The 57,671-nt window shown below is 31.9% G+C and carries 52 protein-coding genes and 1 other RNA gene (2 of these 53 cut by a window edge); 23 read left to right on the top strand and 30 right to left on the bottom strand.

Going from position 1 to position 57,671, the window contains the following annotated elements; genetic code table 11:
* A protein-coding gene (locus tag Q0873_RS03590; RefSeq protein WP_299104434.1) for an FG-GAP-like repeat-containing protein crosses the window boundary here: on the bottom strand, nucleotides 1-5,285 show its 5' portion. The gene continues 2,374 nt to the left of window position 1, outside the view; the window shows 5,285 of its 7,659 coding nt (coding positions 1-5,285); the start codon lies at nucleotides 5,283-5,285; its stop codon lies beyond the left edge, outside the window.
* 159 nt (nucleotides 5,286-5,444) lie between these two features.
* On the opposite strand from Q0873_RS03590, the gene Q0873_RS03585 reads away from it, so the two are divergent.
* Nucleotides 5,445-5,816: a DUF4258 domain-containing protein gene (locus tag Q0873_RS03585; protein WP_299104432.1), complete on the top strand. Its 372-nt coding sequence runs from the start codon at nucleotides 5,445-5,447 to the stop codon at nucleotides 5,814-5,816.
* Here Q0873_RS03585 and Q0873_RS03580 read toward each other — a convergent pair.
* Both Q0873_RS03580 and Q0873_RS03575 read right to left on the bottom strand, forming a co-directional pair.
* The gene (locus tag Q0873_RS03580) at nucleotides 5,813-6,406 is read right to left on the bottom strand and encodes a DUF1801 domain-containing protein (RefSeq protein ID WP_299104431.1); all 594 of its coding nucleotides are present in this window, start codon (nucleotides 6,404-6,406) and stop codon (nucleotides 5,813-5,815) included. The genes Q0873_RS03585 and Q0873_RS03580 overlap by 4 nt on opposite strands.
* Before the next feature lie 2 nt (nucleotides 6,407-6,408).
* Nucleotides 6,409-8,604, bottom strand: coding sequence for an ATP-dependent DNA helicase RecQ (locus Q0873_RS03575; RefSeq protein ID WP_299104975.1), 2,196 nt, complete (start codon nucleotides 8,602-8,604; stop codon nucleotides 6,409-6,411).
* 143 nt (nucleotides 8,605-8,747) lie between these two features.
* Here Q0873_RS03575 and Q0873_RS03570 point away from each other — a divergent pair, with 143 nt between their 5' ends.
* From Q0873_RS03570 to Q0873_RS03550, 5 genes are all read left to right on the top strand, one after another.
* A complete protein-coding gene (locus Q0873_RS03570; RefSeq protein ID WP_299104430.1) occupies nucleotides 8,748-9,722 on the top strand; it encodes a KpsF/GutQ family sugar-phosphate isomerase in 975 nt (324 codons plus the stop codon).
* A 1-nt stretch (nucleotide 9,723) separates the two neighbouring features.
* Nucleotides 9,724-10,545 (top strand): twin-arginine translocase subunit TatC, encoded by an 822-nt coding sequence (gene tatC, locus Q0873_RS03565; protein ID WP_299104428.1) that lies wholly within the window; start codon nucleotides 9,724-9,726, stop codon nucleotides 10,543-10,545.
* Entirely contained in the window at nucleotides 10,520-10,867 is a 348-nt protein-coding gene (locus tag Q0873_RS03560; protein WP_299104427.1) for a carboxymuconolactone decarboxylase family protein, read from the top strand. Before tatC ends, Q0873_RS03560 begins: the two co-directional genes overlap by 26 nt.
* A 67-nt stretch (nucleotides 10,868-10,934) precedes the next feature.
* Nucleotides 10,935-11,669, top strand: coding sequence for an LPS export ABC transporter ATP-binding protein (gene lptB, locus Q0873_RS03555; RefSeq protein WP_299104426.1), 735 nt, complete (start codon nucleotides 10,935-10,937; stop codon nucleotides 11,667-11,669).
* Complete coding sequence (locus tag Q0873_RS03550; protein ID WP_299104425.1) at nucleotides 11,669-12,142, top strand: hypothetical protein; 474 nt, start codon at nucleotides 11,669-11,671, stop codon at nucleotides 12,140-12,142. Before lptB ends, Q0873_RS03550 begins: the two co-directional genes overlap by 1 nt.
* Before the next feature lie 36 nt (nucleotides 12,143-12,178).
* On the opposite strand, the gene Q0873_RS03545 is transcribed toward Q0873_RS03550, so the two are convergent.
* From Q0873_RS03545 to Q0873_RS03535, 3 genes are read right to left on the bottom strand one after another with little or no spacing between them, the layout of a single operon-like run.
* Nucleotides 12,179-12,703: a porin family protein gene (locus Q0873_RS03545; RefSeq protein ID WP_299104424.1), complete on the bottom strand. Its 525-nt coding sequence runs from the start codon at nucleotides 12,701-12,703 to the stop codon at nucleotides 12,179-12,181.
* Nucleotides 12,704-12,758: 55 nt separating this feature from the next.
* A complete protein-coding gene (locus Q0873_RS03540; protein WP_299104423.1) occupies nucleotides 12,759-13,184 on the bottom strand; it encodes a GNAT family N-acetyltransferase in 426 nt (141 codons plus the stop codon).
* Nucleotides 13,184-13,924, bottom strand: coding sequence for a CDP-alcohol phosphatidyltransferase family protein (locus Q0873_RS03535; RefSeq protein ID WP_299104422.1), 741 nt, complete (start codon nucleotides 13,922-13,924; stop codon nucleotides 13,184-13,186). Before Q0873_RS03535 ends, Q0873_RS03540 begins: the two co-directional genes overlap by 1 nt.
* A gap of 106 nt (nucleotides 13,925-14,030) precedes the next feature.
* Here Q0873_RS03535 and Q0873_RS03530 point away from each other — a divergent pair, with 106 nt between their 5' ends.
* Both Q0873_RS03530 and Q0873_RS03525 read left to right on the top strand, forming a co-directional pair.
* Complete coding sequence (locus Q0873_RS03530; RefSeq protein ID WP_299104421.1) at nucleotides 14,031-15,008, top strand: alpha/beta fold hydrolase; 978 nt, start codon at nucleotides 14,031-14,033, stop codon at nucleotides 15,006-15,008.
* Between the two features lie 45 nt (nucleotides 15,009-15,053).
* Complete coding sequence (locus Q0873_RS03525; protein WP_299104420.1) at nucleotides 15,054-16,241, top strand: DUF4105 domain-containing protein; 1,188 nt, start codon at nucleotides 15,054-15,056, stop codon at nucleotides 16,239-16,241.
* Here Q0873_RS03525 and aroQ read toward each other — a convergent pair.
* From aroQ to Q0873_RS03505, 4 genes are all read right to left on the bottom strand, one after another.
* Entirely contained in the window at nucleotides 16,211-16,627 is a 417-nt protein-coding gene (gene aroQ / locus Q0873_RS03520; protein ID WP_299104419.1) for a type II 3-dehydroquinate dehydratase, read from the bottom strand. The genes Q0873_RS03525 and aroQ overlap by 31 nt on opposite strands.
* A 112-nt stretch (nucleotides 16,628-16,739) precedes the next feature.
* The gene (locus Q0873_RS03515) at nucleotides 16,740-17,216 is read right to left on the bottom strand and encodes an outer membrane beta-barrel protein (protein ID WP_299104418.1); all 477 of its coding nucleotides are present in this window, start codon (nucleotides 17,214-17,216) and stop codon (nucleotides 16,740-16,742) included.
* 176 nt (nucleotides 17,217-17,392) lie between these two features.
* Nucleotides 17,393-17,908: a porin family protein gene (locus Q0873_RS03510; protein WP_299104417.1), complete on the bottom strand. Its 516-nt coding sequence runs from the start codon at nucleotides 17,906-17,908 to the stop codon at nucleotides 17,393-17,395.
* Nucleotides 17,909-18,080: 172 nt separating this feature from the next.
* Nucleotides 18,081-18,551 carry an outer membrane beta-barrel protein gene (locus tag Q0873_RS03505; RefSeq protein WP_299104416.1) on the bottom strand — a complete coding sequence of 157 codons (471 nt, stop codon included), beginning with the start codon at nucleotides 18,549-18,551 and terminating at the stop codon, nucleotides 18,081-18,083.
* A 99-nt stretch (nucleotides 18,552-18,650) separates the two neighbouring features.
* On the opposite strand from Q0873_RS03505, the gene xerD reads away from it, so the two are divergent.
* Nucleotides 18,651-19,589, top strand: coding sequence for a site-specific tyrosine recombinase XerD (gene xerD, locus Q0873_RS03500; protein WP_299104415.1), 939 nt, complete (start codon nucleotides 18,651-18,653; stop codon nucleotides 19,587-19,589).
* Between the two features lie 9 nt (nucleotides 19,590-19,598).
* On the opposite strand, the gene ffs is transcribed toward xerD, so the two are convergent.
* Nucleotides 19,599-19,697, bottom strand: an RNA gene (gene ffs / locus Q0873_RS03495) — signal recognition particle sRNA small type.
* Between the two features lie 177 nt (nucleotides 19,698-19,874).
* On the opposite strand from ffs, the gene Q0873_RS03490 reads away from it, so the two are divergent.
* From Q0873_RS03490 to Q0873_RS03475, 4 genes are all read left to right on the top strand, one after another.
* The gene (locus tag Q0873_RS03490) at nucleotides 19,875-20,396 is read left to right on the top strand and encodes a DUF4199 domain-containing protein (protein WP_299104414.1); all 522 of its coding nucleotides are present in this window, start codon (nucleotides 19,875-19,877) and stop codon (nucleotides 20,394-20,396) included.
* Between the two features lie 81 nt (nucleotides 20,397-20,477).
* Entirely contained in the window at nucleotides 20,478-21,434 is a 957-nt protein-coding gene (locus Q0873_RS03485) for a glycosyltransferase family 2 protein (protein ID WP_299104413.1), read from the top strand.
* Between the two features lie 33 nt (nucleotides 21,435-21,467).
* Complete coding sequence (locus tag Q0873_RS03480) at nucleotides 21,468-23,177, top strand: phospho-sugar mutase (protein WP_299104412.1); 1,710 nt, start codon at nucleotides 21,468-21,470, stop codon at nucleotides 23,175-23,177.
* Nucleotides 23,178-25,004: an ABC transporter ATP-binding protein gene (locus tag Q0873_RS03475; RefSeq protein WP_299104411.1), complete on the top strand. Its 1,827-nt coding sequence runs from the start codon at nucleotides 23,178-23,180 to the stop codon at nucleotides 25,002-25,004.
* 42 nt (nucleotides 25,005-25,046) lie between these two features.
* On the opposite strand, the gene Q0873_RS03470 is transcribed toward Q0873_RS03475, so the two are convergent.
* The 6 genes from Q0873_RS03470 to Q0873_RS03445 are packed head-to-tail and all read right to left on the bottom strand — an operon-like array spanning nucleotide 25,047 to nucleotide 31,161.
* Nucleotides 25,047-26,468, bottom strand: coding sequence for an HD domain-containing protein (locus Q0873_RS03470; protein WP_299104410.1), 1,422 nt, complete (start codon nucleotides 26,466-26,468; stop codon nucleotides 25,047-25,049).
* A gap of 3 nt (nucleotides 26,469-26,471) precedes the next feature.
* Entirely contained in the window at nucleotides 26,472-27,029 is a 558-nt protein-coding gene (locus Q0873_RS03465; RefSeq protein WP_299104409.1) for an L-threonylcarbamoyladenylate synthase, read from the bottom strand.
* Entirely contained in the window at nucleotides 27,030-28,136 is a 1,107-nt protein-coding gene (gene glf / locus Q0873_RS03460; protein ID WP_299104973.1) for a UDP-galactopyranose mutase, read from the bottom strand.
* Nucleotides 28,137-28,143: 7 nt separating this feature from the next.
* Nucleotides 28,144-29,343 (bottom strand): glycosyltransferase, encoded by a 1,200-nt coding sequence (locus Q0873_RS03455; RefSeq protein ID WP_299104408.1) that lies wholly within the window; start codon nucleotides 29,341-29,343, stop codon nucleotides 28,144-28,146.
* 58 nt (nucleotides 29,344-29,401) lie between these two features.
* The gene (locus tag Q0873_RS03450) at nucleotides 29,402-30,331 is read right to left on the bottom strand and encodes a Stealth CR1 domain-containing protein (protein ID WP_299104407.1); all 930 of its coding nucleotides are present in this window, start codon (nucleotides 30,329-30,331) and stop codon (nucleotides 29,402-29,404) included.
* 14 nt (nucleotides 30,332-30,345) lie between these two features.
* A complete protein-coding gene (locus Q0873_RS03445) occupies nucleotides 30,346-31,161 on the bottom strand; it encodes a 2,3,4,5-tetrahydropyridine-2,6-dicarboxylate N-succinyltransferase (protein ID WP_299104406.1) in 816 nt (271 codons plus the stop codon).
* A gap of 119 nt (nucleotides 31,162-31,280) precedes the next feature.
* Here Q0873_RS03445 and ruvX point away from each other — a divergent pair, with 119 nt between their 5' ends.
* The 5 genes from ruvX (at nucleotide 31,281) to Q0873_RS03420 (ending at nucleotide 34,536) form a co-directional block, all read left to right on the top strand.
* Nucleotides 31,281-31,691, top strand: a complete 411-nt coding sequence (ruvX, locus tag Q0873_RS03440; RefSeq protein ID WP_299104405.1) for a Holliday junction resolvase RuvX — start codon at nucleotides 31,281-31,283, stop codon at nucleotides 31,689-31,691.
* An 82-nt stretch (nucleotides 31,692-31,773) separates the two neighbouring features.
* On the top strand, nucleotides 31,774-32,361 hold the full coding sequence (def, locus tag Q0873_RS03435; RefSeq protein ID WP_299104404.1) for a peptide deformylase: 588 nt from the start codon (nucleotides 31,774-31,776) through the stop codon (nucleotides 32,359-32,361).
* 39 nt (nucleotides 32,362-32,400) lie between these two features.
* Complete coding sequence (locus Q0873_RS03430; protein WP_299104403.1) at nucleotides 32,401-32,820, top strand: DUF5606 domain-containing protein; 420 nt, start codon at nucleotides 32,401-32,403, stop codon at nucleotides 32,818-32,820.
* 4 nt (nucleotides 32,821-32,824) lie between these two features.
* Nucleotides 32,825-33,604 carry a nucleoside triphosphate pyrophosphohydrolase gene (gene mazG, locus Q0873_RS03425; RefSeq protein WP_299104402.1) on the top strand — a complete coding sequence of 260 codons (780 nt, stop codon included), beginning with the start codon at nucleotides 32,825-32,827 and terminating at the stop codon, nucleotides 33,602-33,604.
* Nucleotides 33,605-33,804: 200 nt separating this feature from the next.
* Complete coding sequence (locus Q0873_RS03420) at nucleotides 33,805-34,536, top strand: (S)-benzoin forming benzil reductase (protein WP_299104401.1); 732 nt, start codon at nucleotides 33,805-33,807, stop codon at nucleotides 34,534-34,536.
* Nucleotides 34,537-34,539: 3 nt separating this feature from the next.
* Here the strand turns inward: Q0873_RS03420 and Q0873_RS03415 are convergent, their stop codons facing one another.
* The 3 genes from Q0873_RS03415 to Q0873_RS03405 form a co-directional block, all read right to left on the bottom strand.
* Nucleotides 34,540-35,835 carry an MFS transporter gene (locus Q0873_RS03415; RefSeq protein ID WP_299104400.1) on the bottom strand — a complete coding sequence of 432 codons (1,296 nt, stop codon included), beginning with the start codon at nucleotides 35,833-35,835 and terminating at the stop codon, nucleotides 34,540-34,542.
* Between the two features lie 83 nt (nucleotides 35,836-35,918).
* A complete protein-coding gene (gene bshA / locus Q0873_RS03410; RefSeq protein WP_299104399.1) occupies nucleotides 35,919-37,049 on the bottom strand; it encodes an N-acetyl-alpha-D-glucosaminyl L-malate synthase BshA in 1,131 nt (376 codons plus the stop codon).
* A gap of 120 nt (nucleotides 37,050-37,169) precedes the next feature.
* On the bottom strand, nucleotides 37,170-38,015 hold the full coding sequence (locus Q0873_RS03405) for a transketolase (protein WP_299104398.1): 846 nt from the start codon (nucleotides 38,013-38,015) through the stop codon (nucleotides 37,170-37,172).
* 372 nt (nucleotides 38,016-38,387) lie between these two features.
* On the opposite strand from Q0873_RS03405, the gene Q0873_RS03400 reads away from it, so the two are divergent.
* Complete coding sequence (locus Q0873_RS03400) at nucleotides 38,388-41,621, top strand: S41 family peptidase (protein WP_299104397.1); 3,234 nt, start codon at nucleotides 38,388-38,390, stop codon at nucleotides 41,619-41,621.
* A 99-nt stretch (nucleotides 41,622-41,720) separates the two neighbouring features.
* Here Q0873_RS03400 and Q0873_RS03395 read toward each other — a convergent pair whose 3' ends face one another.
* Together Q0873_RS03395 and dnaB are read right to left on the bottom strand one after the other, a co-directional pair.
* Nucleotides 41,721-42,980: an asparagine synthetase B gene (locus Q0873_RS03395; RefSeq protein ID WP_299104396.1), complete on the bottom strand. Its 1,260-nt coding sequence runs from the start codon at nucleotides 42,978-42,980 to the stop codon at nucleotides 41,721-41,723.
* 72 nt (nucleotides 42,981-43,052) lie between these two features.
* Nucleotides 43,053-44,570: a replicative DNA helicase gene (dnaB, locus tag Q0873_RS03390; RefSeq protein ID WP_299104395.1), complete on the bottom strand. Its 1,518-nt coding sequence runs from the start codon at nucleotides 44,568-44,570 to the stop codon at nucleotides 43,053-43,055.
* A gap of 127 nt (nucleotides 44,571-44,697) precedes the next feature.
* On the opposite strand from dnaB, the gene Q0873_RS03385 reads away from it, so the two are divergent.
* The 3 genes from Q0873_RS03385 to lysA all read left to right on the top strand — a co-directional run bounded on the left by Q0873_RS03385 (nucleotide 44,698) and on the right by lysA (nucleotide 48,548).
* Nucleotides 44,698-45,771 carry a DUF3810 domain-containing protein gene (locus Q0873_RS03385; protein ID WP_299104394.1) on the top strand — a complete coding sequence of 358 codons (1,074 nt, stop codon included), beginning with the start codon at nucleotides 44,698-44,700 and terminating at the stop codon, nucleotides 45,769-45,771.
* Between the two features lie 38 nt (nucleotides 45,772-45,809).
* On the top strand, nucleotides 45,810-47,051 hold the full coding sequence (gene pepT, locus Q0873_RS03380; RefSeq protein ID WP_299104971.1) for a peptidase T: 1,242 nt from the start codon (nucleotides 45,810-45,812) through the stop codon (nucleotides 47,049-47,051).
* Nucleotides 47,052-47,342: 291 nt separating this feature from the next.
* Nucleotides 47,343-48,548 carry a diaminopimelate decarboxylase gene (gene lysA, locus Q0873_RS03375; RefSeq protein WP_299104393.1) on the top strand — a complete coding sequence of 402 codons (1,206 nt, stop codon included), beginning with the start codon at nucleotides 47,343-47,345 and terminating at the stop codon, nucleotides 48,546-48,548.
* Nucleotides 48,549-48,775: 227 nt separating this feature from the next.
* Here lysA and Q0873_RS03370 read toward each other — a convergent pair whose 3' ends face one another.
* The 5 genes from Q0873_RS03370 to Q0873_RS03350 all read right to left on the bottom strand — a co-directional run bounded on the left by Q0873_RS03370 (nucleotide 48,776) and on the right by Q0873_RS03350 (nucleotide 54,529).
* Nucleotides 48,776-51,958 carry a carboxypeptidase regulatory-like domain-containing protein gene (locus Q0873_RS03370; RefSeq protein WP_299104392.1) on the bottom strand — a complete coding sequence of 1,061 codons (3,183 nt, stop codon included), beginning with the start codon at nucleotides 51,956-51,958 and terminating at the stop codon, nucleotides 48,776-48,778.
* 101 nt (nucleotides 51,959-52,059) lie between these two features.
* Entirely contained in the window at nucleotides 52,060-52,509 is a 450-nt protein-coding gene (rplI, locus tag Q0873_RS03365; RefSeq protein WP_299104391.1) for a 50S ribosomal protein L9, read from the bottom strand.
* 15 nt (nucleotides 52,510-52,524) lie between these two features.
* Nucleotides 52,525-52,821 carry a 30S ribosomal protein S18 gene (gene rpsR / locus Q0873_RS03360; RefSeq protein ID WP_299104390.1) on the bottom strand — a complete coding sequence of 99 codons (297 nt, stop codon included), beginning with the start codon at nucleotides 52,819-52,821 and terminating at the stop codon, nucleotides 52,525-52,527.
* Nucleotides 52,822-52,824: 3 nt separating this feature from the next.
* Nucleotides 52,825-53,166, bottom strand: coding sequence for a 30S ribosomal protein S6 (gene rpsF, locus Q0873_RS03355; RefSeq protein ID WP_299104389.1), 342 nt, complete (start codon nucleotides 53,164-53,166; stop codon nucleotides 52,825-52,827).
* 52 nt (nucleotides 53,167-53,218) lie between these two features.
* Nucleotides 53,219-54,529, bottom strand: a complete 1,311-nt coding sequence (locus tag Q0873_RS03350; RefSeq protein ID WP_299104388.1) for a hypothetical protein — start codon at nucleotides 54,527-54,529, stop codon at nucleotides 53,219-53,221.
* A 69-nt stretch (nucleotides 54,530-54,598) separates the two neighbouring features.
* On the opposite strand from Q0873_RS03350, the gene Q0873_RS03345 reads away from it, so the two are divergent.
* Entirely contained in the window at nucleotides 54,599-55,498 is a 900-nt protein-coding gene (locus tag Q0873_RS03345; protein WP_299104387.1) for a sterol desaturase family protein, read from the top strand.
* 18 nt (nucleotides 55,499-55,516) lie between these two features.
* Here Q0873_RS03345 and Q0873_RS03340 read toward each other — a convergent pair whose 3' ends face one another.
* From Q0873_RS03340 to Q0873_RS03330, 3 genes are all read right to left on the bottom strand, one after another.
* On the bottom strand, nucleotides 55,517-56,578 hold the full coding sequence (locus tag Q0873_RS03340; RefSeq protein WP_299104386.1) for a hypothetical protein: 1,062 nt from the start codon (nucleotides 56,576-56,578) through the stop codon (nucleotides 55,517-55,519).
* 63 nt (nucleotides 56,579-56,641) lie between these two features.
* A complete protein-coding gene (locus Q0873_RS03335) occupies nucleotides 56,642-57,424 on the bottom strand; it encodes a hypothetical protein (RefSeq protein WP_299104385.1) in 783 nt (260 codons plus the stop codon).
* A protein-coding gene (locus tag Q0873_RS03330) for an RNA polymerase sigma factor (protein WP_299104384.1) crosses the window boundary here: on the bottom strand, nucleotides 57,411-57,671 show its end. 300 nt of this gene lie beyond the right edge of the window; the window shows 261 of its 561 coding nt (coding positions 301-561); its start codon lies off the right edge, out of view; it ends in the stop codon at nucleotides 57,411-57,413. The genes Q0873_RS03335 and Q0873_RS03330 overlap by 14 nt, the downstream gene beginning before the upstream one ends.

Below are 57,671 nucleotides of genomic sequence, written 5' to 3'. Positions count from 1 at the left end.
TCTGAGTTTCCATTAACATCAATAACAGTTAAAGTCACGGTGTTGGCTCCAATATTAGTACAATCAAAAGAAGTAACATCTAAACTCATTGATTGAATTCCACAGTTATCGGTTGATCCGTTATTGATTTGAGCTGGCGTGATACTTACATTTCCTGTGGTGTCTAATTGAACAGTGATGTTTTGAGTAGCAACCGTTGGATTTACCTTATCTTCTACTGTTACCGTAGCTGTTTTAGAATCTGAGTTTCCATTAACATCTGTTACCGTTAACGTCACAGTGTTGGTTCCTACACTGGTACAATCAAATGAAGTAACATCTAAACTCATTGATTGAATTCCACAATTATCTGTTGAGCCATTATTCATTTGAGCTGGTGTAATACTTACATTTCCTGTGGCGTTTAATTGAACAGTAATATCTTGAGTAACAACTGTTGGATTTACCTTATCTTCTACTGTTACTGTAGCTGTTTTGGTATCTGAGTTTCCATTTACATCGGTTACCGTTAACGTCACTGTGTTTGCTCCAACATTCGTACAATCAAAAGATGTAGTATCTAAGCTCATTGATTGGATTCCACAGTTATCTGTTGAGCCATTATTGATTTGAGCTGGGGTGATACTTGCATTTCCTGTAGCGTCTAATTGAATGGTAATATCTTGAATAACAACTATTGGATTTACCTTATCTTCTACGGTTACCGCAGCTGTTTTAGAATCTGAGTTTCCATTAACATCTGTTACCGTTAAAGTCACGGTGTTAGCTCCAACATTGGTACAATCAAAGGATGTTGTATCTAAGCTCATTGATTGGATTCCACAGTTATCAGTTGAACCATTATCAATTTGAGCTGGCGTGATACTTACATCTCCTGTGACATTTAATTGAACAGTGATGTTTTGAGTAACAACCGTTGGATTTACTTTATCTTCTATGGTTACGGTTGCTGTATTTGTGTTTGAGTTTCCATTAACATCAATAACAGTTAAAGTCACGGTGTTGGCTCCAACATTCGTACAATCAAAGGATGTAGTATCTAAACTCATTGATTGGATTCCACAGTTATCTGTTGAGCCATTATTAATTTGAGCTGGCATGATACTTGCATTTCCTGCAGCATCTAATTGAACGGTTATGTTTTTTGTTACAACTATTGGGTTTACCTTGTCTTCTACTGTTACGGTTGCTGTATTGGTGTTAGTGTTTCCATTAACATCTGTAACCGTTAATGTCACTGTGTTGGCTCCAACATTAGTACAATCAAAAGATGTAACATCTAAACTCATTGATTGAATTCCACAGTTATCGGTTGATCCGTTATTAATTTGAGCTGGCGTGATACTTACATTTCCTGTAGTAGCTAATTGAACAGAGATATCCTGAGTAACAACTGTTGGCTTTACCTTATCTTCTACGGTTACTGTAGCTGTCTTGGTATCTGAATTTCCATTGACATCAGTAACTGTCAAAGTCACTGTGTTGGCTCCAACATTAGTACAATCAAAAGATGTAGTATCTAAACTCATTGATTGAATTCCACAGTTATCGGTTGATCCGTTATTGATTTGAGCTGGTGTGATACTTACATTTCCTGTAGCGTCTAATTGAACGGTAATGTTTTGAGTAACAACCGTTGGTTTTACTTTATCTTCTACGGTTACTGAAGCTGTCTTTGTATCTGAGTTCCCATTTACATCTGTTACCGTTAATGTCACTGTGTTTGCTCCAATATTAGTACAATCAAAAGAAGTAACATCTAAACTCATTGATTGAATTCCACAGTTATCGGTTGATCCGTTATTGATTTGAGCTGGTGTGATACTTGCATTTCCTGTGGCATCTAATTGAACAGTAATATCTTGAGTAACAACTGTTGGATTTACCTTATCTTCTACGGTTACTGTAGCTGTCTTGGTATCTGAATTTCCATTGACATCAGTAACTGTCAAAGTCACTGTGTTGGCTCCAACATTGGTACAATCAAAAGATGTAGTATCTAAACTCATTGATTGAATTCCACAGTTATCTGTTGAACCATTATCAATTTGAGCTGGTGTGATACTTACATTTCCTGCAGTATCTAATTGAACAGTAATATCTTGAGTAACAACCGTTGGGTTAGTAGTATCTACAGTACTAAAACTTCCTTCTGTAGAGAAAGAAGATCCTGCAAAATTATGATCAATGGCTTGAACTTTAAAAGTATAATTTTTAGTACAAGCTGCAGGAAATTTATAGATATAACTAGTACCTTGCCCTGTATTACCCAAGACAGGTAATTTTCGCCAACCATTATTTTCTTGTGCCATAGGGGTTTTGGTATAAACTGGAACTCCTACTGGATTCTCCTTTATATATACATTATAACTTAATCCGTTACTAGGAGTCTGTACATCTGTACTAGCTCCCCAGCTTATTGTAACTTCATTACCATTTACTACGGCAGTAGGATTCTTAGGCGCTGTCGGTGGTGTATTGGAAGCAATCGTATTATTCGTATATATTTTTGAAGTGAAAGAAGTGGCGGTAACACCTGAAAATGCTATATCTAAATCCCCATCATTATCATAATCTCCCCAAATACCATCACTTACTGCTATTTGAGTTAGATTATCTGCAGCAGCTACTTGAGTGAAAACACCTGCGTTATTACTATATATTTTAGTGTTTAACCTTCCTGTTAGTAATACATCTAAATCTCCGTCGTTATCATAATCTCCCCAAGCTACTGAGCCTTCTTGTTGACCTCGTATATGTGGAGTTGCAAGTTCTGAAAATATTCCATTTGTATTAGTATAAATTTTTGTTACATCGGCACTTCCTGTGTATCCAGACATTAATATATCCAAATCACCATCATTATCATAATCTCCCCAAGCTACTGAACTATAAGATATCCCTATTAAATTTGCAGAAGTCAATTCTGTAAACGTACCATTATTGTTAGTATATATTTTAGAGATATCTAAACTCCCTGTGTATCCAGTTAATAACACATCCAAATCTCCATCATTATCATAATCACCCCAGGCAACAGCACCACTATTTACCCCAATTAAATTAGCTGTGGTCAATTCTGTAAAAGTTCCTGCATCATTTGTGTATATTTTTGATATTGACAAACGTCCAATACCACCAGCTAACAATATATCTAAATCTCCATCATTATCATAATCTCCCCAAGTGATATCTCCAACAATTCCAGCTATAGTAGGAGTCGATAACTCTGTAAAAGTACCTCCATTATTTGTATAGATTTTTGTTACGTATGTATTTCCAACACCTTGTCCTGTAATAAGTAGATCCAAATCACCATCATTATCATAATCTCCCCAGGCCGAATCTCCATATTGAACACCCACTAAATTAGCAGAAGTCAATTCTGTAAATGTACCTCCATTATTCGTGTAAATTTTTGAAACTGGGTCTGAAATTACACCAGTAGATTTTTTACCCGTAATCAACAAGTCTAAATCTCCGTCGTTATCATAATCTCCCCAAGCTAAATCACTTTGATAAACATCAATTATATTTGCTGTCGTATCTTCGGTAAATACCTGTTGTACTGTTACCGTAGCAGTTTTAGCACTAGAATTTCCGTTGATATCAGTTACTGTAAGTGTTACGGTATTGTCTCCTAAAGTAGTAACATCAAATATATTGGGAGTCAACAACATAGACTGAACACCACAATTATCGGACGAACCATTATCTACCTCTGTCGCAGCTACATTTGCATAACCTGTAGCGTCTAATGATACTGTAATGTTTTTCGTTTCTACTGTTGGATTTACTGTATCAATAATTCGAAAACTTCCTTCCGCAGAAAAAGGAGATCCAGCAAAACTATGATCAATGGCTTGGATCTTAAAGACGTAATTTTTAGTACACTCTTCTGAGAAACTATAAGTATAGCTAGTACCTTGTCCTACATTACCCTTTGCTGGCAGTTTACGCCAACCGTTATTTTCTTGTGCCATTGGAGTATTTACATAAAAAGGAATTCCTATTGGATTTTCTTTTATGTATACATTATAACTTAATCCATTACTTGGTGTTTCTGCATCTGTACTAGCTGTCCAATTTATTGTTACTTCATTTCCATTTACTATTGCGGTTGGATTGGTTGGTGCTGTAGGCGGTGTATTAGAAACAACCGTATTATTGGTATATATTTTTGAAACTCTTCCTCCCGTTAATTCCCCTGTTAATAAAATATCTAAATCATTATCATTGTCATAATCGCCCCATGTTGCACGACCATAACGCACATTAGTTAAATTTGCAGTAATCAACTCTGTAAAAGTTCCTGCATTGTTTGTATATATTTTTGAAATCTCTATACTTCCTCTTATACCTGTTAATAAGATATCTAAATCTCCATCATTGTCATAATCGCCCCAAGCTGCAGAACTATGTTGTAACCCTGGTAAATTAGCAGTTGCTAATTCGGTAAAACTTCCAGAGGTATTCGTATATATTTTTGAAACCGTTGAACTTCCTGTATATCCTGTTAATAATATATCTAAATCACCATCATTATCATAGTCTCCCCACTCAACATCACTATAAGACACTCCTATTAAATTTGCTGTAACAAGTTCTGTAAAAACCCCTCTGGTATTGGTATATATCTTTGAAATATCAGCACTTCCTGTATATCCTGTTAACAAAATGTCTAAATCCCCATCATTGTCATAATCTCCCCAAACTACAGCACCATTATCTACTCTGGGTAAATTAGCAGTAGTAAGCTCTGTAAAAGTTCCTGCATTGTTTGTATATATTTTTGAAGTACCTCCTGTTAATAGTATATCTAGATCTCCATCATTGTCATAATCTCCCCAAACTACAGAACTACCTCCTACCCCTGTTAAATTAGCCGTAGCAAGCTCAGTAAAAGTTCCTGCTGTGTTTGTGTATATTTTTGAAATATTTCCACTGGCAGATTGACCTGTTAATAAAATATCTAAATCCCCATCATTATCATAATCGCCCCAAGCAGAACGACCAAATGCTACTCCTACTAAATTAGCATTAGCAAGCTCAATAAAAGTTCCATTATTATTCGTATATATTTTCGAATATTTTCTATTTGATACACGGGAATCTAATCCTGTTAATAAGACATCCAAGTCACCGTCATTATCATAATCACCCCAAACCGCAGAGCTATTAGAAAGATCGGTTAAGTTTGCTGTATTGAGTTCTGTAAAAGTTTGAGAATAGGTATAAAAACTAGTTAAAAAACCAAGTATTGAGAATAATAATTGTTCTTTCATGAATAAGGGGTGTTTTTATTTGTACGTGTTATTTACTATTAGTTGTACAAGTAAAAAATCAAACACCCTATTTCTTTTGAAAGAATTTATACTTTTTTCATATTCTCTTTATATTGATTTCATTTTTATCAATACTTTTGCAGTCATAAAATCAAAATCATGCGATTACTTAAACGTTTTGGATACTATTTAATAGGAGTAGCTTTAGGCTCTGTTGGTGTGGCTTATTTTTGGAAGCAAAAAGATGTTTCTTTTGATTATGGAATGGACGCACGTACCCTTAAAACCATTCGTATTAAGAAACGTTTATTTTCAGAAGAAGCAAAAGCTGTAATGGAATCTAATCAAATAGATACTGCAATGATTTCATCTCTTTTAAAAAATGCTGATGTTGATTTTGGTAAAAGTAAACCAAGACAAAAGCCTTGTGCTGAATATTACGTAACAGGGAAAGGAACCTTAGAAAAAATACACATCTACGTGATTCGCTGTGACTCTACTGCTACTATAGACAAAGTATTCGTAAACTAACAGTTTTTATATTTATCATGTAAACCTATTCCATTCAATATCATTGGAATAATTTTTTCTAAACGAGATAATTTTGTTGCCTCTCTTTTAGCACTAGCAATGTGCTCTGCAAATTCTCTCTGTTTACTCAAAGAAAATTCATTAAATTTTGCTTTAAGTTTTTCATCTTCATTTAGCTTCACCTCTAACTCTGAAGGTATAACCAAAGGTTTTTTATTTCTTTGAGGCTTAATTTCTAATCCTTTTTCAGAATTATCTATAGCCTCTAAAGCATATGTCTTTACTAAATCTACATCAATTTGCTCTAAAGAATCAAAACGCCATTGACGCATGGCTTTGGTTTTTCCTTCTTGCGCATTCATTAAAAGTTTAGCTTCATCTTTTAAGAAATGTCCTTGAAAAAACCATATCCCAACATAATTTTTAAAAGCAGATATTCCTAAAATATTTTTCCCTTTGTAAACATACACTGGTGCTCCCCATTTTATAGTTTCTTCAAAAGGTAATTTCGATAATACAGAACGCAAGAGATTTAACTCTTGCGTCCATTTATCTTTATCTTCTATATATTTTGTTACTTTACTATTCATTCTTAATTAGCAACGTCACTTGTAAATTTAATACGCATTAATCGTAACTCTTCGTCGTCATAATCTCCATCAAACTCATCTAAAGCATCCTGAATCTTATCAGTATCTGACTCCATAAAATACTCGTGAATTTCTTCTTGTTGATCTTCGTCTAAAACATCATCAATTGCATAATCTATATTTAATTTTGTTCCAGAGAATACAATCGCTTCCATTTCTTTAATAAGCTCTCCCATTTCTAGACCTTTAGAACTTGCAATATCCTCTAATGGAAGTTTTCTATCTGTATTTTGAATAATATATAATTTCAACCCAGAGTTTATTCCTGTACTTTTTACAATTAAATCATCTGGACGCATTATATCATTCTCTTCTACATAGTCAGCAATTAACTTTATAAAGTCTTTACCATATTTTTTAGCTTTACCTTCTCCAACTCCATGTACCTTAGAAAGTTCTTCAAGATTAATTGGATATTTCAAAGCCATATCGTCTATAGAAGGATCTTGGAAAACAGCATACGGTGGCACACCTAATTTCTGCCCCACCTTTTTACGTAAATCCTTAAGCATTCCTACTAGCTTATCATCAACACCGCCTGCAGATTTGGTATTTGTAATGATCGTTCCGTCATCATCTGTATCATACACATGATTTTCGGTCATCATAAATGAACTTGGATTTGCTTTAAACTCTTTACCTTCTTTAGTTAGCTTTACAACTCCATATTGTTCTATCTCTTTTCTGATATATCCTGCCACTAATACTTGACGTAATAAGGCCATCCAATAATGCTCATTTTTGTCTTTACCAACTCCAAAGAAAGGTTGTACTGTAGTTTTATGAGACTTTAGTAAAGCATTTTCTCTACCAATTATGGTATTCACCAATTCTTTTGGTTTATACATCTCATTAGTTTTGCTAATAATCTCTAAAAGTGTTACTACTTCATCTTGAGCTTCATGTTTTTTCTTAGGATTACGCATATTATCGTCCATATCTGCTCCCTCTCCATGCACTTCATCAAATTCTTCTCCGAAATAATGTAATATATACTTTCTTCGGTTCATTGAAGTTTCAGCATATCCAACGACTTCTTGTAATAAAGCATGCCCTACCTCCTGTTCTGCTACAGGTTTGTTTGCCATGAACTTTTCTAACTTTTCTATGTCTTTATAAGAATAGAATGTTAAACAATGACCTTCTCCACCATCTCTTCCTGCTCTACCTGTCTCTTGATAATAACTTTCTAAACTCTTAGGAATGTCATGATGTATTACAAAACGTACATCTGGCTTGTCAATTCCCATACCAAAAGCTATCGTCGCCACTACAACATCACATTCTTCCATTAAGAACATATCTTGATGTTTTGCTCTTGTTTTAGCATCAAATCCAGCATGATATGGAACAGCGTTAATACCATTTACTTGAAGTACTTGTGCAATCTCTTCTACCTTTTTTCTACTTAAACAATAGATTACTCCAGATTTACCAAGACGCTGTTTAATAAAACGAATGATATCTTTTTCAACCTCTTTTGTTTTAGGTCTTACTTCATAAAACAAATTCGCTCGGTTAAACGATGCTTTAAACACTTTAGCATCCGTCATTCCTAAAGTTTTTAAGATATCTTCCTGAACTTTTTCTGTAGCAGTAGCAGTAAGTCCAATAATTGGAACATTATCAATTTGTTTAATAATGTTTCTTAGATTTCTATATTCAGGTCTAAAATCATGTCCCCATTCTGATATACAGTGGGCTTCATCAATCGCGACAAATGATATTTTTTGTTTCCTTAGAAACTCAACATACTCTTCTTTAATAAGGGATTCTGGGGCTACATATAATAATTTCGTTATACCGTTTTCTATATCACTCATCACCTGATTTATTTCAGATTTGTTAAGTGACGAGTTTAGAACGTGTGCAATACCATGTTTTTCAGAGATACCTCTTATGGCATCTACTTGATTTTTCATTAATGCAATTAAAGGCGAAACAACAATAGCTGTACCCTCTTTCATTAACGCTGGAAGCTGGTAACATAACGACTTACCACCTCCTGTAGGCATAATTACAAATGTGTTTTGGTTGTTCAAGATACTACTAACCACGTCCTCTTGTAACCCTTTAAATTGGTTAAAACCAAAAATTTTCTTTAATGAACCGTATAAATCCGTCTCCTCTTTATTCATCATTCAATTCAAAAATTAAAAATGCGAACTAAGTTACAAAAAATCCTTTTATAAAAACTGAAAAAGTTTCTTTTTTTATACACCAACTTCTATCTAAAATATTCCTATTTTTACACTTTAAAATTTCTCAAAAAAATATAACCTTGAAAGACTCAAGAAGCGTTATTTTAAACACAGCTAAAGAGACAATACTTTTAGAAAGTACAGCTGTTGCTAACCTTGCAAACTTAATAGATGAATCTTTTGCTGACGCAGTAAATTACATACTGAATGCCAATGGTAGGGTAATTATTACAGGGATTGGTAAAAGCGCGAATATTGCCAATAAGATAGTTGCTACCCTTAATTCAACAGGTACACCTGCTATTTTTATGCACGCAGCCGATGCAATTCATGGAGATTTAGGAATTGTTCAAAAAAATGATGTTGTTATTTGTATTTCTAAAAGTGGAAATACTCCTGAAATAAAAGTCTTAGTACCTTTAATAAAAAATTCAGACAACAAAATTATTGCAATCACTGGGAATCCTGATTCTTATTTAGGGAAAAACGCAGATTTCGTATTAAATTCTCATGTTGACAAAGAAGCTTGTCCTAATAACTTAGCTCCTACCACAAGTACAACAACCCAATTGGTAATGGGAGATGCTTTGGCAGTTTGTTTATTAGAATTAAGAGGATTTACAAGTAGCGATTTTGCTAAATACCATCCAGGTGGAGCTTTAGGAAAACGCTTATACCTAAGAGTCTCGGACTTAATTAAAAATAATCAATTACCTAAAGTAACCATCAATGATACAGTAACCAATGTTATTATTGAGATTTCTGAAAAACGATTAGGAGTTACCGCTGTAGTAGATGATAATGATAAGATTATTGGAATTATTACTGACGGTGATATTCGAAGAATGTTAAGTAAAACTACTAAAATAGATGAATTAACAGCAAACGATATCATGAGCAAAAACCCAAAATCTATTCATGTAGATGCCATGGCTGTTGATGCTTTAGATATGCTAGAAAATAATAGTATTACTCAAATTTTAGTTACAGATGAAAACCAAAACTATGTAGGAGTAGTACATTTACATGATATAATTAAAGAAGGAATATTTTAAGATGGCAGAAAAGGAAATGTCTTTTTTAGACCATCTTGAAGAATTGAGATGGCATTTAGTTCGAAGCTTTTCAGCAATATTTGTATTAGCAATTATTATTTTCATAAATATTGAATTTGTATTTAATGAATTTTTACTTGCGCATTTAAAACCAGATTTTGCAACATATCGTTTCTTTTGCGAGGCTTTTTCCTCTCTAGGAATTGAAAGTAGCTTTTGTAATATTAAATTCAAACAAACTTTACAGGCTTTAAACCCTACACAACAATTAATGACAGGGATTTGGTCTTCTTTAATTTTAGGGTTTGTTATAGCTTTTCCTTATGTATTATGGGAAATGTGGAGATTTATATCTCCAGGATTACACAGCTCTGAAAGAAAAAAATCAAGAGGATTTATTTTTATTTCTTCTTTATTATTCTTTTTAGGAGTATTATTTAGCTACTACGTTATTTTACCAATGTCTGTATACTTCTTTTACAATTTTTCTATTGGTGACTCTATAGTTAATAACTTTAAGTTAGAAGCATACATTAGTTTAATTACGAATACATTGTTAGGGGTTGCAGTTTTTTTCGAACTACCTATCGTTATATTTTTCTTATCAAAAATAGGCTTAGTAACGCCACAATTTTTAAGAAAATACAGAAAGCATGCTTTGGTACTAGTATTAATATTATCTGCTATTATTACACCTCCAGATGTAGCTAGTCAGGTTATTGTTACTGTGCCAATTATGATATTATATGAGATTAGTATTCATATATCTAGTCTTGTAATTAAAAAACAACAGAAAAATGTCACAAAAAGTCCAAGAGTTTAACGACTATCGTTCTAAAATGAACGAAAAGATATTATCTTCAGATAATAAGGTGATCAAGCGTATCTTTAATTTAGACACGAATGCATATGCTGAAGGGCATTTACCAGTAAAAACTAAAGAGCTTTTAGGTTTAGTTGCTTCAGCAGTATTACGTTGTGATGACTGTATTGCATACCATTTAGAAACGGCTCATAAAAATGGTGTTACAAAAGAAGAAATGATGGAAACTATGAGTATTGCTACCTTAGTAGGTGGTACTATTGTGATCCCTCATTTACGTCGTGCCGTTGAATTTTGGGAAGCTTTAGAAGAAAATAGTTAACAAATTATTAAGCTTTACTCGAATCGTTTTACATTAATTTAGCAGCATTAATATCTTATAAACTTACATGAAATTAAGAGCACAAGACATACAAAAAATCTATGGTAGTAGAAAAGTCGTAAAAGGTATTTCTTTAGAAGTAGAACAAGGTGAAATTATAGGGTTGTTAGGTCCTAATGGAGCTGGAAAAACTACTTCTTTCTATATGATTGTAGGGATGATAAAACCTAATGATGGTCATATCTTTTTAGATGATGAAGAAATTACTACTGATGCCATGTACAAACGTGCTCAGAAAGGAATTGGTTATTTAGCACAAGAGGCTTCAGTTTTTAGAAAACTATCTGTAGAAGACAATATCATGTCTGTTCTAGAATTTACCGACAGGACTAAAGCAGAAAGAAAGGAACGTTTAGAGGAACTAATTGATGAGTTTAGTTTAGGACACGTTCGTAAAAACAGAGGAGATTTGTTATCGGGAGGAGAACGACGTAGAACTGAAATTGCACGTTGTTTAGCTTCTGATCCTAAGTTTATTTTGCTTGATGAGCCTTTTGCTGGAGTCGACCCTATTGCTGTTGAAGATATACAAGGAATTGTAGCACAATTAAAAAATAAAAACATTGGTATTCTAATTACTGACCATGATGTGCAAGCTACATTAGCCATTACAGATAGAACTTACTTGATGTACAATGGTGGTATTTTAAAAGAAGGAACTCCAGAAGAATTAGCGGCAGACGAAACTGTAAGAAGAGTGTATTTAGGAAAAGACTTTGAGCTTAAGAAAAAGAAGTTTTAATGTTGAAATATGCTGTTTCAAGAACTCCTGAATTATTTTTTCTAACACTTAGCATCTTCATATTTTTTATAGGACTCTTTGGAGGAGATAAAACATTAGATATTAATGTGCATGATACCTATTTCGTTTTTACACTCTATCATTTTTCTATATTAATTTCAACAATCTTCTTTATTGTTTCTTTAGTTTATTATCTACTTAAGAAATTTAAAAGAAAGCCCTTACGATTTCTATCAATTATACATGTTCTTCTTACACTAGTATCACTGGGAGCTATATATTATTCAATTTATTTTCATACCAATAATAATCTTCCTAGAAATTATTATAAGAATACTCATCCTTTGCTAGATGGACTCACATTCGTTGATATAAGTACAACTATTTCTTTTCTTGTTTTTCCAATAACCATATTCTTAATATTCCCTTTGAATATTATCATAGGGAGTTTTAGAAAAGAAAAAGCAATTTAAAACAAAAAAGGAAGGTTAAAAACCCTCCTTCTTTATTTAAAATCTATATCCTAAACCTAATTGATAGGCTCTTTCATAAAATTCTGTTCCTACACCGTCTTTAACTAAATTAGAAATCCCATGATTGTATCGAACATCAAAAAACAATCCGTTATCTAATTCGTAAGCTAAACCAACGTCTACTCCTAAATTTAAAGTTTTTAAAGAATCTGTATTTGCATCTGAATCTAAAATAAATCCAAAATGTGGACCTGCTTGAATATTTAATTTTTCAGTTACATAATACTTAGCTAATACAGGGATATTAACAAATGTAAAGTCTAAATTATCTGAACCTTCAAGTGAAAATAATACTTCTGGTTGCACATGAAACTTCTCACTTAGTTTGAAATCAACTAATCCTCCTAAATAAAAACCTGTTTTCCCTTCAGCAAAAGCAGAAACACCTAATGTGTTTACTTTCACTTTAGAAAAATTTAAACCTCCTTTTACACCGAATTTTTGAGCGCTAGCTGAAAGAGTTATTGCTAGCATTGCAATTAATAGTAATCCTTTTTTCATTCTTATTATTTATAAATTAAAAAAAGGCAAAAGTAACCAAATTGTTGATTTCTTTCTATTTTAATTCTTTTTTAAAAAACACATTGTAATCCCCTTTATGAGGATAATCGGTTATCCGACCATATTCTTCATAACCATGTTGTTGGTAAAAGCCATCAGCCTGAAAAGAGAACGTATCTACCACTGCTAACTTAGCTCCTTTTTCTCTAGCGATATTCTCAGCCTCTTGCAATAGTTTTCCTCCTACTCCTTTTCCTCTTTCGCTTTCATCAATCCAAAAGATTTTAATATAAAAACCAGCATAATATCCTATTCCGCCAAGTATTCCTCCAATAATTTTACCTTCATCATTTCTAGCAATTAACTCTATAGAAGTATATAAGTTAGATAAAATCCAATCTACTTTTTCTTTATTGTAGCTATTTAAGTTGTCAACTATTTGATGAGCTTCTTCTCTACTCTTACAAATTTCTATTTTCATTATTTCTTCATCATATTTTGAACTAATGAAATCAGAATATATAATAATATTATAGTTGGAATTGCCGCTACCTTAATCACTACCAACAAGACGATTGAAAGTACTAAGAAAACATATTTAACTAGATTATCTTTTAGTCCGAAATTTTTAAACTTTAATGAAAATAAAGGAATTTCAGAATTCATGATAAAGCTGAAAAATAAGATCACCCCAATTAAAAAGTATTGATTTTGGATTAATTCAACCACTAAATGATAATCTGTGTATTCCACAATAAGTGGTAAAGAAATCACAAATAAACTCATAGCAGGCGTTGGAACTCCAATAAAACTATCTGTTTGACGCTCATCTAAATTAAATTTTGCCAATCTATAACAAGCTGCCAAAGTCAATATAATTCCTAAATATGGTAAGTTACTTCCCGATTTACCATAAGCATCTACTCCAAAGTATCCAACAGCGTCTTTATCAATAGCATTTACTAATAATTGTAACATTACAATTCCTGGTACTACTCCACTTGTAACCATGTCTGCCAGAGAATCTAGCTGTTTTCCTAATTCTCCTTGAACTTTTAATAAACGAGCTGCAAATCCATCCAAGAAATCAAATCCAATTCCAAGAATTACTAAAAATGCAGTTGCGAAAAAATCCCCCTTAATAGCAAAAATCGTTGCTACAGTTCCGCAGAACAAATTACCTAAGGTTAATAAATTTGGAATATGCCTAACAATACTCATATCGTGTTCATTTTTACACGAAAATAGGAATATTGAATGATTTTTTTATTAATTTTCAAGCTAATTAAGTTGCTTTCGACAATATTTTTTAATCTCAATTTGCTATATGCCTATTATTCAATGTGATTTTAACCCAAGCCTACCTTTTAAAAATGGTCATTTTAATACAGTTTATAGAGCTTTATTTATGAAAGACGAAGTAAACTATACTAGAAAACGTGTTACCACTTGGGATAATGATTTTATTGATTTAGATTTTTCTACGGTTAATTCTAAGTATTTAGCCGTTTTAATTCACGGTTTAGAAGGTAGTTCTCAATCGAATTATATGGTTTCTACGACCAATAAACTCAATCAAACTGGTATAGATGTAGTTTGTATGAATTTAAGAGGATGCAGCGGGGAAGACAATTTACTACTAGAAACTTATCATAGTGGAAAAACTGATGATGTTGAATTCATTATTAACCACCTAACAAGCAACTATAACTATGAAAGTATTGTTATTGTTGGATTTAGTTTAGGAGGAAATTTGACTTTAAAGTATTTAGGCGAATATGATACAATCCCTGAAAATGTAAAAGGAGGAGTTACCGTATCTGTTCCTGTAGATTTAACAACTTCACAAGCAGAACTTACTAAAATTAAAAACAAGTTATATATGACGGAGTTTTTAAGAACAATGAAGTTAAAACTATTAGAAAAAGCGAACAAATTCCCTGAGTTCAAGTTAAACAGAGATTTACTGTTCAAAGCCACAAAGTTCCGTCATTTAGAAAAACAATATACAGTTCCTGTTTTTGGGTTTAAAGACTCAGAAGATTATTGGGAAAAAGCAAGTTCTAAGCCTTATATTTCTAAAATAAAACACTCGACTCTTTTAATTAATTCACTAGACGACAGTTTTTTATCACCTGAATGCTATCCCTATAAAGAAGCGGAAAACCTTCAGAACTTCTATTTAATGACCCCAAAATATGGTGGACATGTTGGTTTTGCACAATCATTTAATAATAATGAAAATATTTGGGTAGAAAATCAGATTCTAAATTTTATACAACAACACTTATTTTTAAATTTGTAATTGAATAGTAATCATTCAATAATCATTAGAGACCTTAACTTTATTATGCTAAAAAAACAAATTAGTTTATTTATTAGTTTATTTATCTTTCAATTAGTTTTTTCACAATCTAATTTTAGTCTATCAAACCTTTCACAAATTAGCATCATCACTTCTGGTCCTGGAAATGAATTATATGAAAAATTTGGACATACAGCTATTAGAGTTAAAGATCCGGTTCTACAAATTGATTTAATTTATAATTATGGCATCATCAATTTTGACAACCCCAATTTTTATATAGATTTTACTAAAGGATATATGAAATATCGATTAGCTCGATATCCTTTTTATTTAGCTCTTAAAAGTTCTCAACAGGATAAACGTTGGGTAAAGGAGCAAATACTAAATTTAACAAAAGAGCAAAAAAATCAATTATTCAATATTTTAGAAACAAATGCGTTGCCTGAGAACGCCAGCTATTTCTATGATCCTTTTTTTGACAATTGTGCTACAAAACCAAGAGATTTAATTCAAAAAGTTTTAGGAAATAACTTAGTTTTCAATGAAAGTTTTGCAACAAAAGATACATCTATAAGAGAGCTAATGAATAAAGAAATTCACCCAAACACTTGGGGAAGTTTAGGAATAAACATTGCTCTTGGAAGTAAGTTAGATAAAATTGCCACTCCAAGCGAGTATCTATACCTGCCAGACTATTTGTTTCTGGCTTTAAAAAACTCTAAAGTAGTTCTTAATTCAAAAGAAGAAAACCTTGTAATAAAGAATAATAATCTATTAGATTTTGAAGAAAAATTGTCTAAATCTGATACACCAAGTCCTTTTTTAGTTATCCTAGTACTCTCTTTATTCGGAATCTTTATAACTTACCGAGACTTTAAGAAAAATAAAAGAACGAAATGGTTAGATTTTCTAACGTTTTTCATTACTGGAATAATTGGGTTTTTAGTAGTTTTTTTATGGTTTTTTACAAACCACTCTACGGCTCCAAATAATTTTAATTTTCTATGGGCTTTTGCACCCAATTTGATTGTAGCTTTTCTAATGATAAAAGAAAGTCCTAAAAAATGGATTAAAAAATACGTAGTCTTATTACTTACGCTGATCCTACTAATTCCAGTTGTATGGATTACCAGAATGCAATTATTCACCTATCCAATACTTCCTTTATTTATATTCTTGGCTATTCGCTATGTATATCTCTATAAAAAGCTTTCAATAGCTAATTCATAACCTTGTAGTCCAAAACCAAAAATTACTCCTTTAGCATTAGGTGCAATGAAGCTTGTGTGTCTAAATTCTTCTCTAGCGTGAATATTAGATATATGAACCTCTACAACAGGGGTTTCAATACCTTTAACAGCATCTCCTATTCCTACCGAAGTATGTGTATATGCCGCAGCATTTAGAATAATTCCATCATATTCGAATCCAACCTCATGTAGCTTATTTATTAGCTCTCCCTCTATATTAGATTGAAAATATTCAAGCTGAATATCATTATGTTTTACTTTAAGTTTATCAAAAAAATCTTCAAAAGAATTGGATCCATAAATTTCTGGTTCTCTTTTTCCTAGTAAATTCAAATTAGGCCCGTTAATGATTATTATTCTTTTCATTTTGTAAACTAAATTAAAGTAACAAACTTAATCTTTTTTATTCTTTCTATAAAAGCAAAAAAGCAGGCATATACAAAATATGTCTGCTTTCTTGTTGTATTTTTTTCTTTAATTAGAAAGAAAAAGAATACGTTCCTCCTAATCCAATTGTAGAAGCTGTAGCATTATCTAAGCTTACGTTAGAATAGTCAGCGTGGATAGTAATCTTGTCAGTTACTTTGTATCCAACTACTGGTCTGTAATAGAAACCATCTTGAGTAAATCCAGAAGGTCTTACACCTAATCCGTAACCTAAATCAGCTCCAATTACGAACTTTTCAGAAACGCTGTAACGACTAGCAACTGCTAATGGTAAAAACGCAACATCAGCTCCTTCTTGTTGAAAATGTAAATAAGAAACAGCAGGTCCTACTTTAAAATCTTCAGATACATTGAATAAGTAATTAGCTTCGATAGATCCAGTAACGTTAGCTTCGCTAGAATCACCAATAGGTAAACCAATTGTACCTCCAACGTTTAACTCTCCTCCGTCTTGTGCATTCATAGCAACACCAAATGCCATCATAGCAACTAATAATAATTTTTTCATAATTTTTTAATTTAATTTTTAAAATTTGAAGCCGCAAATGTAATCCGATTTTACCTTTCTAACAAGATTAATCTAGTTAATAATTTGTAAATTTTTATTTTATTGATTTATCATCAATTGTTAAACAAAAAAGAAGGCTTTTAAAGCCTTCTTTTTTATCTATGTATTTTTTTGTTTTAGAATCTATATCCTAAACCTATTTGGAAGAATCCCATTTTTGTAGATACACTAGAGTTTTCTACTCTATTTGTTAATCCAAAAGAATATCTAGATGTAGCAAAAATGTTCTCTGTAAAATCATATCCAATACCAGCTGCTAAACCAAGACCAAATTTATTAAACTCATCACTTGTCTTATCAACAACTAAATCTAACATTGGACCTGCTTGTAAAGAGAACTTTTCAGAAACATTATACTTAGCCATAATTGGTAAAGCTATTTCGTTTATTGATTCTCCATTTTTAGAAGCAGAAACATACTGTAACTCAGGTACAATACTAATTTTATCGCTAACCTCGAAATCTGCAAAGAAACCTACATAAAATCCAGAAGCACTTGTAGATGCAGAAATTCCATTTGAAGAAGCACTTACTGTTGTACTGTTAAAACCTGCAACAGCACCAAAAGAAGTTTCTTGAGCTTTAGCAGTAATACCTACTGCTATCATAGCAACTAATAATAATTTTTTCATAATTTTTAAATTAATTTTTTCTTAAAATTTGACGCGAATTTAGAGTGGTTTTAACGAAAGCACAAGTTTTTTTAACATTTAAATCTTAAAAAAAAGATAACTGACTCATTTTTAACACATAAAAAAAAGAGCTACTAGAGCTCTTTTCTAATTCTATTTTAGTGTTTGTAAACTACAATCCAAAAACAACACCTAATCCAATATTTGCAAAAGTTCCTCCTTCTACACTTACTCCTGAATAAGAAGCTTGGATTGTTGTATTTTCAGCAATATTGTATCCAACAGATGGTCTGTAGTGAAAACCTCCATCATTTCCATTTGGACTAAGTCCAACTGCATATCCTAAATTTAAACCAATTACAATTTTTTCTGAGGCATCAAAACGCGCTGCTGCATCAATTGGTAAAAAAGAAGCGTCATTAATATCTCCAAAATAATGAGCGTATGATAAAGAAGGTCCTACTTTAAATTCATCAGATACTTCAAATAAATAATTCGCTTCTAAACTAAAGGCAAAATCATAAGCTGTATCTGCATCTGCTGAAGGTAATCCTATATTAGCTCCAACGTTAAATGTTCCGTCTTGCGCATGAGCAGTTAATCCAATTGCTACCATAGCAATTACTAACAATAATTTTTTCATAATTTTTAATTTATAGTTTTAAATTTAACACCAAAATTAACCTATTTTTAAAACTAGACAACTTTTTCAGTCTTAAAACCAGTATATTAACATATTATTATGAAATGGAAACTAGCTTTAACCGACTACTTAAATTACCTAAAAATTGAACGAGGACTATCTCAAAACTCAATTGAGAGCTATCAAAGAGATATTAAAAAGCTAGTTAATTTTTTAAAAGCTGCTGAACTTGATATATCTCCTAATAATATAAATTCAGATACCATTCAACAATTTATTTATGAAACAAGTAAAAAAATTGGAGCCCGTAGTCAAGCGAGATTAATTTCTGGATTGCGAAGTTTTTTTGACTATTTAGTGTTTGAAAATTACAGAAAAGACAATCCAACCGATTTAATTGAAAGCCCTAATATTGGCAGAAAACTTCCCAATGCACTTAGTCGAGATGAAATTGATAAAATCATTGCTGCCATAGATTTAAGTCACCCTCAAGGAGAAAGAAACAAAACTATTATTGAAACTTTATATAGTTGCGGACTTCGTGTTAGTGAACTTATCAATTTGCAACTTTCAGATTTATTTTTTGAAGATGGTTACATAAGAATACTAGGAAAAGGAAATAAATATCGTTTTGTTCCAATTCATATATCCACCATCCAACTTTTAGAATTTTACATTAGTGAAACTCGTTCACTCATCATTCCTAAAAAAGATGAAGAAGATATCTTATTTTTAAACAGACGCGGAAAACGATTAACACGTCAAATGATATTTATTATTCTGAAGGAACATGCCCAAAAAGCTGATATTAAAAAAAGTATTGGGCCACATACGCTTCGTCATTCATTTGCTACCTTTTTACTATCAAATGGTGCAGATTTACGTGTTATTCAACAATTACTTGGACATGAAAGCATTACCACAACAGAAATATATGTTCATTTAGATACAACTCACTTAATAAAAACGGTAGAACAATTCCATCCTAGAAGCACCAAACAAGAAAAAGAAAAATATGAAATTGATAAGGAAAAATAAGGGTACAAAAAATGGCGAGCTACCTACATCACACCGCTACGACCTAATACCCTTGCTGCGTTCCCGCCCTGGGGGATTCAAAGGGAGCTGGTTGTGTAGAACTCGCCGCTGCAAAGATACAACCATTTTTTCCTAAAAAACAAACAAAAAAAGTATAAAAAAACTGTAACATTTCTAAGTTTTTGAATACTAATTGATTGTTATGAATTTTTTTTCAAGTTTATCTTTTAAAAAGTGTTCAACATTAAAAAAGAATATATTTGTATAACTAACTAAAATTACACAATGGACAATCAAACAAACAGTAAAAGTATTATTTTAAACTACGGACTTTATTTAGGTTTATTAGGATCTATTATTCATTTAATTTTATGGGCCTCTGGACTATTATTAAAATTTAATTGGATTAACACTTTAGTATGGTTTGCTGGATTAATAGCCTTTATTATAATAGGTATTAAAAAATATAGAAATAGTAATAATGATCTTATCTCATGGGGACAAGGATTAAAAATAGGAATGGGAATAGCCATGATTAGTGGTGTTATTTCTCTTGTTTACACATTACTTTTTACTAATGTTATCGATCCTGGTTTCCAAGAATTAGCTATGCAAGTTCAACAACAAGCTTGGGCAGATGCAGGATTAACTGAAGAACAAATTGAATCTTTTACTGAGTCTTCGAAAAAATTTCAAAGCCCAGGGATAATTTCAGCTTTAATCTTAGGAATGTCTGCTTTCTTTGGTTTTATTGTTTCGGCAATAGTTGCTGCGATAATGAAAAAAACAGAAGAAAACGACTATTAAGAAGAGTTTAAGATTCAAAAAGTTGTAAAGTCAACAAAAGACTCTTAACTTTGAAAATCTGAACAACTTAGATAATAGTACATGGATATATCGGTAGTAATACCACTTCTTAACGAAGAAGAATCTTTACAAGAATTATATGATTGGATTGCAAAAGTTATGCAATCCAATCAGTTTTTATATGAAGTTATTTTTATTGATGATGGAAGTACTGATACTTCTTGGAAGATCATTAAAGATTTAACACAAAAGCATTCACAAGTTAAAGGAATCCGTTTCCAACGAAATTATGGTAAATCGCAAGCTTTAGATGCCGGATTTAACTTAGCACAAGGTGATGTAGTTATTACTATGGATGCTGATTTACAAGACAGTCCAGATGAAATTCCCGAACTATATAACTTAATTATTAAGGAAGAGTATGACCTGATTTCTGGTTGGAAAAAGAAACGTTACGACAATGTCGTTACCAAAAACATTCCTTCTAAATTATTTAATTGGGCAGCTCGTAAAACTTCTGGTTTAACACTTCATGATTTTAATTGTGGTTTAAAAGCCTATAAAAACGAAGTGGTAAAAACCGTAAAAGTAAGTGGTGAAATGCATCGCTATATTCCTGTTTTAGCTAAAAATGAAGGTTTTAATAAAATTGGAGAAAAGGTAGTTCAACACCAAGCCAGAAAATATGGAGTTACCAAATTTGGAATGGATCGTTTTGTAAACGGTTTTTTAGATTTAATTACCATTTCTTTCCTTTCTAAATTCGGAAAAAGACCCATGCACTTCTTTGGTTTATGGGGAACATTAATGTTTATTTTTGGTTTCTTTTCTGCTGCCTATATAGGTGTTATGAAGCTATATAAACTATCTAATGGACTCAAAACTATTCTGGTTACTAGTAATCCATGGTTTTATATTGCCCTAACTTCAATGATTTTGGGTACACTTCTATTCTTAGCTGGGTTCTTAGGTGAATTGATTATTAAAAGTAACCCTCAACAGAAACATTACAAAATACGAGAAGAACTCAATTTTTAAACGCGTACCTTTGTACGTTTTTTAATTTGACACATGAAAGAGATTTTAAACAAAGCAAAACAATGGCTTTCTGATTCTTTTGATTCAGAAACACAACATAAGGTTCAACAATTAATTGATACCCACTCAGAAGAACTAACTGAGAGTTTTTATAAAAATTTAGAATTTGGTACTGGTGGTATGCGCGGTGTTGTAGGTGTTGGTACTAATCGAATTAACAAATATACTTTAGGTAAAGCTACTCAAGGTTTAAGTAATTATTTACATCAAAGCTTTCCTAATAAAGAACTAAAAGCGGCCATAGGTTATGATTGCCGTCATGATAGTAAGTGGTTGGCAGATGTAGTTGCCGGAGTGCTTTCTGCAAACAACATAAAGGTGTATTTATTTGAAGACATGCGCCCTACTCCAGAGCTATCTTTTGCGGTAAACCATTTAGGTTGTGATGTTGGAATTGTATTGACCGCTTCACATAACCCTCCTGAATATAACGGATATAAAGTTTATTGGAATGATGGTGGACAAATAGTTCCTCCTCAAGACCAAGAAATTATTAATGAAGTAAATCGTTTAGATTTCTCTGAAATAAACTTTGACTCTAAATCTGATTTAATTGAATTAATAGGAAGTGAAATTGATGAATCTTTCTGGAAAGCTTCATTAAAGAATGGAACTTTTGATATTCAAGGAAGAGAAGATTTAAAAGTTGTTTTCACTTCATTACACGGTACTTCAATTAAATTGATTCCTGAAGTTTTAAAACGTGCAGGATATACCCAAGTATCTCTAGTAGAAGAACAAGCGATACCTGATGGTGATTTTTCAACTGTAGAATCTCCAAACCCAGAAGAGCCAGAAGCTTTACAAATGGCTGTTGATTTAGCAAATAAAATTGGTGCTGATATTGTTTTAGGTACCGATCCTGATTCTGATAGAATTGGAATTGCTGTACGTGATACTGATGGCAATATGAAATTATTAAACGGAAATCAAACCATGAGTATGATGACTGATTTCTTAATAAATGACTGGAAAAAACAAGGAAAATTAAACGGTAAGCAATTTGTTGGTTCAACAATTGTTTCTTCTAATTTAGTAAATAATATTGCCGATTCATATGGTGTTGAAACTAAAGTAGGACTAACAGGATTTAAATGGATTGCAAAGAACATCAAAGATTTCCCTGAACTAGAATTTATTGGTGGTGGTGAAGAGAGTTTTGGATATATGGTAGGTGATTTTGTTCGTGATAAAGATGCTGTTACCTCTGCCCTATTAGCTTGTGAAATTGCAGCTAACGCTAAAGCACATAATAGTTCATTTTATCAAGAGTTATTGGCCCTTTATACAAGACATTCTTTTTACAAAGAGCATTTAATTTCTTTGGTAAAAAAAGGAATGGATGGTGCGGAGCAAATTAAGCAAATGATGATTGACTTGCGTCAAAACCCATTAACAGAAATAGATGGTTCTAAAGTAGAATTTTTATACGACTATCAATCTTCAACTAAGAAACACTTACTAACAGGAGAAGAAAATACCATTGATGTTCCTAAGTCGAATGTATTGATTTATCATACTGAAGATGGAACTAAAATAGCGGCGCGTCCAAGTGGAACAGAGCCTAAAATTAAGTTTTATTTTAGTGTAAATAATGCCTTAGATTCTATTGAAAATGCAAAAGAAGTAGAAACTAATTTAGATGCTAAAATTCAACGCATAATTAAAGAATTAAATTTATAAATGGAATATTTTAAAAAGATAATAAAATACGCCAAACCCTATAAAAAATACGGAATACTTAATATTTTCTTCAATATATTATATGCCATATTTTCAGGGTTATCATTTATTGTCTTAATGCCCTTATTAAAAGTAATATTTCAACCAAAAGAAGCTGAAATTATTACAGTTGAGCCGTTACTTAAAAATTACGAAAACACAGGTAAATTCATCAATGATTTATTTACTTATCAAGTTCAACGATTATTAGGAGAAGACCCATCTAAAGCATTACTTGCTGTAATTATTCTTATATCGGTTGTTTTCTTACTGAAAAATTTATTTAACTATTTAGCTCTTTACAATATTACTTTTCTTAGAAACGGAATTTTAAAGGATATTAGAAATGATTTATATAAAAAAACTATAGAGTTACCTGTTTCCTATTTTTCTGAGAAAAGAAAAGGAGATATGATGGCTCGTATAGGTACCGATGTTTTAGAAATACAGCATTCTTTCCTATCTATGCTTGAACTATTAGTTAGAGAACCTTTAACTATTATTTTCACAGTGCTATATATGCTCTTTTTAAGTCCAAAATTGACCATTTTCATTTTTGTTTTCATACCAATAGCTGGGCTAGTAATCTCAAGAATTGGAAAAAGCTTAAAAAGACAATCTGATAATGTTCAAAAAGAGCAAGGATATTTTTTGTCCTTATTAGAAGAGACCTTAAGTGGTTTAAAGGTTATCAAAGCCTTTAATGCCGAAAATGAATTTCAAGGGAAATTTTCTGATTCCACTAGTAGATTTGAGAAATTCCTTAATTCATTGCTAAATAGAACAAACCTAGCTAGTCCAACTAGTGAATTTTTGGGTATTATGGTTTTTGGAGTTCTACTTTGGTATGGAGGAAACTTAGTATTGGTAGAAAAAAGTATCACTGGAAACACGTTTATTGTTTTCTTAGGATTAGCCTATAATATTTTAACGCCAGCAAAAGCAATTTCTAAAGCAAACTACAATATTAAAAAAGGAAATGCAGCAGCAGAAAGAGTTTTGGAAGTTCTTGAAACTCCAAATCCTTTAGAAGATGCTGAGAATGCTATTGACAAAAAGGATTTTAACTCAGATATTCATTTAGACAATATTTCTTTTAAATATGCAGACGATTATGTCTTAAAAGACTTTTCATTGACCATCCCTAAAGGGAAGATGGTTGCATTAGTAGGACAATCTGGAAGTGGAAAATCTACCATTGCTAACTTGTTAACTCGTTTTTACGATGTCAATGAAGGAAGTATTAAAATTGATGGGATTGATATTAAAAATATTAAAAAACACTCCTTAAGACAATTAGAAGGTTTAGTTACTCAAGATTCTATATTGTTTAACGATAGTGTAAAGAATAATATTACGCTTGGACTGGACAATAAAACAAATGAAGAAATTATTGCTGCTGCCAAAGTGGCTAATGCACATGAGTTTATTGAAGGTTTACCAAATCAATATGATACAAATATAGGAGATGGTGGTGGTAAATTATCAGGTGGACAAAAACAGCGTTTAAGTATTGCACGTGCCGTTTTAAAGAATCCACCAATTATGATTTTAGATGAAGCAACTTCAGCTTTAGATACAGAATCAGAAAAATTAGTGCAAGAAGCTTTAGAAAAAATGATGCAAAACAGAACTTCAGTAGTTATTGCGCATCGTTTATCAACCATTCAAAAGGCAGATCTCATTGTAGTGATGCAAAAAGGAAAAATCGTTGAGCAAGGAACGCACAGTGAACTGTTAGCTAAAAGCGGAACTTATAAAAAATTAGTAGAGATGCAATCTTTATAAAGTATTATAAATAAAAAAGAGAAGTTTAAAACTTCTCTTTTTTTATGCTTCTATTTTTAATCCTAACTTCTTTCCTTTTTCTATCATGAATTGATAAGACGCTTCATATTCATTAGGAATTTTACCATCTAAAATAGCTTCTTTAATAGCTTCTTTTATCTGACCAATTTCTCTACAAGGTGTTAAATTAAAAGTTTTCATAATTTCCTCTCCTGTAATTGGTGGTTGAAAATTACGTACTCTATCTCGTTCTTCTACTTCTTTTATTTTCTTACGTACAATCTCGAAGTTTTTATGATAACGTTTAAACTTCTTTGGATTCTTCGTTGTAATATCCGCTTCACATAAAGTCATTAAACTTTCTACATCATCTCCAGCATCAAAGACCAATCTTCTTACTGCAGAATCCGTAACTTCTGAAGCTAGTACTATAGGTCTTGAACTTAACAATACCATCTTTTGTACAAACTTCATCTTATTATTCAATGGTAAACGTAGCCTCTTAAAAAGCTTGTATGTCATTTTAGAACCTACAAATTCATGAGAATGAAAGGTCCACCCTATTTTTGGATGGTACTTTTTCGTTGGCGCCTTTCCTATATCATGCAATAAAGCCGCCCAACGCAACCAAACATCTTCTGTATTCTCAGAAATATTATCTACTACCTCTAACGTGTGATAAAAATTATCTTTATGTTTTTGTCCTTCAACATCTTCTACTCCTTTTAAATCGGTAAGTTCAGGTATAATTCGTTTTAACAAACCTGTTTTTTCCAATAGTAAAAAGCCAATTGAAGGTTTTGGAGAAGCTAAAATCTTATTCAATTCTACAACAATTCGTTCTTTGGTAATAATCTCAATCCTATGAGCGTTTCTGGTAATGGCTTCTAAAGATTCTTCTTCGATTATAAAATTTAATTGTGTAGCAAAACGAATAGCCCTTAACATTCTTAAAGGATCATCAGAATAAGTTATATCCGGATTTAAAGGAGTTTTAATGATTTTGTTCTCTAAGTCTGAAATCCCTCCAAAAGGATCTAATAAAGCTCCTAAATTACCTTCATTTAAACTTAAAGCCAATGCATTTATGGTAAAATCTCTTCTGTTTTGATCATCTTGTAAAGTTCCTTCTGACACCTCAGGATTTCTACTATCTTCGGTATAAGATTCTTTACGAGCACCTACAAATTCAATTTCAATTTCCTTAAAACGTAGCATTGCCGTACCATAGGTTTTAAAAACCTGTACTTTTGGTTTATTTGGAAGTAACTCGGCTACTTTTTGTGCCAATTCAATACCACTTCCAATAGTAACAACATCAATATCTTTAGCGCTTCCTCTTTGTAAAATGTAGTCTCTTACAAAACCTCCAATTACATAAGATTCAAGCCCTAATTCAGTTGATGCTTTTGTTATATATTCAAATATTTCGTTAGAAATAGCTTCTTTAAAATATTGCTGCATATATTATTCTCTAATCACAATAATATCATCTCCATCTATTTTTAAGATGGTAGATGACTTTTCATTTACTTTATCCTGCTGCAAATTTACCACATAATCTACACTATTTAAAATAGCCTCACTTATTTCTGAAAAAGACTTTGGAGTTGGTTCTCCACTAATATTTGCAGAAGTTGAAACAATGGGCTTTCCAAACAAGTCAATCATTTCAATACAAAACTCGCTATCAGGAATTCTAATAGCAATAGTATTGTCAGACGCTATCGTATTTGATGCCAATCCTTTCGGATTATGATAGATTATAGTAGTTGGCTTTGTAGCTGATTCTAAAATATTCAAAGCTTTTACAGGAATCTCAGAAACAAATTCTTTTAGCATAGCAATAGAACTTACTAGAATAATTAAACTCTTAGATTCTTCTCTATTTTTTATCGAATAAATCTTTTGAACCGCTTCTTTATTCGTAGCATCACACCCTAAACCCCAAACCGTATCGGTAGGATATAGAATTGTTTTTCCATCATGTAAAACTTGCTGAAGATCAGCTAAAACATTTTCCATTTATGCCAATTCTTTTTTTACTCTTGCCAATGAAGCTCCCACAACCTGGTGCATATCATAATACTTATACTCAGCCAATCTACCTCCAAAAATCACATTCCCTTTAGTTTCAGATAGCTTTTTGTATTGATTATATAATTCTGAATTTTTTGTATCATTTACTGGATAATACGCTTCTTTAGATCTATCCCATTTTTCTGGATATTCTCTAGTAACAATTGTGTTTTTTTGAGTACCAAACTCAAAATGCTTATGCTCTATAATCCTAGTAAACTTATATTCTAAATCATTATAATTCACTACTGCATTTCCTTGGTAATTATCCATTTCCAATTCTTCATGCTCAAAACGTAATGATCTATATTCTAACTCACCATATTGGTAGTCAAAATATTCATCAATCTTACCGGTGAAAACAACTTTATCTGCTAACTTTTCTAATTCTTCTCTATCTTCAAAAAAATCTACATTCAGCTTAACTTCAATATCTTTAAGAAGTCCTTCAATAATTACATTATATCCTCCTACTGGAATTCCTTGGTACTTATCTCTAAAATAATTGTTATTAAACGTAAATCTTAGAGGTAATCTTTTAATGATAAAAGCAGGTAACTCCGTAGCTTTTCTTCCCCATTGCTTTTCTGTATATTCCTTTATTAAAGCTTCATATACATCTTTACCAACCAATGACAATGCTTGTTCCTCTAGGTTTTGTGGCTTCTTAACACCATATTTAGCAACTTGCTCGTCAATAATTTGCTTTGCCTCACTTGGTTTGGTAACTCCCCATAATTGATTAAAAGTATTCATATTAAAAGGGAGATTGTATAATTTTCCTTTTGAAATACTTACGGGTGAGTTTATATAATTATTAAATTCAGCAAACTGATTTAAATAATCCCAAATTTCTTTATCATTTGTATGAAAAATATGTGCTCCATACTTATGAACATTTATTCCGTTTTTATTTTCACAATAAACATTACCTCCTCTGTGCGTTCTTTTATCAATTACTAAGCACTTCTTTCCTTTCTTAGTAGCTTCATGTGCAAAAACGCTTCCATATAAACCTGCTCCTACAATTAGGTAATCATATTTTTTAGACATCATAGTTCTATTTTAATTCACCAATCATTTTTAAATAATTCGGTGCAAAATGTGAATTGTTAAAATACTTTTCAAATAATTCTTTGTTCCACTCTTTACTGTACGATCCAGAATAAACTTGATTAAATTTAGCTTCCAAATCATTTAAATCGTTTTGATCAAAAAACAACATTCCTTTTGTTTCTTCCTCTGGTAATCTTTTAAAGTATTTGTTTCCTCCAGTATTACTTACCAAACTAACGGTACCAATTGATAAAACTTCTAGTAAAGCTAAATCAAAAAATGTTTCTCTATTTGGCAAAATATATAAATCAGAAGCTCCAACAATGGAATGCGGATCTTGCGTCCATCCTACTTCAATCCATCTTTCATGATTTAATCCTACTATCGGGGCTTCTTTTCCTGCCAACAAGAAATAGACATTCTTATGTTTTGGTAATATTCGTTCTCCCAAAGCTTTTAAAATGTCATACCCTTTTACTTCATTATGACGTCCAAAATACGTAATAACAAAAGCATCTTCAGGAATATTATATTTAGCAAAAACCTCTTCTCTACTTAAAGTAATTTTAGATTCTAACGTACAGGTTAAAAACTCTTTTACATCATTTTTTAAAGTAATATCCTTGTACTTATCCCAAGAATTAAAATAAGGTTCTTGCGCTTCTTTACACGGGAATACTACATAATCTGCATTTTCAAAAGAAAATCTATCTACTTCCTCAAATTTTTGCTTTTCATCTTCGTTTAATTCAATTCCTGATAAAAACTCCTCAATAACCTCCATATGCGTCGCTTTTGGAGAGTGAGAAGTTAAAAGGGTTTTTCCTTTAAAGTCTTTTAGTAAATGAGCATTTTTATAAAATGCAGAAGTCGTATGAAAATGAATATGCGTATAATCGTCTAGATTTATTTCAGCTGGCAATTTACCATGACTCGTACGACGTCTTATAATTTTTTCCTTTCTATTTTGAGCTTCAAAGTCTTTTCCTTTTAAAAGTCTAAATAGATTACTTACAATATGTTTTTTGTAAAAATTAGTAAATTTTGGGGAACTAACTAGCTTCTCCTTAGCTTCTTTATTATTTAAAAAAGTAACATTATCTATCTTATTGGCTTTAACAGATTCTCGAAGGTTATATAAATACGTTGTTGGGCCACCTTTTCTAGCCTTCAAGATAAAATCGTTCCAAATTAAAACTTTCATTGTTCTCTGATATTTTTATTACTAATTTATTCCGTTAGTGTAAACAATAACTAACTTCTTATTTGATTATTTTGGTAAGTTGTTCCTTAAAAAAAGCTAGCTTATTGGGTGCCGCTTTATCTAAACTCTGCAAACACATAAACAATGCTTTCCTTCTCTTTAAAAAGAATAACATTTTATAATATAACAAAGCTTTCTTATAAGACTGAATGTAAAGTAATTGATAATCGTTCTTTAACACACAGGTCTTATTCTTTATCTCTATATGATTAGCCAATCCTTGTAAGGTAAACTGATCTGGATGTCTAAATCTATGTTTTACATTCAGTTCTTCCATATCTGGATGCTCTTCAAAATACTTTTTTATCGTTGACTTCCTAAGTGGATGTGGAGTATGATCGAACTTAAAGTATTTTTTGAAACCTAAACTCTTGGCTATGTTCTGTTGCCCTAATTTATAACCGTATACTCTCTTTTTCTTTTTTAATACTTTATTGAAGAATTCTCTAATCCAGATATCTTCATAAAATTTTGTCCATTTACCTCTCAATACTGGATTTCCTTCAACAAAAAAATCTGTTTCTTTCGTCTTATTAATCAAGAAACAGTCATCATTGAAATATATAAAATGTTCTGAAAGGTTTGGAATATTAGCCATTACTGTTTCTATGGGTAAACAGTTAAATGTTGGTAAATACTTTTGATAACTACCAAAAATATCCATGTGATCAATTAACTTAACCTTAGGTAGTTCTTCCTTCTTTAAAAAAGTAGGCGTTTGATTATCTGTTACCAAGTAAATGTTCTCTATATAAGGAGCATTCTTAATAATAGACTTTATGGTAAACTCAATTTCCTCTACCTGATTAAATCGATCTTGTACTTTTCTAGAGGTAACATCTACATCTTTACCCAAGTACTTCATCATTTTCTTCTGATGATTCACATCACCACCATCTACCCATAAGACTACAGCATCTATTTGCATAAAACAATAGTTTTTTAAACAGCTACATCGTACTCTCTAAGAGCATCGTTTAATGAAGTTTTCTTATTGGTGCTTTCTTTTCTTTTACCAATAATTAATGCACAAGGAACTTGATATTCTCCAGCTGCAAATTTCTTTGTATAACTTCCTGGAATCACTACTGAACGTGCAGGAACCAATCCTTTCATCTCCACTGGCTCATCACCGGTAACATCAATAATTTTAGTACTCATAGTTAATACTACATTAGCACCTAATACTGCCTCCTTCTCTACTCTTACTCCTTCTACTACAATACAACGAGATCCAATAAAAGCACCATCTTCGATAATCACTGGAGCTGCTTGTAAAGGCTCTAAAACTCCTCCAATACCAACTCCTCCTGATAAGTGTACATTTTTTCCAATTTGTGCACAAGATCCTACGGTTGCCCATGTATCTACCATGGTACCTTCATCTACATATGCCCCAATATTAACATAACTAGGCATTAAAATAGTACCTGCAGAAATATATGCTCCGTGACGTGCTACTGCATTTGGAACAACTCTAATTCCTTTTGCTTCATAACCACGTTTTAATGGAATTTTATCATGGTATTCAAAGATTCCTGCTTCTAAAGTTTCCATTTTTTGAATTGGGAAATATAAGACTACCGCTTTCTTTACCCATTCATTTACTTGCCATCCGTCATTTACTGGTTCTGCAACACGTAACTCACCCGCATCAAGTAAATTTACTACTTCTCTAATAGCATTTATAGTAGTTTCTTCTTTTAAAAGCTCTCTATTATCCCAAGCTTTTTCTATAATTGATTGTAATTCTGTCATTTTTAAAATAAATTTTCAGCAAAAATAAAATTGCATTCAATATTTATCGCGAAGATACATTTTTTAAACAGATTTTTACTCCTTGTTTAATTTCAATTACCTTTGCCAAAAGTTTTTATATGGGTAGAATTTTAGCTATTGATTTTGGTAAAAAAAGAACAGGAATTGCAATTACAGATGAACTCAAGATTATTGCATCTGGACTTACCACTGTTGATACCAATAATTTAATTCCTTTTTTAAAAGAATACATAGCCAAAGAAAATGTTGAATTGTTTGTTATTGGTAAACCCAAACAAATGGATAACACCGATAGTGAAAGTGAACAATTAATTGCTCCATTTATAACGAAATTAGAAAAAGAAATCCCTTCTATCCCTTATAAAAGAGTTGATGAGCGCTTTACCTCTAAAATGGCTTTTCAAACAATGATTGATAGTGGATTAAAAAAGAAACAACGCCAAAACAAGGCATTAGTTGATGAAATTAGCGCCACAATTATCTTACAAAGCTATTTATATAACCAATAGTGAATAAATTCTTGGCAATTTACAAATTGGCTTATCGTTAATTTTGTACTTTTGCGAACCACTAAAATAAAAATAGTACTAAATGATTTTACCTATTGTTGCTTACGGAGACCCTGTGTTACGTAAAGTAGGAAAAGAAATTGACGCTGATTATCCTGAATTAAGCAAGTTAATTGCTAATATGAAGGAGACTATGTATAACGCCAACGGTGTAGGTTTAGCAGCACCTCAAATTGGACGAGCGATTCGTTTATTCTTGGTTGATGCTACTCCATTTGCTGATGACGAAGATTTGGATGAGGAAGAACGTAAAGTATTAGAAAACTTTAATAGAGTTTTTATAAATCCAAAGATCGTAAAAGAAGAAGGAGACGAATGGGCTTTTAATGAAGGGTGTTTAAGTATTCCTAATATTAATGAAGACGTATTTCGTCAAGAAACCATCACGATTGAGTATCAAGATGAAAACTTTGAAAAACATACAGAGGTTTTAAGCGGAATGGCTGCTCGTGTTTTTCAACATGAATATGATCATATAGAAGGAGTATTATTTACAGATAAGTTATCTTCTTTAAAAAAGAGATTGATCAAAAAGAAGTTAGAAAACATTTCAAAAGGAAAAATAACTGCTCCTTACAGGATGCGTTTTCCTAATGCAAAAAAAAGATAATAACAACTTGATATAACATCAAGATTAAAACATTAACATATGGAATTTAGTAAAATTATAGCCGTAACAGGTAAGCCAGGTTTATACGAGATTTTATCACAAACAAAAACAGGAGTAATCGTTAAGTCTATTGTAGATGGAAAGCGTTTTCCTATTACTGCAACTCACAATGTAAGTTTATTAGATAATATTGCTATCTACACTTACGAAGAAGAGGTACCTTTAGGACAAGTGTTCAAAAACATCGCTGAAAAGGAAGGTGGTAAAGAAGCTATTTCTCATAAAGAAAGCGGAAACAAATTACAAGCTTATTTTGGAGAGGTTTTACCAAACTACGACGATGAAAGAGTATATACTTCAAACATTAAAAAAGTAGTTCAGTGGTATAACATTTTAGTGAATGCTGGTTTCGATTTTTCTACTATCGAATTAGCTACTGAAGCTGAAACTGAAGAATAAAAACATGAATACTCGTAAGCAACAGTTAGAAGCATTTAATCGTTTGTTAGATATTATGGATGAACTTCGTGAGAAGTGCCCATGGGATAAAAAACAAACTTTACAAAGTTTAAGACACTTAACTATTGAAGAAACTTACGAGTTAGCGGATGCCATCCTTGAGGATGACTTAAGCGAAATAAAAAAAGAATTAGGCGATGTGCTTTTGCACATCGTTTTTTATGCTAAAATTGGAAGTGAGAAAAAGGCTTTCGATATTGCAGATGTTGCCAATAGTATTTCAGAAAAACTTATAGATCGCCATCCTCATATTTATGGTGATGTTGAAGTAGCTAATGAAGAAGAAGTAAAACAAAATTGGGAAAAATTAAAACTAAAGGAAGGAAAAAAGTCTGTTTTAGAAGGAGTTCCTAAAAGCTTACCCGCTATGGTAAAAGCTAACCGAATTCAAGATAAAGTTGCTGGAGTTGGTTTTGATTGGGAAGAGCCTCACCAAGTTTGGGAAAAGGTTCAAGAAGAGTTAGAAGAATTAAACTCTGAAATTAAAAACAACGATCAAGAAAAGATTGAAAAAGAGTTTGGAGACGTACTTTTTTCAATGATTAACTACGCTCGATTTATTGGTGTAAATCCAGAAAATGCCTTAGAAAAAACAAACAAAAAATTCATCAATCGCTTCCAATACTTAGAAGAGGCGGCCAAAAAAGAAGGTAAAGAACTTTCTGAAATGTCCCTTGTTGAAATGGATGTTCATTGGGAAAATTCGAAGAAGTTTTTCAAATAACATCAAATTAGAAAAATTCGAAGAAATTTTTCAAATAGTTTAAATTGAAAATTGAATAGAATTTTTCAAATAACATCAAATTGGGAAAATTCGAAGAAGTTTTTCGAATAGCATCAAATTGGAAAATTCGAAGAAGTTTTTCAAATAACCTTCCATTTATTATCCTTCTCTATGGCATCTTATTTCTTATTTTTGCTTTTATGAACATCATTTTTATTACTGGAGGAAGCAAAGGAATCGGTTTAGGATTGGTAAAAAAATATGCCGCTGAAGGCCATAAAGTATATTCAATTTCTAGAAGTATTACAGACATTGAAAATGTTACTCAGATTTCCGTTGATTTATCAGATGTAAAGGCAACACACCATGCTTTTAAAATGTTATTTGATGAGTTAGATACTATTGAAATAAGCTCAATTACATTGGTAAATAATGCAGGTAGATTGGGTACTATTTCTAACCTAGAGAATATTGCCACAGATGACATAGCCAAAACCATACAATTAAACACCACTACCCCCCTAGTTTTAAATAGTTTGTTTATAAAACTTACTCAAAAATTATCCTGTAAAAAACAAATTATCAATATTTCATCTGGAGCGGCTACCAACCCCTATGAAGGTTGGAGTATTTATTGTACTTCTAAAGCTGCAATCGATATGATGACAAAAGCAATAGCAGCCGAACAAAACGATTTAGAAAATGGTGTAAAATGCGTTTCGTTATATCCAGGAGTAGTTGACACCAATATGCAAACTCAAATTCGAAGTACAGATAAAGCTGACTTTAAAAACCTACAACGCTTTATTGATTTAAAAGAAAACAATGAGCTATATACTCCCGAATATGTTGCAAATACTATTTACACAATAGATACTACAAATTACTTAGATTCAGGCGCTATTTTCGATATTAGAAACTATCAACACTAGTTTCTATTCCACATATTTTGTTTTCTTTAATGTACTTAAGATAATAAAAGAAGCTAAAAAGAATACAGCTAAACATAGTACACTCCATTGCATTGAATCTGTAATTGCATATAATAGCCCATAAACAGCTGTTCCAAGTACAATTGCAATTTTCTCTGTTACATCATAAAAACTGAAATATGTTGCATGATCTTCTGTTTCTGGCAATAATTTAGAGTACGTAGATCTTGATAAAGATTGAATAGCCCCTTGTACAAGTCCTAGAAGCCCTCCTAACCCATAAAAATACGTTGCTACATTCTCTTGGTTTTTATCTAATAAAAACGCTGTAAAACATACTAACATCCATATGGCAATGGTAATTTTTAAAGCTGTAAAGTTACCATACTTATCAGATAATCTTGAAAAGAAATATGCACCTGCAATAGCAACTATTTGTACCAATAAGATTGTTACAATTAAACTCGTAGAAGACAGTCCTAATTCAGAAGAACCAAAGATTGCCGCCATTAAAATAATGGTCTGTACTCCAATACTCAACAAGAAAAAAGCCACTAAATAACGCTTAAGCGTAGGATAATTTAGTACTTCTTTAAATACTATTTGTAATTCTTTATATCCTTTCCAGATATAATCTGCTTCAGGTTTTTTATTGTAAATGTTTCCTGGTAAACGTCTAAAAGTAATTTGTGCAAAACCAATCCACCAAACTCCCACCATTACAAAAGAAATACGAGAAGCCATACCTTTAGTAATCCCTAATGCCTCTGGAAACATAATCATTCCTAAATTGATCAATAATAATATTACAGATCCTACATAACCATAAATAAATCCTTTAGCACTAGCTCTATCTTGCTGTTCTGGCAAAGCTATTTCTGGTAGATATGCATTATAAAACACCCAACTCGCCCAAAAACCTATACTAGCCAATATAGTAAACCAGATTCCTATCCAAACCGTATCAATTCCGTCAAAAAAGTACAAGCTCATTACTGATAGTCCTCCTAACCAGCAGAAAAACTTTAAAAATTTCTTTTTACTACCAGTATAATCAGCAATACCAGATAAAATTGGAGAAATAAATGCAACCACTAAAAATGAGAATGACAATGCATAACTGTACAAACTATCGGGGTGTTCCCATTCCATCCCTAAAAATTGAACTGATTTCCCTTCAGTAACAGCACTATAATACAATGGAAAAACTGCTGTACTGATTACTAACGAATATACTGAGTTTGCCCAATCATAAAATGCCCAAGCATTGATTAACTTTTTATCTCCTATTTTATACATACTATTGATTTCAAAAAAAAACCGCTCGATGATTCGAACGGTTTGCAATATACTATATTTTAATTAGTGAATTATTTTACTAATTAATAAGTCGGTGAACAAATTTTATAAATCTCTTCGTATACTGGTAAGATGTTTTCTAAAGTAAATAATTTTATGTGCTCTTTAGCTCGTCTCTTAAAAGACTCAAGAGTTTCATCATTCTTTAATATTTTAATGGCATTATCGGCCATTTCCTCTACCTCTCCTACATTACTTAAGTACCCTGTTTTCCCGCCTACATTTACTTCAGATAAACCTCCTGCATTTGTAGAAATAACAGGTGTACTAGCTGCCATTGCTTCTAAAGCTGCTAAACCAAAACTTTCAGTTTCAGATGGTAATAAGAAAACATCAGAATAACATAAGATTTTAGCTACTTCTGTACTATTTCCTAAAAACAACACTTTATCTTCAATTCCAAGTTCTTTTACTAAATTTTCTGTTTTTAAACGATCTGGTCCATCTCCTACCATTAAAAGTTTAGAAGGTATTTCCTTTTGAACCCTATTAAATATTCTAACAACATCTTCTGTTCTTTTAACCGGTCTAAAATTACTTATGTGCGTTAAAATTCGTTCTTCAGGTTGCGCTAAACCAATTCTTTTACATTCTGCTTGATGTGCCTTTTCATACTTTTCTCCATCAATAAAATTATACACTACTTTAATTTCTTTCTTAATATTAAAAAGACGTAACGTATCTTCTTTTAAGCTGTTTGATACCGTAGTTACTTCATCTGAATTATTAATACTAAATTCAACCGCTGTCTTATAAGTAGGATGACTTCCTACTAAGGTAATATCTGTACCATGTAGTGTAGTAATAACCTTAATATTAATCCCTTTTTCCTTTAACATTTGTTTCGCCATATAGGCTGCATAAGCATGCGGAATAGCATAGTGTACATGTAATATTTCTAGTCCATGCTTTTCTGCTACTTCTACCATTTTACTGGATAGGGCCAATTCATAAGGTTGGTATTGAAATAGTGGATATTCTTCTAAAACTACTTCATGAAAATGTAATCGGTGAGAAAAGAAATCTAATCTAACAGGTTGATTATAGGTTATAAAATGTACTTCATGACCTTTATCCGCCAAAGCCATTCCTAATTCGGTAGCTACTACTCCACTACCTCCAAAAGTAGGATAACATACAATACCTATTTTCATATTTCTTTCTAAATTTATTAAGGTTACTGACGTAAATTTACTGTATTACTTACGCTTAAATGTGAATAAAATCATAAAAAAATCCCACCGAGGTGGGATTTATATTTATCTATTTGATTCTTAGTAATCTCCTAACGTTTCAGGATTTTGAGCTAAGGCTTCTTCTAATTGTTCATCATTTGGTGCCTTACCATGCCAAGCATGAGTATGCATCATAAAATCAACTCCATTTCCCATTTCTGTATGTAATAACACACATACTGGTTTTCCTTTTCCTGTTTTAGCTTTTGCCTCTGCCATTCCCTTTAAAACAGCATCTATATCATTTCCTTCTTTAATATCTAAAACATCCCAACCAAAAGCCTCAAACTTTGCTCTTAAGCTACCCATTGCTAATACTTCATCTGTAGTACCATCAATTTGCTTTTCGTTTAAATCAACAGTTGCAATTAAGTTATCTACTTTCTTTGCTGAAGCATACATTGCTGCCTCCCAAATTTGACCTTCTTGTAATTCTCCATCTCCGTGTAAAGAATATACAATTTTATCATCTCCATTTAACTTCTTTGCTTCCGCAGTTCCTATAGCTACACTCATTCCTTGTCCTAAAGAACCCGATGCAATTCTAATTCCTGGTAAGTGTTCATGCGTTGTTGGGTGTCCTTGTAAACGAGAATCTAATTTCCTAAAAGTTGCTAATTCTGCTACTGGAAAATATCCACTACGAGATAAAACACTATAAAATACTGGTGAAATATGACCATTTGATAAAAAGAATACATCTTCATTTTTACCATCCATATCAAAATCAGTAGAATAACTCATTATATCTTGATATAAACATGTTAAAAACTCTGCACATCCTAAAGAACCTCCTGGATGTCCTGAATTTACAGCATGTACCATACGTACGATATCTCTACGAACTTGTTGTGTAAAATCTTGTAGTTGTTGTGTTGTTGGCATTTTTATTTCATTTTATACCGACAAAAGTAACAGTTTATAAAACAATTGCCAATTACTTTTTTAATAAAAAAGAAAAGGGTTCAAATATTAAAAATTTTCTTTTTCGTTCAAATTTTCCCTTCGTTTGTTTTCTTTACTATAAGTTATATCGAACCCTTTTTCAAATACGTGCCCCAAAGCCCCATTTGTTACCCAATAAAACAAAATATTTTAGTCGACTTTTATGAAAACAGAGTTATAAAAACATCTAACCAACTATAAATCAAAGCCTTTTTAATCTTCTTACAAAAGAAAAAAAATCAAGTTTCATTTTAACTTATATTAACATAATTAGATTTTGCAATTTAGTAGATTGCTCAAAAATTTATCAGAATGAAACACCTATCAATATTATTTACATTTTTAACATTTCAGCTCTTCTCTCAAGAGAATCCTAATTGGCTGAGACACTCCTCAATATCCCCCGATGGAAAAGAGATAGTTTTCACCTATAAAGGTGATTTATATAAAGTTCCTTCAGCTGGTGGTAATGCAACTCAATTGACTTTTCATACGGCTCACGATTATAAAGCCATTTGGAGTAAAGACAGTAAAACAATTGCATTTGCCTCTAATCGTTATGGAAATTTTGATGTATATATAATGGATGCTAGAGGTGGTGAAGCGAAAAGGTTAACATTTCACTCTAATGATGAAATTCCATTTTCTTTTTCAGCAGACAATCAAAATGTTATTTTCGGAGCACAACGACAAGATGATGTAAAACATAGACAATACCCTACAAAATCACAGCCAGAACTATATAGTGTACCAACATCGGCAGGACGTGTTAGTCAATTATTAACACTACCAGCAGAATATGTTCAAGTATCTAAAAATGGTGGTACAATGTTGTATCATGATAAAAAAGGTGGTGAAAATGAATGGCGTAAACACCATAAATCATCTATTACTAGAGATATTTGGAGTTATGACACTAAGAGTAATACTCATAAAATGATTACTTCTTTCGAAGGAGAAGATAGACATCCTATATTTTCACAAGATGAAAAAAGCATGTATTATTTAAGCGAAAAAAGTGGAACGTTTAATGTTCATAAAATGAATATTAGTAATTCTAATCAAGATGAGCAGTTAACCAATTTCAAATTACACCCTGTGCGCTTTCTAAGTATGGGAAATAATATCTTGAGTTTCGGATATGACGGTGAATTATACACCATGAAAGAAGGTGAAAAGCCTTCAAAAGTGAATGTTATTATAAGAACTCAAAGCAAAGATAACAACGATAAATTTGTATCTATTAACGGAGGCGTTAATGAAATGGCAATATCTCCAAATGGAAAAGAAATCGCTTTTATTTCTAGAGGAGAAGTATTTGTTACCTCTGTAAATGAATCTTTTACTAAAAGATTAACCAACACACCAGAAAGAGAGCGTTTTGTAACCTGGACACCTGATGGAAAATCAGTAGTGTATAGTAGTGAAAGAAATGGAAAGTGGAGTATTTATAAAACTGAAAAAGTAAGAAAAGAAGAGCCTTTCTTTTTTGCAGCTACCTTAGTTAAAGAATCTCCTGTTATTGAAAATAAGCTTGATAATTATTTACCTGAATTCTCTCCAGATAGTTCTAAAATAGCTTTTGTTGAAGGAAGACGTACATTAAAGGTTATGGATCTAAAAACTAAAAAGCAGGTTACTTTATTAACTCCTAAAGATTTATTCCATATGAGCGATGGAGACAAATATTTTACATGGAGTCCAGATAGTAAATGGTTATTAGTTGGATGGAGTAAAACGTTAAGTAATAATGAAGTTTTGTTAATGGCGGCAGATGGTTCTAAGCGAATAAACTTAACAGAAAGTGGATATAGTGATTATGCTCCCAAATGGATTAATGGAGGGAAACAAATGTTGTGGTTTAGTAATAGGAATGGATTAAAATCTTATGCTACTAGCGGGCGATCTCAAACCGATGTTTATAGTATGTTCTTTACACAAAAGGCTTGGGATGAATTTAACCTTAGTGATGAAGAGTTTAAGTTAATGGAAACTATCAAAGCTTTAGAAAAAAAGGAGAAAAAGAAAAAGGACGCTGATAAGAAGGATAAAAAAGGCAAGAAAAAAGATAAAGACAAGAAGAAAGTAAAACCACTTACTTTTGATTGGGATAGTATGAAAGATCGAACAAAACGATTAACCATACACTCTTCTAGCCTTGGTGATGCAGTACTTTCTAAAAAAGGAGATGTTTTATACTATTTAGCTCGTTTTGAAGGAAAAATGAACCTTTGGAGTACTAATTTACGTACGAAGGAAACTAAAATGGTAATGAAGTTAAATGCCAATTTTGGATCTTTACAATGGGATAAAAAAATGAAAAACTTATATCTTTTAAGTGGAGGAAAAATTTCTAAAATAGTGCCTACTAAGAAGAGTAAAAAGCCGGTGAAGATTAGTGGTGAGATGATGTTAAACACTCATGCTGAAAGAGAAGCTATGTTTAATCACGTATGGATAAGAACCAATGCTATTTTTTACCATCCAGATTTTCATGGAATTGACTGGAAGAAGATGAAAAAAGAATACCAAAAGTACTTACCTTCTATTGGAAACTCTTTTGAATTCTCTGAAATGCTTTCTGAAATGTTAGGAGAATTAAATGTATCTCACGCAGGAGCTGGTTATCGTACAAGGATTAAAAATGCAGATGCAACTGCTTCGCTTGGTATTTTTATGAATTATGATCATAAAGGCAATGGAATTTTAATTGATGAGATTATTAAAGGAGGACCACTAGATAAATCTTCTTTTGATATTAAAGCAGGCATGCTAATTGAAAAAATTGATGGTGTTACGGTAGATAAAGACGAAGACATTGCTAAGTACTTAAATAGAAAAGTAGGAAAATTTGTTTTGCTTGAAATTACAGACTCTAAAACTAAGGAAAAACAAACCATAACTGTAAAACCCATTTCTCTAGGTGAAGAAGGACGTTTGCTATATAAAAGATGGGTTAAGATTAATGAAAAGGAAGTAGATAAATTAAGTAATGGAAAGTTAGGATATGTTCACATTCCTGGAATGAGTGATGGTCCTTATAGAAGTATTTATAAAGATATTATGGGTAAATTTTCTGAACGCAAAGGAATTATTATCGATACACGCTTTAATGGTGGTGGTGATTTAGTTGCTGACTTAGCTATGTTCTTTACAGGAGTTCCTTTTATTTCTTATGAAACAGAAGCTAAAGTAGTTGGAGGTGAGCCTACTTCTCGTTGGACTAAACCAACCTTATCAATTTTTAATGAAAGTATGTACTCAGACGGACATTGTTATGCTTCGGGATATACAGACCTCAAAATTGGAAAAACTGTTGGAATGCCAGTACCTGGTACTTGTAGCTTTGCAGGATGGGAAGGCTTGCCGAATGGAAGTTACTGGGGAGTTGTACCTGTAAGTGCTAAAGATAAGTCTGGAAGATGGATGGAGAATAATCAAACTGAACCTATGATTAAAGTAAAAAATATGCCAGGAATGATAGATAATGGTCGTGATGAGCAATTAGAACGATCTGTATCTGAAATGCTAAAAGATATTAAATAATATTTTAGATAGATCACAAATGAAAAAAGGTTAAAGCTATGATGCTTTAACCTTTTTTATTTAGAGTTTTTGTAGCTAATATGAAGGCTACATATAAGCTTAAGTTTTTTGCTTTTTCTTCTTTGCAGCAGGAAATAAAACGTTATTTAAAATCAAACGATATCCTGGTGAAGTAGGATGTAAATCTAGTTCTGTTTTTGGATCTCCTACTCTATGCTGATAGTCTTCAGGATCATGTCCTCCATAAAAAGTAAACATTCCTTTTCCTTTAGTACCATGTATATAGCGTCCTTCTCCATTGTTTTTATTTTCTCCTAAAACAATTATGGTCGACTTAATGGTATTTGGATCAAACGAAGTAGTTTGTCCCATAAAAGCTTTTACTAATAAAGTATGATTCTGAGTCAGCATTGTTGGAACTTGATCCCATTTTGCTGAAAATTCTTTTAAAGAAAAATAATCCGACTCTTTTTTAATTCTTCTTTTTCTTGTCATATCTATAGAAGAAAATTCATATGTAGTTGGATTTCTAATCAATTCAAAATCTTTAAAAGCTAACGTTTTACTGTAATCTATTTTTGATTGATAATTTGGTTCTGAAGGGTCACCATCAAACATGGTTTCACAAATATCAACACCATCTGCTGCTAACGCAATATCAAAACTATCCGTTGCCGAACACATCGCAAACATAAATCCACCTCCAATTACATAGTCTCGTATCTTTTTAGCTACAGCTCCCTTTTCTGTAGATACTTTAGAATAGCCTAATTTTGTAGCTAAAGCCTCTGCATCTTTCTTTTGTTGAATATACCAAGGTGCTGTTCTAAACGCTCCATAAAAACGTCCATACTGTCCAGTAAAATCTTCATGATGTAAGTGTAGCCATTCATACAATAACAACTTATCATTTAATACTTCCTCATCATAAATCACATCAAAAGGTATCTCAGCATACGTTAATACCATAGTTACAGCGTCATCCCAAGGCATTTTATCTTTTGGAGAATATACGGCTATCTTTGGTGCCTTTTCTAAAGTTACCGCTTCTTGATTTTTAGAAGGTGAAGAAATTTCTTCTAAAATTAGCTTAGATCTTGTATCAGAAATTACCTGATAGGAAACTCCTCTAATTTTACACTCATTTTCTACAGATTGATTATTCTCAATCAAAAACGCCCCCCCATCATAATTCAACAACCATTTTGCCTTCAAACCATTTTGTAATGCGTAATACACAATTCCATATGCCTTTAAATGATTTTTTTGATTATCATGACTCATTGGAACATAAATAAAAGATGCCCAAATGGTATTTGAAGAAAGTAAAAACAGTAGTGTATATAGTATATTTCTCATAATCAAAAACTAAAATACACAATTACTCGAATGTAATTGTGTATTTTATATTTTTTATGATTTATTTAAACCCTAAAATGGTACATCATCTCCACCCATAGGTCCAAATGCATCTTCTGGTGAAGTAAAGTTACTAGAAGAAGCTTCATCATTAAACCCTGAGTTCATACTTGATTGAAATTCGCTACTAAATCCTTCTTCTAAATCTGAGAATTTTGCTAAGTGTCCAGTAAACTTTAAACGAATATTATCCAATCCTCCATTACGGTGTTTTGCTACGATAAATTCTCCTTGTCCTTCACATGGTGAATGATCATCATCATCCCATTCTGTCATACCATAGTATTCCGGACGGAAAATAAACGATACAATATCGGCATCCTGCTCAATCGCTCCAGATTCACGAAGATCCGATAATAAAGGACGTTTACTTCCTCCACGAGTCTCTACCGAACGTGATAACTGAGATAATGCAATTACTGGTATATCTAATTCTTTACCTAAAGCTTTTAAGTTACGAGAAATGGTAGAAATTTCCTGTTCACGGTTTCCTCCTGCTCCACCTGCTGTCATTAACTGTAGGTAATCAATAATTAATATTTTAACTCCGTGTTGTGATACCAAACGACGTGCCTTTGCACGCAAATCAAAAATAGAAAGTGCTGGTGTATCGTCAATAAAAATAGGTGCATCAGAAAGTTTTTTAACTTTAACATTTAACTGCTCCCATTCATGTGGTTCTAAATTTCCTTTTCTTAATTTTTCAGAAGTCAATCCTGTTTCAGAAGAAATCATACGCGTAATTAACTGTACTGATGACATCTCCAGAGAGAAAACAGCTACTGCATGATTAAAGTCAATAGCCATATTCTTCGCCATCGAAATTACGAATGCCGTTTTACCCATACCAGGACGTGCTGCAATAATAATTAAATCAGAAGGTTGCCAACCAGAGGTAAGCGCATCTAACTTGGTAAAACCTGTTGCTAAACCACTCATTCCTTCTTTTGTCGAAATCTCCTGAATTTTATTAATCGATTGCTGAACTAACGAATCTGCTCTTTCGGCTCCTTTCTTTAAATTACCCTGCGTTACTTCAAATAATTTACCTTCGGCGTCATCTAGCAAGTCAAAAACATCTACGGTTTCATCATAGGCATTTTCAATAATTTCAGAGGAGATGGTAATTAATTTTCTTTGAATATATTTTTGAAGAATTACACGCGAGTGAAATTCAATATGAGCAGACGAAGCTACCTTTTGAGTTAATCCAATTAGATAAAAATCTCCACCGGCAATATCTAACTTACCATTCTTCTTTAGCTGATTAGAAACCGATAATAAATCAATAGGTTCTGAGTTTTGAAATAGCATGTATACAGCCTCATAAATCTCTTGATGACGCTTATCATAAAATGCATCTGGATGCAGAATATCAATCACTTCATCAATCCCCTTTTTATCAATCATCATAGCTCCCAAAACCGCTTCTTCTAAATCTAAAGCCTGTGGTGGTAGTTTTCCTTTTTCTAAGCTAATTATTTTTGATTTGTCAATTTTTGTTCCCCTAATAGATTGTGTTCTCTCCATAACAGCAAATGTAATTTTTTATGATGATATTTATAGGAGCTACCCTGCTTTTTATTTTGCACATTTTATGTAAATAAAAATGTTATTAACTTGTTGATAACGTTTATACTTTCTTATTTTTGGCTTTATGCGATACTCTAAAAAACACCTTTTTTTAAGTTTATTACTTCCTATCCAGGTTCTAGTTGTGCAATTTTTAAGCCAAAAGTCGCACTTAATTGAACATTACTACAGTAATGGACTATATCCTTATATTTCAAGTGCTTTTCGTCTAATACTTGGTTGGATTCCTTTTTCTTTTGGAGACGCATTGGGTCTCGTACTCCTTTTTCTTTTACTGAAGGCAATTTATAAATTGATTATAACTAAAGGTAAGAATTTTATAGCACAATTACTAAAATTCACAAGTATTTTGTCCATCATCTACTGCTGCTTTTATACTTTTTGGGGATTGAATTACTTTAGAGAACCTTTGGCTAAAAATTTAGGGTTAACACAAGGAGCATACACTAATGAACAACTGATTCAAACCACGCAAAGTATCGTTGAAAAATTAAACGCTCTTCAATTGCAAATAACCCAAAATGACACCCTAAAAGTTGAAGTACCTTATAGTGTAAAGGAAATCTACAAACTTGCTCCCAACGGTTTCAACAACATGTCAAAAAAGCTTCCTCAATTCGCATATAATTTCTCTTCTATTAAAAGCTCATTGGTCAGTTTATTTCAATCTTATAATGGAACCTCAGGTTATATTAATCCCATTACTGGAGAAGCACAGATTAATGATATGATTCCTAAAACAGGGTACCCAGCAACTACTTGTCATGAAATGGGACATCAAATTGGTTGGTCTGCCGAAAACGACGCTAATTTTGTTAGTTTTTTAGCCTGTACTCATAATTCAGATGTGTATTTTCAATATTCAGGATATAGAATGGCCTATAGATACTGTATTATAGAACTTTCTAAACGAGATAAAACTACAGCTGACACAATTAAAAAGACGGTTCATATAGGTATCTATAAAGACTTTAGAGATAGTTATTTACATTGGAAACAATTCGAAAACCCAATAGAACCATATTTAAAAAAAGGGTATAATTCTTATTTAAAAGCCAATAATCAATCTCAAGGGATAAAATCGTACAGTTATGTGGTAGATTTGTTGATAGCTTATTTTGAAAAACAAACACTATAATACATAAAATTAGCTATTTTTGAGCTCCAAAATTTATTATAATGAATCAACAACATATTATTGATAGGTTTATCAAATACGTTACCATAGATACTGAAAGTGATCCTAACAATCCTGCGTTTCCAAGTACTGCAAAACAATGGGACTTAGCTCGTGTTTTAGAGCAAGAACTAAAGGAAATTGGAATGGAGGATGTTGAATTGGATGAAAATTGCTATTTAATGGCAACCTTACCAAGTAATTTAGATTACGAAGTACCAACCATTGGATTTGTAGCGCATATTGATACAAGTCCTGATTTTACAGGAGCAAATGTAAAGCCTCAAGTTCATGAAAACTATGATGGAAAAGATATTATGCTTAATGAAGAGCAAAATATCGTATTGTCTCCAGATTATTTCGAGGATTTATTACAATATAAAGGACAAACAATTATCACTACCGATGGTACTACCCTATTAGGTGCAGATGATAAAGCTGGGGTTACTGAAATAGTTTCTGCAATGGAATATTTAATTCAGAATCCAGAAATTAAGCATGGTAAAATCAGAATCTGCTTTACTCCTGATGAAGAAGTAGGAAAAGGAGCACATTTATTTGATGTTGAAAAGTTTGGTGCTGAATGGGCCTATACCATGGATGGTAGTCAAATCGGTGAATTAGAGTATGAAAACTTTAATGCCGCTGGTGCAACCGTTACAATCGATGGAAAAATTGTACATCCTGGATATGCTAAAGGGAAAATGATTAACTCTATGTTAATTGCGAGCGAGTTTATAAACGCTTTACCTGAGGATGAAGTTCCTGAAAGAACTACTGGTTATGAAGGTTTCTTCCACTTACATCACATGGAAGGTAAAGTAGAACAAACAAAGCTACATTACATTATTCGTGATCACGATATGGAGCAATTTAATAACCGTAAAAAAGCCGTTCTAGACTTAGCAGAAGTATTAAATGCAAAGCAAGGTAAGAAGTTAGTTTCTGTTGAAATTAAAGATCAATACTTCAATATGAAAGAGAAAGTAACACCTGTAATGCATATTGTAGATATTGCTGAAGAAGTGATGAAGGATATGGGAATTACACCTTTAATTAAGCCTATTAGAGGAGGAACAGACGGTTCTCAGCTTTCTTATAAAGGATTACCTTGTCCGAATATTTTTGCTGGAGGACATAACTTCCACGGTCGTTATGAATACGTACCTGCAGAAAGTATTGTAAAGGCAAGTGAAGTTATTGTTGGAATTGCTCAAAAAGTAGGGGGGAAATTTAAATAATTTACTTCCAAATTATATGATAATATTAAAAGCACTGGTGTACACCCAGTGCTTTATTTTTTATGACATTTTCCACCCCTAAAAGAAAACATCATAATGTTTGAAATAAATCCCCTTATTTTTATTTCGTTACAAATATCTCTACTTTCTAAAATTATGCAATAGGTTATTTCCCCTTTATAGAGGGTATAAACATCTTTATTTCACAAAAAAAATCGATTTGTTTATTTCTTTAATTTAATTGTCTCAATAAGGCCTCCATCCTACTTTTACTGCCCAAATACTAAAAAAATGGATAGAAACAAATTATTGAAATTGACAGAGACTTATGGAAGTCCGTTGTATGTTTATGATACTGATATAATAAAAGGTCAGTATAAAAAAATTACTTCTGCATTTTCAAAGGTCAAACGTGTTAAAATAAACTATGCCGCCAAAGCTCTATCAAACATCAATATCTTAAAGGTTTTTAACTCTTTAAAAAGCGGTTTAGACACAGTTTCTATACAAGAGGTCAAGTTAGGTCTATTAGCTGGCTTTGATCCTAAAAACATCATTTATACGCCTAATGGAGTTTCTTTAAAAGAAATTGAAGACGTTGCGAAACTTGGGGTACAAATTAATATAGATAACTTATCTATTTTAGAATTATTCGGACAAAACAATCCTAAAATACCGGTTTGTATTCGTATTAACCCACATATTATGGCCGGTGGGAATAGTAAAATATCGGTAGGACATATCGATTCTAAGTTTGGTATCTCTATACACCAAGTACCACATATAAAAAGAGTGGTAGAAAATACTGGAATGAGAATTAACGGAATTCACATGCATACTGGTTCAGATATCTTAGATATAGATACTTTTTTACGCGCATCAGAAATCTTATTCGAAGTAGCTAAACAATTTGACAATATTGACTTTATTGATTTTGGTAGCGGATTTAAAGTTCCTTATAAAACAGGAGATATATCTACTAATATCGAAGAGTTAGGTACAAAACTTTCTAAGAGATTTAATGAGTTTTGCAAAGAATATGGTAAAGAACTAACCTTGATGTTTGAGCCAGGTAAATTTTTAGTAAGTCAATCTGGATACTTTTTAGCAAAGGTTAATGTGATTAAGCAAACCACTTCAACGGTATTTGCAGGAATAGATTCAGGTTTAAATCACTTAATACGACCAATGTTTTACAATTCATACCATCAAATAGAAAACCTATCGAATCCAAAAGGACGAGAACGTTATTATAGCATTGTAGGATATATTTGTGAAACTGACACTTTTGGTTCGAATCGAAGAATCAATGAAATAGCGGAAGATGATGTTTTATGCTTCCATAATGCAGGTGCATATTGTTATTCTATGGCTTCCAACTATAACTCAAGATATAGACCTGCGGAAGTAATGCTTTATAATGGAAAAGATTATCTAATAAGAAAAAGAGAAACGTTCGATGACATTATAAAAAATCAAATCGAAGTTTCTCTTTAAAAAACAAAAACTCTGACTTGGGTAAGTCAGAGTTTTTTTTAAAATATAACCAACCCCTCAAAGATTATATTTTAAACGTTCGTAATAAAGTCCCCTATCTTTATTTACTTTAACAAATATCTCTATTATTTTTAAGTTTTTATAAGGAAAATCCCCCTTTATTTGGCTAAAAACCTAAAAACTACCCTAAAAAGAGTAGTTTTTTATTAACAATTGTAAGTTGTTTTTTAGAAAATATAACGTAATCCTAACTGCATTTGCCAACGAGATTGTAAACTTGTGTCTGGCACAAAAGTAGATGTCAAACTTGGATCAAATGTATATGTTGGAGTCAATGTATTTTGATCTACAGATACTCCTAACGGTTGTACATTACCAACTTGTTGCACTACACCCCATTCAGAATTTAGTAGGTTTCCAAAATTTAAGATATCTAAACTTACCTGAATGGTATTTTGTTTTCCTTCAGCAACATTAATATTAAAATCTTGTAATATTTTCACATCCCAACGGCCTCTCCACGGTGCCAATGCTCCATATCTTTCCACGTATTGCCCTCTTCTTCCACTTAAATATTCATCCTGAGCAATATATTGCTTTAATCCCTCTCTTTGAGTGGTAACAGGGTTGTTTGCTGGATCGAAGTTCATTTGATCTATTTCAGCATCTGTAGGAACATATAAAAGGTCATTTAAGATAGAGCCATCATTATTGATATCTCCTCCATAGGTATAATTAAACCTACCTCCTTTTGCATATTCGAAAAAGGTAGAAATGGTAGTTGCAAACTTATCTCCTCCATAATTAAACTTTTTAGAAGCCACTCCAATAACTCTATGAGTATCTCCATATCTAGAAAATGCTAATACATCATTATTTGCATTTCCAACTACTGGATTAAAAGCAAATGCATCTCCTGTAATTTCTGCCTCAATTGAATTTACATCTTTTGAATTCAAGTAACTATAAGCAATATTAGCATAGAGTCCATTTTCAAATGACTTTTCAATTTTTAAAGATGCATTAAAAATTCTTCCTTTATCAGAATTTGTAAAGACATAGGCATTATTTCCTACATCACCCGGTAAATAAACGGCTCTATTATCACCGTTTCCATTTAAAGTTCCTGTAGGGCTTCTTAATCCCCAATTTTGCACATGAGCTCCATTAATATCTTTTGTATAAGCAATATCTCCAGTGACTACAAAACCATTTTCAAACTTGTAGTCTGCTCCAATATTTGTTCTCCATACTTGTGGAAATTGAAAATCTGGATCTACCATTTGATAGAAGAATACATTCGGATTTGCAATTTGATTTCCTAACCAAACAAATGGTAAACGTCCTGTAAATAGACCTGTTCCTCCTCTTACTTGCAACTTCTTTTCTCCATTAACATCCCAATTAAATCCAAATCTAGGTGAAATTAACCATTCGTTTGTAGGCATCTTTCTGTTATCTAAGAATACTGTTTCATTTGTATTCGGATTATGATACGGAATATTTGGAGCAAAACAACATGCGTTATCAATTACATCTTGTGCCTTCTCTGCAGAATCAAAAAACAATGGTTTGTCGAAACGAATACCAAAAGTTAATTTCAAATTATCATTAACTTCCCATTCATCTTGTGTATAAAAAGCTAATTGACCAACATTCGTTTCTGCCAACGCCCATCCACCTGCATTTCCAGTACCATTGCTAGATAATGAATTGTTTGCTGCTATTGCTGCATTAAATTGAGCTTGATATGTTGCTACTAAGGCAGCTTCTGCAACAGCATCTCCTGCCGTAGCCCTGAAATCATTAATCGTTCCAGATGGAAAGAATACTCCTTGTGCACCATAAGCACCTAAATTAAAAGAATTGTCGAACATAAATTTTTCAAAAGAAAAACCAACTGTAATAGTATGATCTCCTTGAAAAAAGTTCATATTATTGGTTAACTGAAAAACTTTTTGATCTAATTTATTATTGATAGAAAATGGTTCATGTCCTGCTATAATATAATTAGAACTTGCATTTTCATCTAATATGGTAATTGTTGGAGCTGGTGAAGATAAAGCATTCCTAAAATCATCAAAATGCGTATATCCAACTTGTAATTTATTTGTAGTAGTTTCATTAAACGTAGAATTCAATTCTACTAAAAATGAATTTATATTATTATTAATCTCATATCCGGTATTTTGGAATTGTAATGTTGTTGCACTTGGTCCTCTAAACCCTAAAGCTGTTGGATGCGCTGGCTTTTCTTTTGAAGCTCTTAAGAAATTGTAGATAAATGCCAAACGGTGTTTCTTATTAATATTCCAATCTAATTTAAAAATACCCTTGGTAGATTCAGAATCAAAAGTAAACCCTTGAAAAGCTCCAGGATTATACATTTGTCCGTTTCCTATATCTATTTGCGATAAAATATTACTTACCAATTGTAAGTCCGAAGCCAAAACTCTAGATTCATTAATCGCTCCTGAACCAGTATTAGGAACAAAAGCTGAACCTAAATCTTCTCGCACATCTTTCTCAAAATTTGCAAAGAAAAACAACTTGTCTTTAATAATTGGTCCTCCTAAACTAGCTCCATATTGCGTTTGTAATAATTTAGGTTTAAAAACTTTTTGTCCATCTATACTTCCTCCTGTAAAATCTTCATTTCTATAGAATCCATAAACCGTTCCTTTAAACTCATTTGTTCCACTCTTCGTTACAGCATCTACTGATGCTCCGGTAAATCCTGAAAGTGTAACATCGTAAGGAGCTGTGGACACAGATATTTGTTCTATTGCGTCTAATGATACTGGTTGAGAATCTGTTTGTCCTCCTGGAGTTGCAGCATCTAATCCAAATGGGTTATTAAAAATAGATCCATCAAGTGAAAAATTGTTGAATTGATCATTTCTTCCTCCAAATGAACCATTGCTCGCTGTAGGTTCTAAACGAGTAAAATCTGATGCAGATCTAGAAATTGTAGGTAATGTTTTTAACTGATTGGCGCTAACACTTGTCTGTGCACCTGTTCTATCGTTATTAAAAACTTTGCTTTTTGAAGCTGAGATTACAACTTCCTCTAATTGTTCACCATCCTCAGAAAGTTTTCCATCAATATTGGTAGTTTTCCCTAATGTTAAGAATACATTATTGATTTCTTGTGGCTTAAACCCTACATAACTAAACGTTACTTTATAAGGTCCTCCCACCCTAAGGTTCGGAATTGTATACTTTCCGTTATCCTGAGCTACTGCTCCTGATACTGTTCCTGTTGGTACATGTAGTACCACAATGTTTGCCCCAAATAATGGTTCCCCTTCATTATCTGTAACAACCCCTTTAATCTTAGATGTAGTAACCTGCGCTATACCAGCGGTTAAAAACATTAAGAAAAAAGAAAAAGTTAATAATTTTTTCATAATTGAGTAATAATAAGTTTTTGTTATCCTTAAAATTACACAATTAAAAAACCCGCTTTAATAAGCGGGTTAATCTTTTATTAACAAGTATTTAACAAGTTTTACTTCTCAGCAACTACTTCAAATACGATGTCAGCTACAACAGTTCTGTGTAAACGTACAGCAGCGTTGTATTTTCCTAATCTCTTTACGTTACCTCCAGTAACTTTGATAAACTTCTTATCTACTTCTGTTCCTGCTTTAGCTAAAGCTTCTGCAACATTAATGTTGTTAACAGAACCAAATAATTTATCTCCAGATCCTACTTTAGAAGCAATCTTTAACTCATAACCTTTAACAGTTTCAGCTAATTTAGTAGCGTCTTCTATTAATTTAGCTTCTTTATAAGCACGTTGTTTTAAGTTTTCAGCTAATACTTTCTTTGCAGAAGAAGTAGCTAAAATTGCATATCCTTGTGGGATTAAGTAGTTACGACCATAACCATTCTTAACAGTTACGATATCGTCTTTAAAACCTAAGTTTTCTACGTCTTGCTTTAATATCAATTCCATAATCGTACTGTTTTATTATTTTAACATATCACCTACGTATGGCATTAAAGCTAAGTGACGTGCTCTTTTAATAGCTTGAGCCACTTTACGTTGGTATTTTAAAGATGTTCCTGTTAAACGACGAGGTAAAATTTTACCTTGCTCGTTTACTAAATACATTAAGAAGTCAGCATCTTTATAATCGATGTACTTAATACCGTTTTTCTTAAAACGACAGTATTTTGCTTCTTTTTTAGTTTCAATGTCTAAAGGAGTTAAGTATCTTACATCTCCTTGTTTTCCTGCTCCTGCTTGTTGATCAATTGATGCCATTTCTTACTTTTTTTCAGATTTAACACGGTTTCTTCTCTTCTCTGCCCAAGCAGCCGCGTGCTTGTCTAACTTTACAGTTAAATAACGCATAACGCTATCGTCACGTCTAAACTCTAATTCAAACGGAGCTACAGCCTCACCTGATGCTTTGAACTCGAATAAGTGATAAAAACCACTTTTTTTCTTTTCAATTGGGTAAGCTAATTTCTTTAAGCCCCAATTTTCTTTGTGGATCATTTCGGCACCCTTGCTAGTCAATAAGTCCTGAAACTTTTGTACTGCTTCCTTTATCTGAGTTTCAGATAAAACGGGATTCAAAATGAAAACAGTTTCGTAATGATTCATAATTGTTTATTTAAAATATTAATTTTAAGCGTGCAAATATACGAAGTTATTTTTATATTTTGTAGGATAATGTAAAATTAAAAAAAGTATGATTTGATTCTGCTGAAAGAAGGGGGATATCAATCAGATCATCTAAATAAACTCTTTTGGGTGCGTTATCATAAATATGCCTCAATTCAAAGTTAATATCGAACTTATTAGATATTGAATATGTCATCCTCAATTCTACATCAACCAAATAATCTAATCTTTTATCTATCTTATTTTGCATATTCTCACTTCTTACAATGCTATTCCAATTCCAAGGCATAGGCATTTTTAAAGCAGGCTTCAAAGAAGCAGAGAATAAATCGGTTTTAAATTCTAATATTGGTCTTACGGTCCAACGTAAAAAATCAGTCGTTTCAATGTTTCGTGTTACTTCAGTTAATACTTGATTTTGCTCAATAGAATCCTTGGCTATTCCTTTTTCTATTTCATAAAAAACACCTAGCTGCGTAGCCACTCTAAATGAACTATATTTCTTCTTTAATGAATTTGCCAACCTACTATATTCTTTCTCTAACATTAAACTATCTTTAGCATGAGTTCCTTTATAAAGTCTAACTGGTTTCGGACATGTTCCTTTCTTACAAATTTTAATATTTGATTTATCCATATCAATTGCAATACTTGGCTTTAAGTATAGACTTTTCATCTTTTCTATTCCTTCTTTTGTTAAACCTCTAAAATACTTTTTAGGATATGTATATCCAACTACTCCATCAATTTTCTTTTGTTTTACTTTTTGAGAACTATACCAATTGAAAATAAATCCAGAACCTATCTCATATCTTTGTTGTATCCCTAGATATTGATTAGAATACCTATCGGCATAAACATATCCTTCTGTTGATAAATTATCTTTTACTTCTATTTCACCTTTCTCCATATGCTCATCTCTTTCATTAAAATGATAATTTAGTTTCACTTTAAAATCAGAAATGTTTTCTTGTAAGGTTCCATTAAAGAATTGTGTACTTAAAAAAGCTTTAAAACTTAGTCTATGCGGATAATAGCCTGATGTTAGTTCAAATCCTGAAGAAAAGTCATATCTACTTTGATGCTTATAATTATCATTCCCTCTCAATCCAAAACTAATTTTACTTTGAATTTTATTCAAATCCTTCTTATTTTTTATCAAATAATTTAAAAATGGTAAAACATCTTTCTCATAAGTTTTAGCCTCTGTTGAGTCTAAACTTCTTAAAAATGAAACGTCTAAAATTTTGTTTTTAATAGCTTCTACATTTTTCGCGGGTGCTTGGGCCTTTATACCTAGGCATACGCATAGCCCTACTAGAATGGTTAGTAATTTTCTCATATTTAAAGTTTTTACTAACTTACTCGGCTATGATATCTTAGTCAATACCTATAAATAGTTATATTTTTTATGATGAATATTCCCGAATTACCTAACTTAATTCATTACGCCATTCCTTTTTTCGTTTTAACTGTTATTATAGAAGTTATTTTAACCGTTAAAGTTAAAATGGATGATTATGAGTATAAAGATGCAATTACTTCTATTACTATGGGATTAGGGAACGTTTTTATTGGCTTGTTTTCAAAAGGGATTATTTTAGCTTTCTTTGTTTTTTTGTATCAATTTCGATTTTTTACACTTCCTTTTGCTTGGTGGGTATGGCTCCTACTTCTTTTCGCTGAAGATTTCTGTTATTATTGGAATCATAGAATAGCACATGAAAGTAGACTATTTTGGGCAAGTCATGTGGTGCATCATTCATCGCAGAAATATAACTTGAGTACTGCTTTACGTCAAACTTGGTCTGGAAGCTTCTATACATTTATTTTTTGGGCTCCACTCCCGCTTTTAGGTTTTCATCCCGTGATGATTATCATGCAAATGAGTATTTCATTACTATATCAATACTGGATTCACACAGAGTTAATAGATAAACTTCCTAAATGGTTTGAATCTCTTTTTAACACCCCTAGTCATCACAGAGTACATCATGCTACAAATCCACAATATTTAGACAGGAATCATGCGGGTATTTTTATCATTTGGGATAAACTGTTTGGTACTTTTGAACCAGAGGTAGAAAAACCTGTGTACGGTTTAGTTTCAAATATCAATACCTATAACCCAATTAAAATAGCATTCGTAGAATGGTATCATATGCTTAAAGATGTTTTTACTAGCAATACATCCATTTCCAAAAAGTTATTATATTTAATTAAGCCGCCTGGTTGGAGGCATGATGGCAGTGGAAAACTATCTACAGATTTAAGAAAAGAATGGGAACAAAATAAAAAAAGAGAAGCATAACGCTTCTCTTTTTCTTTATTAATTAATATCAAAACGAACTCCCATTGATATATTTCTGGTATCCGTATTTTTAAATAATGGATTTAAATCATACTTAACATACAAGCTCAAACAACGATACCCAAAATAAGTACTTAAACCATAATTTACGGTATTCATATTAAAGTTTGATTTTTGTACCTCTTCAACCTTAACTCCTTCTGAATTTACATACTCCAAATATTGTCGAGTACCTAATTTAAAGCCAAAGAAACCTCCAATTCCAAATCGTACTGATTTATTCGTTCTATCTCCAATTTGTCCATCTGAATATTTCTTGTTTTTAGAGAAATCAAATTCTAGATGCATTGGAAATATCATTTGAACATGACGTAATCTACTTTCCGACAAAGAATTAGAACTTACATTTAACTCTGTTTGATTTCCATTAACTTCATGAAACTTGTTATCTTCTGCTCTTAAATTATTCCAAAGAAAAGAGAAACCATATTTAAAATACGTTTTCGAAGCTTCTTTACTAAAACGTGTTTTCCATGTAAAACCTAACTCATAAAAATGTGATTGCCAAAACTTATAATCAGAATCATTTAAAGAACTAAATTTATTATCTTCTAATACATTATTCACCCCCATAGCAAAAACTATTTGAGAAGTAGTTCTTTTATTTCTTCGAATACTATCTCTTTTTCTTCTTCCTTTATCTGAAAAATCGAGTCTAAACTTTGCTCCTCCAATACTAAAGGTTTCTCCTTCATCTTCAGAACTAGAAGCAATTTTACCGTCAACCTTATCTTGTACCAATTGCTGTAACTTAATTTCTTCGACACCTACCAATTGTTCTATTCTACTGGCATGATAAGCAGCCGCTTCTTTCTTAAGTGTAATTGCTTCTTCTTGCGTTATTTTATTTTTTGTAGCCTTTGCATTGATTTCTTTTACTTTAACCTTTAACGAATCTTTTTGTTGTTTGGTTACGCTTTCAATTTTTGCTGATATTCTTTTCACTTCATCTTCAAAATTTTTCTCTTGAGATTGAGCAATAGTTGTTACAAACAACACTAAAAATAGTATTCTTTTCATCTTAATATTTTTAAGTTAAACTAATTTTTTTAGATAATTAATCTATATATAAATGGTAAGCGCTTACTTGTTTCTTTCTGCAAAAGCCACTGCAATATCTGAAATTTTGACTTTTAACTTCTGCATAAAATTTCCTTTAAATTCTTCATCATCCAAATTTCTCTCTATTTCAGCTAAAATAGTTGTTGGATCAACAGATAGGTTCGATTTTTTCAACTCTAGTTTAATTGTTTCAAAAACCTCTTCCCTATTTACCCTATGTTTTGCATAATACTCTTTTACTTCTTCATCAGTATGTGTAACAGCATAGAGTAAATCTTCGCTATTTACTTGTATTCTAGAATTAGATTTTACTTTTGGTAGTAATTTAGTACTATCATTTACTTTTTCTACCTGAGCTACTACTTCATTCTCTTCTTTAAGATCTTTAGATATCTTTAATTTAGTGGTAAGTTTTAACTCCTTTTCAAAAGCTGCCTCTTTAATTTTAGCGTCTTTGTTTTTAAGAGTTTCGTTATGAGCAACCACTTCCTCCTTCAATTCCGGTAATACTTGTTTAGTATCTATCAGTAACTCTTTATTTTCTTTAATCGTCTTATCAACTTTTGTTTCCACTAAAATCTCTTGGGGTAATGGAGTATCTGTGCTTTTAAAAAAATACATTGTAGATAATCCTAATAAAAGTAAAATACTAGCTGCTGCACTAATTCGAACTCGCTGCTTTCTTTTTCTTACTGTATGCTCATTTAATTGGGAGCTTAAGCGTTCCCATGCAGAAGAAGAAGGCTGAAACTCTCTGTTCTTTAACCTTTTTACTATTTCTTTATCTATATTATTTGTTGACATGTTTTACTTGATTCATTTTTTGATAACTCGCCTGTAACCACTTACGTGCTTTAAACAATTGTGATTTTGACGTACTTTCTGAAATCTTTAATTTTTTAGCTATTTCGGCATGTTTATACCCTTCAATAGCATATAAATTAAACACTAACTTATACCCATCTGGAAGTTGATCTATAAGCATCTGAAGATCTTCAACAGCAGTATTTTCAACACTCTCCGTTTGAAACTCAGTCAATACGTAATCATC

The organism is uncultured Tenacibaculum sp. (assembly GCF_947498805.1).
Taxonomy (GTDB): Bacteria; Bacteroidota; Bacteroidia; order Flavobacteriales; family Flavobacteriaceae; genus Polaribacter.
The sequence above is the reverse complement of the archived record's forward strand: the minus strand, read 5'-3'. Positions and strand labels throughout refer to the sequence as shown.

Bases quoted from the DNA above. Each gene is read 5' to 3' on its own strand.
- Q0873_RS03585 (WP_299104432.1), top strand. From the start codon at position 5,445: ATGCGATTACTTAAACGTTTTGGATACTATTTAATAGGAGTAGCTTTA.
- Q0873_RS03580 (WP_299104431.1), bottom strand. From the start codon at position 6,406: ATGAATAGTAAAGTAACAAAATATATAGAAGATAAAGATAAATGGACG.
- Q0873_RS03575 (WP_299104975.1), bottom strand. From the start codon at position 8,604: ATGAATAAAGAGGAGACGGATTTATACGGTTCATTAAAGAAAATTTTT.
- tatC (WP_299104428.1), top strand. From the start codon at position 9,724: ATGGCAGAAAAGGAAATGTCTTTTTTAGACCATCTTGAAGAATTGAGA.
- Q0873_RS03560 (WP_299104427.1), top strand. From the start codon at position 10,520: ATGTCACAAAAAGTCCAAGAGTTTAACGACTATCGTTCTAAAATGAAC.
- lptB (WP_299104426.1), top strand. From the start codon at position 10,935: ATGAAATTAAGAGCACAAGACATACAAAAAATCTATGGTAGTAGAAAA.
- Q0873_RS03550 (WP_299104425.1), top strand. From the start codon at position 11,669: ATGTTGAAATATGCTGTTTCAAGAACTCCTGAATTATTTTTTCTAACA.
- Q0873_RS03545 (WP_299104424.1), bottom strand. From the start codon at position 12,703: ATGAAAAAAGGATTACTATTAATTGCAATGCTAGCAATAACTCTTTCA.
- Q0873_RS03540 (WP_299104423.1), bottom strand. From the start codon at position 13,184: ATGAAAATAGAAATTTGTAAGAGTAGAGAAGAAGCTCATCAAATAGTT.
- Q0873_RS03535 (WP_299104422.1), bottom strand. From the start codon at position 13,924: ATGAGTATTGTTAGGCATATTCCAAATTTATTAACCTTAGGTAATTTG.
- Q0873_RS03530 (WP_299104421.1), top strand. From the start codon at position 14,031: ATGCCTATTATTCAATGTGATTTTAACCCAAGCCTACCTTTTAAAAAT.
- Q0873_RS03525 (WP_299104420.1), top strand. From the start codon at position 15,054: ATGCTAAAAAAACAAATTAGTTTATTTATTAGTTTATTTATCTTTCAA.
- aroQ (WP_299104419.1), bottom strand. From the start codon at position 16,627: ATGAAAAGAATAATAATCATTAACGGGCCTAATTTGAATTTACTAGGA.
- Q0873_RS03515 (WP_299104418.1), bottom strand. From the start codon at position 17,216: ATGAAAAAATTATTATTAGTTGCTATGATGGCATTTGGTGTTGCTATG.
- Q0873_RS03510 (WP_299104417.1), bottom strand. From the start codon at position 17,908: ATGAAAAAATTATTATTAGTTGCTATGATAGCAGTAGGTATTACTGCT.
- Q0873_RS03505 (WP_299104416.1), bottom strand. From the start codon at position 18,551: ATGAAAAAATTATTGTTAGTAATTGCTATGGTAGCAATTGGATTAACT.
- xerD (WP_299104415.1), top strand. From the start codon at position 18,651: ATGAAATGGAAACTAGCTTTAACCGACTACTTAAATTACCTAAAAATT.
- Q0873_RS03490 (WP_299104414.1), top strand. From the start codon at position 19,875: ATGGACAATCAAACAAACAGTAAAAGTATTATTTTAAACTACGGACTT.
- Q0873_RS03485 (WP_299104413.1), top strand. From the start codon at position 20,478: ATGGATATATCGGTAGTAATACCACTTCTTAACGAAGAAGAATCTTTA.
- Q0873_RS03480 (WP_299104412.1), top strand. From the start codon at position 21,468: ATGAAAGAGATTTTAAACAAAGCAAAACAATGGCTTTCTGATTCTTTT.
- Q0873_RS03475 (WP_299104411.1), top strand. From the start codon at position 23,178: ATGGAATATTTTAAAAAGATAATAAAATACGCCAAACCCTATAAAAAA.
- Q0873_RS03470 (WP_299104410.1), bottom strand. From the start codon at position 26,468: ATGCAGCAATATTTTAAAGAAGCTATTTCTAACGAAATATTTGAATAT.
- Q0873_RS03465 (WP_299104409.1), bottom strand. From the start codon at position 27,029: ATGGAAAATGTTTTAGCTGATCTTCAGCAAGTTTTACATGATGGAAAA.
- glf (WP_299104973.1), bottom strand. From the start codon at position 28,136: ATGTCTAAAAAATATGATTACCTAATTGTAGGAGCAGGTTTATATGGA.
- Q0873_RS03455 (WP_299104408.1), bottom strand. From the start codon at position 29,343: ATGAAAGTTTTAATTTGGAACGATTTTATCTTGAAGGCTAGAAAAGGT.
- Q0873_RS03450 (WP_299104407.1), bottom strand. From the start codon at position 30,331: ATGCAAATAGATGCTGTAGTCTTATGGGTAGATGGTGGTGATGTGAAT.
- Q0873_RS03445 (WP_299104406.1), bottom strand. From the start codon at position 31,161: ATGACAGAATTACAATCAATTATAGAAAAAGCTTGGGATAATAGAGAG.
- ruvX (WP_299104405.1), top strand. From the start codon at position 31,281: ATGGGTAGAATTTTAGCTATTGATTTTGGTAAAAAAAGAACAGGAATT.
- def (WP_299104404.1), top strand. From the start codon at position 31,774: ATGATTTTACCTATTGTTGCTTACGGAGACCCTGTGTTACGTAAAGTA.
- Q0873_RS03430 (WP_299104403.1), top strand. From the start codon at position 32,401: ATGGAATTTAGTAAAATTATAGCCGTAACAGGTAAGCCAGGTTTATAC.
- mazG (WP_299104402.1), top strand. From the start codon at position 32,825: ATGAATACTCGTAAGCAACAGTTAGAAGCATTTAATCGTTTGTTAGAT.
- Q0873_RS03420 (WP_299104401.1), top strand. From the start codon at position 33,805: ATGAACATCATTTTTATTACTGGAGGAAGCAAAGGAATCGGTTTAGGA.
- Q0873_RS03415 (WP_299104400.1), bottom strand. From the start codon at position 35,835: ATGTATAAAATAGGAGATAAAAAGTTAATCAATGCTTGGGCATTTTAT.
- bshA (WP_299104399.1), bottom strand. From the start codon at position 37,049: ATGAAAATAGGTATTGTATGTTATCCTACTTTTGGAGGTAGTGGAGTA.
- Q0873_RS03405 (WP_299104398.1), bottom strand. From the start codon at position 38,015: ATGCCAACAACACAACAACTACAAGATTTTACACAACAAGTTCGTAGA.
- Q0873_RS03400 (WP_299104397.1), top strand. From the start codon at position 38,388: ATGAAACACCTATCAATATTATTTACATTTTTAACATTTCAGCTCTTC.
- Q0873_RS03395 (WP_299104396.1), bottom strand. From the start codon at position 42,980: ATGAGAAATATACTATATACACTACTGTTTTTACTTTCTTCAAATACC.
- dnaB (WP_299104395.1), bottom strand. From the start codon at position 44,570: ATGGAGAGAACACAATCTATTAGGGGAACAAAAATTGACAAATCAAAA.
- Q0873_RS03385 (WP_299104394.1), top strand. From the start codon at position 44,698: ATGCGATACTCTAAAAAACACCTTTTTTTAAGTTTATTACTTCCTATC.
- lysA (WP_299104393.1), top strand. From the start codon at position 47,343: ATGGATAGAAACAAATTATTGAAATTGACAGAGACTTATGGAAGTCCG.
- Q0873_RS03370 (WP_299104392.1), bottom strand. From the start codon at position 51,958: ATGAAAAAATTATTAACTTTTTCTTTTTTCTTAATGTTTTTAACCGCT.
- rplI (WP_299104391.1), bottom strand. From the start codon at position 52,509: ATGGAATTGATATTAAAGCAAGACGTAGAAAACTTAGGTTTTAAAGAC.
- rpsR (WP_299104390.1), bottom strand. From the start codon at position 52,821: ATGGCATCAATTGATCAACAAGCAGGAGCAGGAAAACAAGGAGATGTA.
- rpsF (WP_299104389.1), bottom strand. From the start codon at position 53,166: ATGAATCATTACGAAACTGTTTTCATTTTGAATCCCGTTTTATCTGAA.
- Q0873_RS03350 (WP_299104388.1), bottom strand. From the start codon at position 54,529: ATGAGAAAATTACTAACCATTCTAGTAGGGCTATGCGTATGCCTAGGT.
- Q0873_RS03345 (WP_299104387.1), top strand. From the start codon at position 54,599: ATGATGAATATTCCCGAATTACCTAACTTAATTCATTACGCCATTCCT.
- Q0873_RS03340 (WP_299104386.1), bottom strand. From the start codon at position 56,578: ATGAAAAGAATACTATTTTTAGTGTTGTTTGTAACAACTATTGCTCAA.
- Q0873_RS03335 (WP_299104385.1), bottom strand. From the start codon at position 57,424: ATGTCAACAAATAATATAGATAAAGAAATAGTAAAAAGGTTAAAGAAC.